This window comes from Paenibacillus sp. SZ31 (assembly GCF_012912005.1).
Lineage (GTDB): Bacteria > Bacillota > Bacilli > Paenibacillales > Paenibacillaceae > Paenibacillus.
In genome coordinates, this window is record NZ_JABBEA010000002.1 from 576,717 (window position 1) to 634,387 (window position 57,671).

45 protein-coding genes and 1 pseudogene (2 of these 46 cut by a window edge) are annotated in these 57,671 nt (G+C 45.8%); 3 read left to right on the plus strand and 43 right to left on the minus strand.

Annotation, left to right across the window (positions count from 1 at the left end; translation table 11 throughout):
- The 23 genes from HF638_RS07230 to HF638_RS07340 all read right to left on the minus strand — a co-directional run.
- A protein-coding gene (locus HF638_RS07230; RefSeq protein WP_169479582.1) for a S9 family peptidase crosses the window boundary here: on the minus strand, nucleotides 1–1,920 show its 5' portion. The gene continues 99 nt to the left of window position 1, outside the view; the window shows 1,920 of its 2,019 coding nt (coding positions 1–1,920); its start codon is at nucleotides 1,918–1,920; the stop codon falls past the left edge of the window.
- A gap of 21 nt (nucleotides 1,921–1,941) precedes the next feature.
- Nucleotides 1,942–2,871, minus strand: a complete 930-nt coding sequence (locus tag HF638_RS07235) for an ABC transporter permease (RefSeq protein WP_169479583.1) — start codon at nucleotides 2,869–2,871, stop codon at nucleotides 1,942–1,944.
- Between the two features lie 16 nt (nucleotides 2,872–2,887).
- Entirely contained in the window at nucleotides 2,888–3,805 is a 918-nt protein-coding gene (locus tag HF638_RS07240; RefSeq protein WP_145147472.1) for an ABC transporter permease, read from the minus strand.
- A gap of 219 nt (nucleotides 3,806–4,024) precedes the next feature.
- On the minus strand, nucleotides 4,025–5,590 hold the full coding sequence (locus HF638_RS07245; RefSeq protein WP_169479584.1) for an ABC transporter substrate-binding protein: 1,566 nt from the start codon (nucleotides 5,588–5,590) through the stop codon (nucleotides 4,025–4,027).
- Complete coding sequence (locus tag HF638_RS07250) at nucleotides 5,587–6,798, minus strand: M20 metallopeptidase family protein (RefSeq protein WP_169479585.1); 1,212 nt, start codon at nucleotides 6,796–6,798, stop codon at nucleotides 5,587–5,589. The genes HF638_RS07245 and HF638_RS07250 overlap by 4 nt, the downstream gene beginning before the upstream one ends.
- Entirely contained in the window at nucleotides 6,795–7,547 is a 753-nt protein-coding gene (locus HF638_RS07255) for a FadR/GntR family transcriptional regulator (protein ID WP_169479586.1), read from the minus strand. The genes HF638_RS07250 and HF638_RS07255 overlap by 4 nt, the downstream gene beginning before the upstream one ends.
- Before the next feature lie 240 nt (nucleotides 7,548–7,787).
- Nucleotides 7,788–8,501 (minus strand): glycosyltransferase family 2 protein, encoded by a 714-nt coding sequence (locus tag HF638_RS07260; RefSeq protein WP_169479587.1) that lies wholly within the window; start codon nucleotides 8,499–8,501, stop codon nucleotides 7,788–7,790.
- 152 nt (nucleotides 8,502–8,653) lie between these two features.
- A complete protein-coding gene (locus HF638_RS07265) occupies nucleotides 8,654–9,751 on the minus strand; it encodes a Gfo/Idh/MocA family protein (protein WP_169479588.1) in 1,098 nt (365 codons plus the stop codon).
- A gap of 12 nt (nucleotides 9,752–9,763) precedes the next feature.
- Entirely contained in the window at nucleotides 9,764–10,687 is a 924-nt protein-coding gene (locus HF638_RS07270; RefSeq protein WP_248278057.1) for an AraC family transcriptional regulator, read from the minus strand.
- A gap of 24 nt (nucleotides 10,688–10,711) precedes the next feature.
- A complete protein-coding gene (locus tag HF638_RS07275) occupies nucleotides 10,712–11,716 on the minus strand; it encodes a Gfo/Idh/MocA family protein (protein ID WP_169479589.1) in 1,005 nt (334 codons plus the stop codon).
- 328 nt (nucleotides 11,717–12,044) lie between these two features.
- Entirely contained in the window at nucleotides 12,045–12,521 is a 477-nt protein-coding gene (locus tag HF638_RS28995) for a DUF5412 family protein (RefSeq protein ID WP_481856142.1), read from the minus strand.
- Nucleotides 12,522–12,666: 145 nt separating this feature from the next.
- Complete coding sequence (locus HF638_RS07285) at nucleotides 12,667–13,314, minus strand: restriction endonuclease (protein ID WP_169479591.1); 648 nt, start codon at nucleotides 13,312–13,314, stop codon at nucleotides 12,667–12,669.
- A 210-nt stretch (nucleotides 13,315–13,524) separates the two neighbouring features.
- The gene (locus tag HF638_RS07290) at nucleotides 13,525–16,326 is read right to left on the minus strand and encodes an alpha-mannosidase (protein WP_169479592.1); all 2,802 of its coding nucleotides are present in this window, start codon (nucleotides 16,324–16,326) and stop codon (nucleotides 13,525–13,527) included.
- A gap of 18 nt (nucleotides 16,327–16,344) precedes the next feature.
- Nucleotides 16,345–17,169, minus strand: a complete 825-nt coding sequence (locus HF638_RS07295; protein ID WP_169479593.1) for a carbohydrate ABC transporter permease — start codon at nucleotides 17,167–17,169, stop codon at nucleotides 16,345–16,347.
- A gap of 22 nt (nucleotides 17,170–17,191) precedes the next feature.
- On the minus strand, nucleotides 17,192–18,058 hold the full coding sequence (locus tag HF638_RS07300) for a carbohydrate ABC transporter permease (protein ID WP_091016580.1): 867 nt from the start codon (nucleotides 18,056–18,058) through the stop codon (nucleotides 17,192–17,194).
- A 67-nt stretch (nucleotides 18,059–18,125) separates the two neighbouring features.
- Nucleotides 18,126–19,505 (minus strand): extracellular solute-binding protein, encoded by a 1,380-nt coding sequence (locus HF638_RS07305; RefSeq protein WP_169479594.1) that lies wholly within the window; start codon nucleotides 19,503–19,505, stop codon nucleotides 18,126–18,128.
- A 79-nt stretch (nucleotides 19,506–19,584) separates the two neighbouring features.
- Nucleotides 19,585–20,886, minus strand: coding sequence for a glycoside hydrolase family 125 protein (locus tag HF638_RS07310; protein WP_169479595.1), 1,302 nt, complete (start codon nucleotides 20,884–20,886; stop codon nucleotides 19,585–19,587).
- Between the two features lie 220 nt (nucleotides 20,887–21,106).
- Nucleotides 21,107–22,279, minus strand: coding sequence for a GntR family transcriptional regulator (locus HF638_RS07315; protein ID WP_348982082.1), 1,173 nt, complete (start codon nucleotides 22,277–22,279; stop codon nucleotides 21,107–21,109).
- A gap of 154 nt (nucleotides 22,280–22,433) precedes the next feature.
- Nucleotides 22,434–22,616 carry a sporulation protein Cse60 gene (locus HF638_RS07320; protein ID WP_169479597.1) on the minus strand — a complete coding sequence of 61 codons (183 nt, stop codon included), beginning with the start codon at nucleotides 22,614–22,616 and terminating at the stop codon, nucleotides 22,434–22,436.
- Nucleotides 22,617–22,759: 143 nt separating this feature from the next.
- Nucleotides 22,760–23,521, minus strand: a complete 762-nt coding sequence (locus HF638_RS07325) for a YheC/YheD family protein (RefSeq protein WP_169479598.1) — start codon at nucleotides 23,519–23,521, stop codon at nucleotides 22,760–22,762.
- Nucleotides 23,522–23,720: 199 nt separating this feature from the next.
- Nucleotides 23,721–28,970, minus strand: a complete 5,250-nt coding sequence (locus tag HF638_RS07330; protein ID WP_169479599.1) for a S8 family peptidase — start codon at nucleotides 28,968–28,970, stop codon at nucleotides 23,721–23,723.
- Between the two features lie 692 nt (nucleotides 28,971–29,662).
- The gene (locus tag HF638_RS07335; protein ID WP_169479600.1) at nucleotides 29,663–31,324 is read right to left on the minus strand and encodes an exosporium glycoprotein BclB-related protein; all 1,662 of its coding nucleotides are present in this window, start codon (nucleotides 31,322–31,324) and stop codon (nucleotides 29,663–29,665) included.
- Nucleotides 31,325–31,674: 350 nt separating this feature from the next.
- Nucleotides 31,675–33,132 (minus strand): alpha-L-fucosidase, encoded by a 1,458-nt coding sequence (locus HF638_RS07340; RefSeq protein WP_169479601.1) that lies wholly within the window; start codon nucleotides 33,130–33,132, stop codon nucleotides 31,675–31,677.
- A gap of 122 nt (nucleotides 33,133–33,254) precedes the next feature.
- Between HF638_RS07340 and HF638_RS07345 the strand changes: the two genes are divergently transcribed.
- Nucleotides 33,255–34,088: an AraC family transcriptional regulator gene (locus HF638_RS07345; RefSeq protein WP_169479602.1), complete on the plus strand. Its 834-nt coding sequence runs from the start codon at nucleotides 33,255–33,257 to the stop codon at nucleotides 34,086–34,088.
- Between the two features lie 27 nt (nucleotides 34,089–34,115).
- Here HF638_RS07345 and HF638_RS07350 read toward each other — a convergent pair whose 3' ends face one another.
- From HF638_RS07350 to HF638_RS07390, 8 genes are all read right to left on the minus strand, one after another.
- Nucleotides 34,116–35,468: a glycoside hydrolase family 30 protein gene (locus tag HF638_RS07350; RefSeq protein ID WP_169479603.1), complete on the minus strand. Its 1,353-nt coding sequence runs from the start codon at nucleotides 35,466–35,468 to the stop codon at nucleotides 34,116–34,118.
- Nucleotides 35,469–35,490: 22 nt separating this feature from the next.
- Entirely contained in the window at nucleotides 35,491–37,134 is a 1,644-nt protein-coding gene (locus HF638_RS07355) for a type 2 periplasmic-binding domain-containing protein (protein ID WP_211175525.1), read from the minus strand.
- A gap of 37 nt (nucleotides 37,135–37,171) precedes the next feature.
- Entirely contained in the window at nucleotides 37,172–38,059 is an 888-nt protein-coding gene (locus HF638_RS07360; protein ID WP_017688674.1) for a carbohydrate ABC transporter permease, read from the minus strand.
- 15 nt (nucleotides 38,060–38,074) lie between these two features.
- Nucleotides 38,075–38,998, minus strand: a complete 924-nt coding sequence (locus HF638_RS07365; RefSeq protein ID WP_169479686.1) for an ABC transporter permease — start codon at nucleotides 38,996–38,998, stop codon at nucleotides 38,075–38,077.
- A gap of 178 nt (nucleotides 38,999–39,176) precedes the next feature.
- On the minus strand, nucleotides 39,177–40,199 hold the full coding sequence (locus HF638_RS07370; protein ID WP_076330992.1) for a LacI family DNA-binding transcriptional regulator: 1,023 nt from the start codon (nucleotides 40,197–40,199) through the stop codon (nucleotides 39,177–39,179).
- 180 nt (nucleotides 40,200–40,379) lie between these two features.
- The gene (locus HF638_RS07375) at nucleotides 40,380–40,724 is read right to left on the minus strand and encodes a thioredoxin family protein (protein WP_169479604.1); all 345 of its coding nucleotides are present in this window, start codon (nucleotides 40,722–40,724) and stop codon (nucleotides 40,380–40,382) included.
- A 335-nt stretch (nucleotides 40,725–41,059) separates the two neighbouring features.
- Complete coding sequence (locus HF638_RS07385) at nucleotides 41,060–41,353, minus strand: DUF3817 domain-containing protein (RefSeq protein WP_169479606.1); 294 nt, start codon at nucleotides 41,351–41,353, stop codon at nucleotides 41,060–41,062.
- Nucleotides 41,354–41,563: 210 nt separating this feature from the next.
- Nucleotides 41,564–42,532 (minus strand): LacI family DNA-binding transcriptional regulator, encoded by a 969-nt coding sequence (locus HF638_RS07390; RefSeq protein WP_169479607.1) that lies wholly within the window; start codon nucleotides 42,530–42,532, stop codon nucleotides 41,564–41,566.
- A gap of 379 nt (nucleotides 42,533–42,911) precedes the next feature.
- On the opposite strand from HF638_RS07390, the gene HF638_RS07395 reads away from it, so the two are divergent.
- Nucleotides 42,912–44,336, plus strand: coding sequence for a glycoside hydrolase family 1 protein (locus HF638_RS07395; RefSeq protein ID WP_169479608.1), 1,425 nt, complete (start codon nucleotides 42,912–42,914; stop codon nucleotides 44,334–44,336).
- A 178-nt stretch (nucleotides 44,337–44,514) separates the two neighbouring features.
- On the opposite strand, the gene HF638_RS07400 is transcribed toward HF638_RS07395, so the two are convergent.
- The 4 genes from HF638_RS07400 to HF638_RS07415 all read right to left on the minus strand — a co-directional run bounded on the left by HF638_RS07400 (nucleotide 44,515) and on the right by HF638_RS07415 (nucleotide 47,981).
- A complete protein-coding gene (locus HF638_RS07400) occupies nucleotides 44,515–45,117 on the minus strand; it encodes a sugar O-acetyltransferase (protein ID WP_211175545.1) in 603 nt (200 codons plus the stop codon).
- Between the two features lie 38 nt (nucleotides 45,118–45,155).
- Nucleotides 45,156–45,722 carry a sugar O-acetyltransferase gene (locus HF638_RS07405; protein ID WP_169479610.1) on the minus strand — a complete coding sequence of 189 codons (567 nt, stop codon included), beginning with the start codon at nucleotides 45,720–45,722 and terminating at the stop codon, nucleotides 45,156–45,158.
- Nucleotides 45,723–45,938: 216 nt separating this feature from the next.
- Nucleotides 45,939–47,102: an MFS transporter gene (locus tag HF638_RS07410; RefSeq protein WP_169479611.1), complete on the minus strand. Its 1,164-nt coding sequence runs from the start codon at nucleotides 47,100–47,102 to the stop codon at nucleotides 45,939–45,941.
- A 126-nt stretch (nucleotides 47,103–47,228) separates the two neighbouring features.
- On the minus strand, nucleotides 47,229–47,981 hold the full coding sequence (locus HF638_RS07415) for a TrmB family transcriptional regulator (RefSeq protein WP_169479612.1): 753 nt from the start codon (nucleotides 47,979–47,981) through the stop codon (nucleotides 47,229–47,231).
- Nucleotides 47,982–48,218: 237 nt separating this feature from the next.
- Between HF638_RS07415 and HF638_RS07420 the strand changes: the two genes are divergently transcribed.
- Nucleotides 48,219–48,479 carry a hypothetical protein gene (locus tag HF638_RS07420; protein ID WP_062834214.1) on the plus strand — a complete coding sequence of 87 codons (261 nt, stop codon included), beginning with the start codon at nucleotides 48,219–48,221 and terminating at the stop codon, nucleotides 48,477–48,479.
- A gap of 85 nt (nucleotides 48,480–48,564) precedes the next feature.
- On the opposite strand, the gene HF638_RS07425 is transcribed toward HF638_RS07420, so the two are convergent.
- The 8 genes and pseudogenes from HF638_RS07425 to HF638_RS07455 form a co-directional block, all read right to left on the minus strand.
- Complete coding sequence (locus HF638_RS07425; protein ID WP_169479613.1) at nucleotides 48,565–50,208, minus strand: extracellular solute-binding protein; 1,644 nt, start codon at nucleotides 50,206–50,208, stop codon at nucleotides 48,565–48,567.
- A 107-nt stretch (nucleotides 50,209–50,315) separates the two neighbouring features.
- Entirely contained in the window at nucleotides 50,316–51,506 is a 1,191-nt protein-coding gene (locus tag HF638_RS07430; protein WP_169479614.1) for an IS701 family transposase, read from the minus strand.
- A gap of 181 nt (nucleotides 51,507–51,687) precedes the next feature.
- Complete coding sequence (locus tag HF638_RS07435; protein WP_169479615.1) at nucleotides 51,688–53,367, minus strand: response regulator; 1,680 nt, start codon at nucleotides 53,365–53,367, stop codon at nucleotides 51,688–51,690.
- Nucleotides 53,368–53,371: 4 nt separating this feature from the next.
- On the minus strand, nucleotides 53,372–53,758 hold the full coding sequence (locus tag HF638_RS28870) for a sensor histidine kinase (RefSeq protein WP_348982083.1): 387 nt from the start codon (nucleotides 53,756–53,758) through the stop codon (nucleotides 53,372–53,374).
- A 15-nt stretch (nucleotides 53,759–53,773) separates the two neighbouring features.
- Nucleotides 53,774–55,069, minus strand: a pseudogene (locus HF638_RS28875) (sensor histidine kinase); the annotation flags it as partial.
- Between the two features lie 143 nt (nucleotides 55,070–55,212).
- Nucleotides 55,213–56,103, minus strand: a complete 891-nt coding sequence (locus HF638_RS07445; protein ID WP_062834211.1) for a carbohydrate ABC transporter permease — start codon at nucleotides 56,101–56,103, stop codon at nucleotides 55,213–55,215.
- Between the two features lie 15 nt (nucleotides 56,104–56,118).
- Entirely contained in the window at nucleotides 56,119–57,024 is a 906-nt protein-coding gene (locus tag HF638_RS07450) for an ABC transporter permease (protein WP_091016626.1), read from the minus strand.
- Between the two features lie 148 nt (nucleotides 57,025–57,172).
- Nucleotides 57,173–57,671, minus strand: partial view of an alpha-L-arabinofuranosidase C-terminal domain-containing protein gene (locus HF638_RS07455; protein ID WP_169479616.1) — the 3' portion only. 3,242 nt of this gene lie beyond the right edge of the window; the window shows 499 of its 3,741 coding nt (coding positions 3,243–3,741); the start codon falls outside the window, past its right edge — the gene reads right to left on this strand; the stop codon is at nucleotides 57,173–57,175.

The following is a 57,671-nucleotide window of genomic DNA, read 5'->3' on the forward strand; positions in this document are numbered from 1 at the left end:
ACTGTGGTTGGAGCCCGGATAACGAATCAGTTTGGTCTTTTTACCGTATCGTTTTAGCGTGGTATATAATTCCTCCGCTTGCGCAATCGGTGTCCGATAGTCCTGCTCTCCGTGCATGATCAGAAGTGGCGTCTCAATGTGATGTGCATGGGCAAGAGGTGAACGGGACCACAGGAAGTCAGCGTTTTCCGCCGGATTGCCGCCAATGACTCCCTCAACATAGGAAATTCCGATATCGCTCGTTCCATACATGGACAACCAGTTGGAGATGCAACGCTGAGTTACAGCCGCCTTGAAACGGTGCGTATGCGCTACGATCCAGTTGGTCATCACCCCACCATAACTGCCACCTGCTACACCAAGACGTGATGCATCTAGGAAATCATATGTAGCCAGGGCATAATCAACAGCTTCCATCAGATCCCGGTAATCGCCTCCGGCAAAGTCACCACGGCATGCTCTGGCAAACTCCTGTCCGTATCCCATACTTCCGCGAGGATTGATCCATAACACAGCATACCCTTGCGCAACGAGTGTCTGCATCTCATGACTGAATGTTCCCGTATACATGGCGTGAGGTCCACCATGAATTTGCAAAATCAGTGGCAGCTTCCCATTGGATGAACGTACTGCTGGTGTAGCTAACCAACCTTGAAGCGGCCATCCATCGGAAGACTTAAACTCTACACGTACAGGCACATTTACAGCTAATTCAGCCATGAATTCATCATTTCGGCGGGTGAGTCTGAACATTTCACCACTTTCAACATGCACGCGATATAACTCTCCAGGATGTCCATCCGTCAATGCAGCGATAACCAGCGACGTACCATCCGGCGTTAAGGTATACTGATACACATCCTTTTCACCAGCGCCCGTCACCAATTGACAAGCCCCATCTTCTTGAATTCGGTACACATCCACATTCCCGTTATGCGTTCCGAGTACATATACACCTCTTTCCGGATGATGGACATCCGAGATTGGAGAAGGTGACGCACCTGCCGACTTCATATCTCCCAGTGCTGCGTTACCAATCTGCATATCTACTTGCGGTGCGATTGACCTGGGTACACCTCGATGAACGGGGACTGCATATAATCTGTTGTGACTCCCACTTCCGTATTCGCGATCACTGGCGATCAGGATCAACTGCTGTCCATCGGGTGAATAGGAGAACTGGCTTACCGCCAGATTGGAATCCGTCACTTTGAAGAGATCACTCTCTCCTAGTCGAATGCTGTATACATCCGTAAAGTACAGCAGATCCGCATCAAGCTCCTCATCCTCCACTTGCTTGGATATGAAGGAAAGGTGCTGGCTATCTGGCGACCATGCTGGAGCACTGATATTCCATAGCCCAGAAGTCACCTGCGTGATCTGCCCGCTTTTGATCTCATATACAAACAACTGGCTGTATTGGCCATCCCACCAGCCAGCCCCTTCCGCCTTCGGCGTTGTACGCTCGAAGACTTTACCTCGCAGCACAGGTGCAGACTCCTGTTGCACGTCAGCTTTCTTCTGTTGGTCCTCTGGTTGTACTTTGCTGGTAAACGCAATGTACTGCCCGTTAGGTGACCAGATGTAACTCAATATTTTACGTGCGGGAGATATCAGCATGACCGGCTCTTTTTGATCTGAATGGAGCGTCCATAATCCTTTGCCCCCATCCACTGAGCGAATGAATGTGAGCTGTGTGCCATCTGGCGACCAAGCAGGTGAGGAATCTTTTGTTCCATCCGAAAGTGCAATATCTTCATCACCATCGAGGGAGATTCCTCGAATTTGTGTGTTATATTCGTTTTTATCCTGATCTATGGTCTGTTCCACATAAGCAATTTGCCCGTTGAGACTGATCACTGGCTGACTGATCCAACGATAGTGACTCAGATCCTCCGGCATAATTGGTCTTTGATTCATAATGATGGCTCCCTTCTCCGTTTATTTATGGGTTGTCTCCGTACGTGGATCAAGCACATCACGTAGCCAATCTCCAAGGAAAATAACACCGAGTACGGTAAATGTAATGGCTAGTCCCGGGAATGTAGCGACCCACCAGCTTGTTGCAACATATTGTCTGCCATCACTGAGCATACCTCCCCAGGATACATCGGGTGGTTTAATACCTAGACCCAGGAAGCTGAGTGAAGCTTCCATAATAATCGTCGTGCCGACATTCATACCGCAGATTACAATAAAGGATGAAAGGATATTCGGCAGAATGTGTTTCAGAATCAATCTTCCATTCTTGGCACCAATCGATCTGGCCGCATGAACAAAATCCCGCTCCTTGATACTAAGAACCTCACTTCTTACTACACGGGTGAATGGCACCCAGTTCGTCACCCCGATGACAAAGATCAGCGTCGTGATACCTGGGCCAACAATTGCCATTACAACGAGCATGAACAGAATGGTCGGAATCGCCATGAATGCATCACCTACACGCATGATTACAGCGTCCACCCATTTCCCGTAGAATCCGGATACCAGCCCCAGAATGGCGCCAATGATTCCTGACACAATCACTGCCCCCATACCCACGATTAAGGAAACCCGCGCACCATATACAATACGGCTCCACATGTCTCTGCCGAGATTATCGGTACCCAGCCAGTATTCGGCCGTTCCGCCCTCAAGCCATGCTGGTGGTTTAAGTCGGCCCAGCGGATTGACCGCTGCCGGATCATGACTCGTCAATAGAGGTGCACCTATGGCAATTAACACAACCAACACTACAAGCACAGCACCAAACATTCCGGTCTTGCTGATGATCAGTTGTTGCCAGATATAACGAAATCCCGTTGGTGCACGCCCATTGTCTTGTTCCTGTTCTGTACCCGGAATTGGCATTTCATTGCTGCCTGGCATATGATTGCACCTCCTTCTAGTCGTATTTGATGCGCGGATCGAGTAGCCTGTAAGCTACATCCGTCAAGATATTGGTCACTACAACGATAACTGCAATGACAAACACCGCTGCCTGCACGATCGCCATATCATGTGTGTTGACTGCAACGACCAGCAATTGACCCAGTCCAGGCCAGGAGAATACCGTTTCCGTAATCAAGGTTCCCCCGATCAGACTTGTAAACTGCAAACTCATAATCGTTACGACCGGAATCAGTCCATTCCGAAACGCATGTTTCACAATGACAACCATCCGGCCAAGCCCCTTGCTGCGGGCTGTTCGAATATAGTCCTGGTTCAGAATCTCCAGCATGCTGGAGCGAATCAGCCGGGTCATCTGCGCGGCCAGTCCAACGCCAAGCGTGAATGCCGGCAAGATCAGATGTGACAATCCTCCGCGACCAGATACAGGCAATACCCCCAACATGACGGAGAACAAGAGGATAAGCATAATCCCCATCCAAAAGTTTGGCATCGCCTTACCAATGACGGATATTCCTGAAATGATGAGATCAGTAAACGTATTGCGTTTGACAGCTGAGATGACGCCAAGTGGCACAGCCATCAGCACGGCAAAGAACATGGCGGCTACCGCCAGTTCAAAGCTGGCAGGCAATCTCTCCAGCACAAGCTCTAAAGCAGGCTGATTGTAGCGAAAAGACTGACCAAAGTCTCCCTGTATCGCACTGCCCAGAAACTTCACGTATTGCGTATATAAAGGCTGGTCCAAACCGAGTGCCTGCGTCAAGACAGCACGATCTTCAGCGGTAGCCGTTTCAGGCAACATTAGCGCAACCGGATCACCGGTGACTCGTACCAAAATGAACACAATTAATGAAACAATGAACAGCACCGGAATGATCTGTAGTAATGACTTAAGTACGTATTTGCCCATTCCTTGTTCACCTCCCTTGTAAAGAAAAACACTTATCGACGTACTTTCACAGAAGACAGACCGCAGTTAGTTGAACTTTTTCTTGCGATGATCGAATCCTTCAGCTCCGCTGAAAACGTATAAATTCTATCATCTTAAAAAAGAACGGCAGGAACATGGTTATCCAGTCCCTGCCGTTCACGGCCTTATCTTTTCAATGACCGGTTGTTATACCTAATGTTACTGTGCAACAGGTGTAATCTCGTCAGCATAGAACATCTCGTCACTGCGCGGCGCGAAGTTCACTTTAGCATTCGTTCCGTATACACCTTCCATTTGATACAGATATACAGCTGGGCGCTCTTCAGAGAAGATCTGTTGTACTTGTTGATATTCTTTCTCACGAGCTGCAGGGTCCATGTTCACCAATGCAGATTGAAGCAGTTTTTCTACTTCAGGATTGTTGTAATCCGACTCGCCTTTTGCTTCTTCCAACATATAACGATTGTAGTTGTTCGAAGCGTCGAACAAGGAGTTACCAATACCGATCATGAAGATTTCTTTGAATGATTTGGAACTGTAACGTTCACTGAAAGCACTTGCTTCCAGGACATCCAGGTTGATTTTGAATCCGGCTTGTTCCAGCATTGCTGCAACAACTTCAGCCTGTTCTTTGTACTGTGCAGAAACGGAGATAGTCATCTCGGCTTCACCTTCTGCATATCCAGCTTCTTGCAGGAGCTGTTTCGCTTTTTCCTGGTCATACAGTGAAGTTTTGTACAATGAAGGATCAGCACCGAAGTTGCCTGGTGTTACAGACGTGCGAGTTACGATACCTGCTCCGCCCGCAATGCTGTCCACGATTCCTTGTTTGTCGATAGCTAGGTCAATCGCTTCACGCACTTTCGGATCAGCCGTGATGCTACCTTCTGTCTGACGGAAGATTAACTGAAGCACACGTTGGATTGGCGCTTTGACAATCTTCTTGTCTGCTTCGCCTTCGATCCGGGCAATATCAGTGGACGGAATGGAAGAAGCAACATCTACACCACCAGCAAGCAATTCGGATACACGTGTGGAGGCTTCAGGAATAACGCGGAATACCACTTCATTCCATTTTGGTTCACCGTCGAAGTAGCTCTCGTTTTTCACCAGTTCTACACGATCATCTTTGGTCCATTTACTGAACTTGTAAGGGCCTGTTCCTACCGGTTGTTTCAGGAAAGCATCAAATCCGTTGTCTGCGATATATTTTGCCGGCAGAATGCCAGCTCCCATCTTGGACAAACGATTCAGGAGCAGTGGATCTGGGCCATCCGTGATAATGTCTACGGTATAGTCATCCACCACTTTAACTTCTACGATATTTTTGAAATAGCTGTACTGCTTGAGTGTCTCGTCCTTGGCTACGCGCTCCAGCGTGTATTTTACATCTGCCGAAGTGAATGGATCGCCATTGTGGAAGGTTACGCCTTCACGCAACTTGAATCTCCATGTTGTATCATCTACCTGATCCCATGAGGTCGCAAGTCCTGCAACTTTCTTCTGTTCACTGTCATTTTTGATCAGATAATCAAAAACGTTGACCAGAACCGCCTCACTGGAAGTGTTGTTGTTGTTGTGCGGATCGAAACTCTCAATATCGGTTGCCGCAGCAACGGTCAGTGTTGTACTTGCGCTTCCACTGCCCGTTCCTTCTGTTGCGGAACTATCATTCGTGCTTGTCGTTTTTCCTCCGCAAGCGCTGAGTACCATTACGATTGCCAGTAACGTGATCCACATGCCAGTCCATTGTCTTTTTTTCATTGTGATTGCTCCCCCTCAGAAGTTGTATTCCTTGCCAAAAATTCAAGTGCTACTGCAGACAACATGCCCACACCATAAGGCATCGCTGTCTCATCAAGATCAAACATGGGATGGTGGAGTGGATAGCGAGTACGTTCCTCATCATTCCCAGATCCTAGTCTGAAAAACACACCCGGAACCTGTTCACAATAAAAAGCGAAATCCTCGCCCCCTGTGGAGGGTTTGATATAATTCCATCCCTTCTCCGCATTAACCTGATCACAGGTCTCTGTCAGCAGGTCAACCATGCCGAGATCATTCACGACAACAGGGTATCCATCGCCATAGACAACTTCGCATCCTGCGCCGAAAGAATCACAGACCCCTTTAACAACCTGCTCGATCAAAGCTGGCATCCGTTCACGAATGGCAGGTGAGAGAGTACGAACCGTACCGATCATCTCCACTTCCGGGGCGATGGCTGTTCCCATGTAACCTCCGGTGATTTTGCCAATCGTGACCACAGCGGGTTCAAGCGGATCGACCATGCGACTGACGATATTTTGCAATGCGGTGATGACCTGAGCGGATACCGCGATCGCATCAATGCCCTCATGCGGACGAGCTGCGTGCCCACCCTTGCCGAACACCTTGATAATTAAAGGATCGGCTGATGCGAACGCCACGCCTTGACTCACACCCAAGGTTCCCGTGTTCTGTCCAGGTGTCATGTGTAATCCTGCGATGGCATCAACCTTCGGGTTCTCCAGAACACCGTCCTGGATCATGGCTCTTGCACCTGCAAGTCCCTCTTCGGCTGGCTGGAAAATGAATTTGATGTTGCCTGATTTCGGTCTTCCAAGGCCAGTAAGCAGCTGGGCTGCACCCATCAGGATGGAGGTATGAGCGTCATGTCCACACAGATGCGCTTTGCCTTCCACTTGCGAGCGGTATTCCACCGCTTTCTGATCCTGGATTGGCAAGGCATCCATGTCTGCGCGCAAGGCAAAGGTTGGTCCATCTGTCTCTCCGCGAAGCAGGCCTGTAACCCCGGTCTGTCCGACATTGCGTGTAACTTCCAGCCCCAAGCTCTCCAGATGCTCAGCTACGATAGCGGATGTGCGATGCTCCTCGTAACCGATTTCCGGATGGCGATGCAAATCTCTGCGCCAGGCGCTTAACTGGGCTTGTAGTGGCTGAGCCAGCTGTATTAGTTCTGAACGATTCATTCGCTGTCATTCCCTTCATTTTCGTCCGATTCAGAAACCAAACGGGCATAGATCGCGTCAGCCGAGAATTCGATATGTCTTTTCATCGTCTCCCGGGACTTGAACCTGTCATGTGCTTTCAGTGCTTCAAGAATCTCCATATGTACACCATGGTTGACGGTACGTATCCGGTCATCATAAGGCATCAAGTCGAGCGCCGGATTAATTTTGGTCCGGATCTGTCTGACGGCTCTCTCGCAATATGGATTCCCTGAGGCTTTGGCGATCGTCAGATGAAATTTCACATCCAGCGCCCTGAACCATTCCCTTGTACAGTCTGGCTCTATACTCTGTTCCATATAACTCTCAAGCAACTCCAGTTCGCCTGCGGTGATCCGCTCAGCAGCCAGAAAAGCTCCCTCTGGCTCGATGATGGTTCGATATTCAAACACCTTCAGCATCTGTGCCCAATCTCGTTTAATTTCTTCTCTGGTCCGTTTATGCGAATTGGCTGTCAGAGGCAGTACAAATGTTCCGCCTTTGGCACCCACTCTTTTCTCAATCAAGCCTTTCTCTTCCAATGAAGAGAGTGCCTCGCGAACCGTAATGCGGCTTACATTAAAAATTTCTGCCAGATCTCGCTCGGCTGGAAGTTGTTCTTCACTCATTAATTCTTTCAAAATAATGGCTTCTTCCAGTTGTTCTCGAATGAATTCACTAACCTTTTTGGTAGATACTTTCTCAAAACGAAATGAAAACGTACTCGACATCTAAACACTCCGATCTGTATATGGTCTAGACCTTATACCATTAATATAATTCCGACTAAACTTATATGCAATACTTTTTTCTGATAAATTCATAAATATTTTTTTCCCACCCCCAAATTGAACCATTTTGCCACAAAAAAGACGCATCTGCACGCAGCAGATGCATCTTCGCTTTCGATGTAACTTTCTTTCAGAAAGCTTTTAGGCGAACGCTCCGTTTCTTCAGGTTATTTCTGTCCTCTATAACTTTTTATTAGCAAAGGGTCTGAAATCCTCTGTAACCGCAAGTTTTTTGCTTCCCTCCAGGTAAAAGCTATCATCCGCTCTCCACGTATGACTTTTCTTGTTCTGTCTCCGGTGATAGACATAATTGTATGGTGAGGTTGCGTACGCTTTGAATCCTCTTTTCCTGCATTGTCTCAGGAAGGTCACATCTTCTCCTATTGAACGGTCTGTGAAGCGGACTTTTTTCAAGATCTCTCTTTTGAATAAAATAGTGCCCCCTTGTACAAATTCAACCGGTTTATTCTTTTCAGCGGGAGATCTGACCAACAATGTCTTGGATGCGCCCAAGTAGACCAGGCAAGAATGTTTGCCTACAATATCACTTTTGGTCCGTCTGAGCTCTCTCACCTGTTCTGTCAAATAATACGGCGAATAGTAGTCATCATCATCAAATTTGGCAATCAACGCAAAGCGAGCCCTTGTTATTCCAGCATTCAGGCTTTGTCCTAACGAAATGCTCTCCGGAACTTGATATACATGAACATTCGCATATTTCCGAACCCGGTTTTGATATAATGCCAGATTCATACGGTCATGATTCAGGACAATGATCAGTTCTTTGCTTTGATAACGCTGGCGACTGTAATTTTGCAGGATGTTGTCAAAAAATTGCGGCCGATTGGTACACACAATAATGGAAACACCATGACCCGTTTTGTGTTTAGTCAAGACATACCCTCTTTTCAGCTCAATTTTCTCCTATCATATGTGCCGAGATAGAGTCTGGTATGGACCAATAGCTAGTATCCAAAACACCAAAAAACCCTCTGTCCCCAAATAACAGGACAAAGGGTTCAATAATCTGTAGCTGTAAATCTGTTCTATGCTTCGTTATTGTTATTCAAATATACAGCCTTGCCAGTGCGAGCAGATTCATAGAGTGCTTCCAAGATCTGAGATACAACCAGCGCTTGTTTTGGTGTAACGACTGGCTCCTGTTCGTTCTCAATCGCTTCAATCCACTTTCTCATCTCGACATCAGGCGCGCTCTCACTCTTGCCATCGTAGAAAGCTACCCCACCTGCACTCAGTTCAATCTCGTTGGTATATAGACGGCTGAATTTCTCGCCATTGATACGCAGTCCGTTCTTCATATCCGCACCTGCTTCGCTGCCGCTCAAGCTACATTTGGCCTCATCCACGTCCAGGGAGTTCAGTGCCCAGCTGGATTCCAGCATAATCGTTGCGCCATTCTCCATCACAATCATGCCGAAGGCCGAGTCCTCTACAGAGAATTGTTTTGGATCCCACGGGCCCCAGGCATTGGCCGCATTTTCACGTTGCGAAAGCTCATGATAGGTCGTACCCAGCACAACCTTCGGTTGATAGTTATCCATCATCCAGAGCGTCAGATCGAGTGCGTGCGTACCAATATCAATTAGTGGACCGCCACCTTGTTTCTCCTCATCCAGGAAAACACCCCAGGTTGGTACCGCTCTACGTCTAATCGCATGTGCTTTGGCAAAATAAATATTACCCAGGTCACCCGCTTCGCATACCTTCTTCAAGTACTGACTGTCTTCTCTGAAACGGTTGTTGTATCCGATGGTAAGTTTCTTGCCGGTACGTTCTGCCGCTTCCAACATGAGTTGTGCTTCAGCAGATGTCTTAGCCATTGGCTTCTCACACATCACGTGTTTGCCTGCCTCCAGAGCAGCAATAGAAATCTCGGCATGAGAAATATTCGGTGTAAGCACATGCACAATGTCCAAAGACTCATCCTTAAGCAATTCCTGATAATCCGTGTAGACTTCGGCTTCAGTAGTGCCATATTTCTGCTTGGCTTCATCTGCACGTTCCTGAACGATATCGCAGAAAGCCACCAGTTCAACATTATCCAATTTACTCAGACTCGGCAGATGTTTACCATTCGCGATTCCACCACAGCCAATAATTCCGATACGATATACTTTACTCATATATATTCACCCTCACTTAAGTATTGGTTGTTTCATTTTACGGAAAGCCGACGGGGTCATCCCCAGACGTTTACGAAATACAGCATGCAAATAGTTGGCATTATTGAAACCTGAAGCAAGAGCGATCTGTTCAATGGACACGTTACTTTCCTCCAGATTGCGGCACACGGCGCGCAGACGAATATCCTCCAGTACGCGGCTGAACGGCATCTCCGGCTGTACCTGATAGAAGATTCGCTGCAATTGTCTGCTGCTAATATGAAGTTTCTCAGCTACATGCTCCAGCGTCACCACTGTAGGATGATTTGCTTCCATATACTGCACTGCATACTCATAGCGATACACCGACATATCCCGCACAGGGGCTACTGGTCGATTCCCACCGGTGTCGTATGCCCGCACGGTTTTAAGTAATATGCTGATGACCAGTTGTTTAATGGACGTATAATATCCTATTAATTTGTGATCACAAGCCTCATAGGCTTCCAAAAAACAATGCATCGCTCGATGATAATCATTCACCGGAGCCAGCGGAAGCGTTCTCAGCTTCTCCATCGTTTCCTCGGATTCAGCGGCTTCCCAGGGATCCACATGCTCTCTTGGCTTATGGACAATATCCACATGAAGACATAGTTCATCCATATCCTCTTCGGCGTCCGCCTCCTGATAATGAACGACTCCCGGTCCTGTCAAATACAGCATACCTTCGGAGAGTGCATGTGTCTCATCATCCAAAATAACTTTACCTTTACCTCTTGGGATAAAATGAAACTCGAACTCCGCATGATTATGGAAATCCACAACTCGGCCCGCTGGAAAAGAAGTCAGATGAAATCGCATCACACGAATCTCATAATGTCCCCAAACCATTAGAATATCCAGTCTCTCGAGGAGATCCTGCCGCTCAAGCATTTTCTCATAAGGATACAAGCTCAAGACTGCACACCCCCTTAATAAAACCTAACCCTTCAACTCATCGAGAGCAACTCTACGCTCTTCCTTGGCAGAGAGATTCGCAGCTTCCATCAACCGGGTTAGCTCCATAGCAATCTGCACGTTTTCGGTTGCATCCGTATCATTTTGTATATGTGCAACCCATTGATTGAATGCGCTTTCTCTTTGGTCTGCCAAAGGAAGTTCAGTCCACTCTTGATACTGTCCCTGTGCTGCTTTCGTGCGAATCAATAACTTTTCATCAGGTGTTCCATACAGAAGTGTACCTTCCGTACCATGAACCTCAATCGTAAACGGAGAATGGCTGTTCACAAAACCAGCTTCGACAACCCCGACTGCTCCCGAATCCGTAAACAAGGTTGCGACTGCATTATCTTCCACTTCTTTGCCTGTAATATATCCAAAGTTCGCGTTAACCGCTGTTACTTCCTGACCCAAAAACAGTTTGGCCAGATACATGGGATGGCAGCCCAGATCAATCAGCGCACCGCCCTGACAATCCTTCAGATCATAGAAGTGTTCAGGTAACCAGTTCGAAATTGCTCCATCATGCGATAAACGCGCTCTAACATAAGTCACTTTGCCAAGTAATCCTTGGTTAAGCACATCCTGAATTGTTAGCGTATATCCTGCATTCAGACGCGGTAAGGAGACCGTCATTTTGACCTTCTTGGCCTTCACCTCATTAAGGATCCTGTTGGATTCCACCTGTGTCGACGCAATAACCTTCTCTGTGAAAATGTGTTTACCTGCTTTTGCAGCAGCGGTGATCACCTCTTCATGGATGCGAGTTGGCGCATCTACAATAACGGCATCGATGTCGTCCTTGGCCAGCATATCTTCGAGTGAAGCATAAAATGGTACGTTTAAGCGTTCCGCAGCTTCCTGCCCCCGCTTGTCATCTTCATCCCAAACAGCGGCGATGACCGTATCCTCATGTTCCTGTGCTTGCTTGATGTAATCCCATGCGTGAACATGCCACAAGCTAATTTTCCCAATTCGAATGGTCACTTTTGTCTTACCTCCATACTATATAATATTCTGACATTTATCTATAAGTTATCACAGACTTAATCTATTTTTAATAGAAACTCACGACAATTAATGTATAAAATCACGACATGATTCACTTCCCTAATTCATTCATAAAAAAACAACCCAAAGGATTTAAACACAATCTTTCAGTGCAATCCCTTATCGTGTCCTCAGTGCATATCAACTAAGTGTAGCCGATCCAACTTCTCTTAACCTTTTTTTCAATATAACGTAAAAAAGCGAAACTCCGTAAAGGAATTTCGCTTTAGCTATCAGTTAACTTTAAAAGAAAATCTTATAAAGTTTAAGGACTACGGCGTATCGTTTCACCGTTCAATACATTAACTTTTTGATCATTAATTGAAATCGTGTGGTTATTGACCCATTCCAAGTCTACCTGATCCGTCTTTGTCTCATAATAAAATACTCTTTTAAACCAAAGTGGACCTTTTAATTCCCCTACAACGCCAAACGATCCCATGGCTCCAGCGTCAGTTTTATAGAAACTTATTGTATTGTGCTTATCTGGTGAATGCGTAGTCGTAAGTAATTGTTTTGATCCAGAAAATATCGATGTAAATGACAAAGCACCCAACAGTATGAAGATCAATACTACAGAGAGAACCGTCGAGATCCAACTTCTTACCTTCGTAGACTTGTTCGATGTATCTTTAAAACCAAGTATAGCTAGAGCTAGTCCTAAAATAGAGAGAATTAGAATTACATAGTTGGGAGGACTAACTAGCCATTTATTATTCATATGAGAATATAGTGAATACATCGAAATAAAGTACAAAAAAAGCACTAAAAATAAAGCAACCCAACTCAATTTCCTCACTAAAATTGCACCCCTCTTCCCACTTAGGTTATGTATGAATAGTCAACGGAATCAATCATTTTTCTACTGAATACTATGCTATGTGTTTTCACTTACTCATCACTTTTTTTACATACTTTTCTGCCTTGTAATCTTTTCGAACCTCATGTAGCGTGTTGCTATTCGCTTCCGACCAGGATTCAAGTATCATCCTCGGTTCCCCTTCAATGGTGTCACGCGCCTCAATCATATCACCGTCTCTAAAAGCTTCAATCACATGAATTAGATCAGTTCGATCAATCAACTTTACAAAGTTAATACCGGCTAATGTCTCACACGATTCTGTGAAATGGGATGAAGTAAACACGATTGCTTTTTTAGCCTTGTAATATCTCATGCAAGAAAACACCTCTTGCACAGCGCTGATGCCGACTGGATACTCTATTGAGTATCGCTTTGCTTGGATGACATTTCTAACACCTTCCCGATCAGTGAAAACTACGTCTGCACCAAAATCGCGACTTCCTAACGTTTTGTAGACTCCTGAATAACCCAACTCAATTAACAATCTGTACAAGTACATCTCGAAGCCAGAGCCATCCTCCATCCTGTCTATATCAGCGATAGTAATGGCTTTTAAGTCGTAATTCTCCTCAAAAAGCACCGCTGATTTCTTTTGTTTACGTGCTAAACTAAGAACCCAAAGGCTAAGTGCAATGATCACTACAACGATGAATACAAATAAAATATAGATCATTAGGTGTACCTCCATTACAACAAACTAGCACAATAATACCACATTTTTCTATATTGGAAATTAATTATTTTATTGGATAAAAAGAACTTAGAACGAGTAATAACGTCGCTATAGCATCCTTCAATAAGACAATGTTTGAATAACAAAAACCTCCTGTCCACACTACCGCGAACAGGAGGTCCTTTAAAGTTATGATATTCAAAAATTAAATCAACGTAACGCATACCCTTGTGTAACAATCTTGTACCCCGATACCGTCTGGCTGTGCCCCTCCAGCGTGTCCTTAACCCGTTCCAGCACATCGCTCTCATAGACGGAGGCACATTCAACTCCGGGCTGAACGTTCAATTCAACCGGTTCGGAGTTCAAATTATACCAGCGAGCAATCAAATCTCCGGTTTCCTCTGCGATTTTCAGTGTAGAGAACGCCAGTGTCGAACCCTGTGTATTCCACGCCAACCATTGCTTGGACAGAGGCAGTTCCACCTTCTGCCCATCAGCTCCAGCATGACCTTCTTGCTCAAATGTATACGCCAGTGCCCCTAGCTGCACAGTCGTCCACGGAATCGGATACGTATAGGCAGTTGCACATGCACCTGACTGTGCCGCATCGCCTGCAAATGGAATAATCGCATATTCCACGCTTTGAGGTCCCAGACATTGAGCTTCCGGTGTTTCAAACACACCCCAGTCACCCAGTTCCGAAGAGGCGCGCAGTAGCGTAACCGCAATCGTACTGCCTTCTTTATGCTGCAAAATCTCGTATTCATTCAGCCCTTTGTTTGCAATCATCAAGCCATGATCACCATCGGTCACATGTACAAATGCCTGCTGATGCTGTGCATTACTCGGATTCACCCATTCTTTGGCCGGTGTATTGGAGCGTTTGGCGATTTCAAAGATGGAATCCGCATAATGATCCTCTGTCACTAGTCCTGATGGAAAGATTGCGCGCAGTCGATGATCCTTGGCCTGATTGTTAAAGTCAGACTTTACCTTGACCATATTACTGCCTGCTTCCAATGTATACGTTGTCGTAATCACAAGCGGAACAGTGTTTTTAACTCGCTGCGCCTTTCGTTCTGTAAAAGGAACCATTTGGCGTTTTTCAAGTTCGAACAGTTCATCTGCTTCAGCAGGAATATCCCAGTGTAATACACTTTCCATAACTGCCCGATACGGAGACTGCTCCATAATCCGCAGGTCTGCCTTCAGATGCTCCGTGGTCAGCGTTATTTCTCCGTCAGGCTGGCGATAGACGTATTCATTGCCGATATCACCCGTATTCTCATATGAATTCAATCCCCTGTATACCGCACCAGAGACCTTATCTTCAATCGTTGCCGTACCATTCTCTTCAACCGTCACCCGCAAATGACCATTCTCCATCATCATTCCCTGAACCTGGATGACTTCGCGCGTATCTGACACTTCAACAATCTCAGCAATCTCTGCTTGCTTCTCGACTGGAATGAGAGCATACGTCTTATAACCCAGAGAAGATACATCCACCGCCTTGAAAGTCACTCTTACTTTACGAGCCATATAAGGCTGTCGGAAACGGTCCTTCGGAAGTTCATAGCCGAAATGCGCACCCAGATCCTTGACTTCCGCCGAATACACGTGTCCATCCGAATCGACCAGCTGATACACTGGCAGTGCATCTTTTTCCACTTTCTGCGCAAGGGCTTGAGGATGAGGACCTTCTGGGAAAAATGCTTTATCCACAATCAGATCCATCTCCATGATTCCATTTCGATTCCATCCACTCGTGTTGAACACGGTAAACGGCACCGCTTCCTCTCCCCAAGCCTCAGCAGGTTGTACACGAATGGACTCAGCAATCGCCTGCGCGCTCTGGGAAACCAATTTCTCTGCAAGTTGTCTGCTCTTGGCGAAGCGGGTCACCATCTCACGGTGAACCTCATCGACACTGCATCCGCAGATGCTATCATGCGGGTGGTTCTGCATCAGCATCTTCCATGCATGTGTCAACAGATGATGCGGATAATCTTTTACCCCGGCTATTTGGGCCATGGCTGCCAGTGGTTCTGCTACTTTTTCAAGCAACGTCTGCCCCTGCTGATTCATCTGTTTCAGATAAACCCTTGCGGATGCTGTATTCACCAGTGTTCCCCAACCATCCGTGTGCTGACTGCGAAGCTCGCCCTCAATGGTCGCCAGATGCTCAGGCATTTCCTTCGTAACCGCCTCAATGTAATCGTCAAAATTAGAGTGGATAAATTCCACATCAGGATACAAGGCAGTTGCCGTGCGTAAAGCCTCAGGCAGATCCGTCTGGATCGGCTGGTGATCACATCCATTCATGAACAACAGATGTGGGGTCGAGGCGAATTTCTCGGCATCCTCCAGATTTTTATCCCAATATACTTGGGCTTTCTCCGGATCAACCGGAACTTCCATCCCATTGCAGTACCAGTTCGCGAACAAAATGCCGAGCACTTCCGAACCATCCGGCGAACGCCAGATCATCTCGGAATAGGGAGATTCATAACTGTCTGCATCAACCACGGCATTATTGAATCCGGTAGGCTTTACCCCACGCCCGAAGATCGCGTTATGAATGTCCGCCTGTTGCAGAATCTGCGGTGCCTGTCCCATATTTCCGAACGAGTCTGGGAAGTATCCCGTCTTGGATATCACACCCAAAGGTCGAGCATCACGATGACCGATGAGCAGATTACGCAAGTTGGCCTCGCTGCTGGTCAGAAACTCATCCTGTAACACATACCATGGACCAAAATGAATGCGTCCTTCACGAATATAGCGGTCGAGCCTCTCTTGCTGTTCGGGCCGAACCTGCAAATAATCTTCACGAATAATCGTCTGCCCATCCAGATGGAAATAACGATATTCCGGGTCCTGATCAAGCGTGTCCAGCAGTTTATCCATCAGCTCAATGAGCAGTACATGATGATGTTCATAAGGCATATACCATTCGCGGTCCCAATGGGTATGCGAGATAAGATGTGCCGTCTTTTGGGTTGTCATGTTGCGTACCTCCTGTCATTAACCTTTGGTTGCCCCGCCCATGCTGAAGCCCTTAGACATGTAGCGCTGGGAGAAGATGTACAGCACAACCGAAGGCATCGTATAAAGTAGTGAAAATGCAGCCAATCTGCCGTATTCAACCATGCCGTGGCTGCCGAAGAATTGATAAATTGTGACCGATGCCGGAAGTTTTTCCGGTGTCTGGAGCAGGATATAGGGCACGAAGAAGTTGCCCCAACTTCCCGAAAAGGTAAATATGGCTATCGTTGCGATACCAGGTAACATCAATGGCGCCACGATTCGTCTCAAACTACTCCACACGGACGCTCCGTCAATCCATGCCGATTCTTCCAAATCGATTGGCACTGAATCCATGAAGTTTTTCATCATCCAGATGCCGTAAGGAAGTGAGGATGCCGTCAGGAACAGCATCGTGGCAATGATGCTGTTTTGCATTTTGAAGAACAAAAACATTTGAAATACCGGAACCATCACGGCAGTAATCGGAAGAGCAGTCATGAACAGAATGGATAACAAGAAGCTTTTTTTGAATCTCATTTCATAACGGGATAAAGGATACGCAGCAAGAACCGATACCACAACAACTAATATCGCTTGCCCTCCCGACAGAATCAGGCCTACACCGAATGAACGAAGATTGCTCGAATCCCCGAGCACATCCTTGAAATTTTGAATGGTCCAGGTACTGGGCATTTTGATACCCTGTTGCGCGTTCGGGTCAAATGAAGCCAGAATGATCCAGAGCAGCGGCAATAAAAAACAGAGCCCTAGAAAGACTAGAATCCCGTACTGGATTTTGCGTTGAAGCCCATGTTTGACCATAGGGATCGAACCTCCTTCATGGTTACACTTTCACTTTCATGGATCGCATGTAGAACAGGCTGGCGATAATACCAATGAACAACAGAACCAACGAGATGGCTGTGCCGTATCCAAACTGATAGTTCACAAAGGCCTGGTTATACATGAAGATCGGCAAGGTTTGTGTCGAAGTACCCGGGCCACCACCGGTCATCGTATAGATCAGTGTGAACACACCCAGTGTCTGTAGGGTGACCAACATCATGTTGGTCACGATAGACCCTTTTACCATTGGAATTGTAATGTGTCTGACAATCTGGAACCCGGTGGCACTGTCAATAATGGCAGCTTCTTCGACTTCCTTCGGGATATCATCCAGTGCCGACTGATAGACCATCATTGAAAAGGCTGTGCCGTGCCAGATATTCGCGATAATGACACTAACCATAGGGAAACTGAACAACCATGAGATGGGATTCGCACCAAACCAGCCGAGGATCTGATTCAATGAACCATTGTCACTGAAAAAGGCCACCATACAGAATGCCACGACAATCTCGGGTGTCACCCAACCGGCAATGACGATGATGCCAATGACCCGGCGGAACGTCACATTTTTCTCCTTCATTAGAAGAGCTAGAATGAATCCAAGCAATACCTGACCAATCACTGCGGAGAAGATGAGAAAGACCAGCGTGCGCCAGACACTAATCCGGAAGTCCGGATCATGGAACATATTAATGAAATTCTGGAATCCGACAAACTCCAAACTCTTGGCTGCCGCACCGGTCAGAGCCATATTCGTAAAGGCAAAGCAGATCGTCAGAATGATGGGAACAATGAAAAACACAAGTAATAACAGTACGGAAGGCATTAGAAACAGAAATGAGCCTGGTGCTTTCCTTTTCATAAGTCACTCTCCATTCGAACCGGAAAAAGGGGAGATTGTGCCTCCCCCTCCGAATATATCGATATCCTTATTTCTCTTCGATGCTGTCGGCGCCAAGGGAACGGGATACGTTGTCCTTCAATTGCGTAACTCCCTCTTCTGGCGTCAGCTTGCCAGAGGCAATACTCTCAACAATGCTTTGCAATTGTGCGGATACCGCTGCATATTGATCATTCGCTGGACGGAAGTGGGCCACATTCAAGAGTTCCTGTGCTTCTTTGGTATATGGACGATCCGTATAACCTTCAACTTCTGTGGAATCATTACGTGGGCTGAGGCTACCTTCCGCTACTACGCGTGCAGTCGCATTTTCCTTATTCATTAGAAACTCGATAAATTTCCAAGCTGCTTCCTTGTTCTTCGCTTGTGCAGGAACCGACCAAGCCCATCCTCCAGACATCGTAGTTGCTCCAGGTTCTTCCCCATTTTGTGTCGGGAATGGTGCAAAGCCTATTTTCTCTTCAACGTTGGCGATTGGAGCAGCACCGTTCTCGGCCCATGTCGAACCTGCCCAGCTACCATCTACAGCCATCGCTAGTTTGTCTTGTGGGAACTGTTGCTGGAATGCAATACTGCCAGCTTGTCCATTCAAGGCCACCTGCATGGTTGGACCTGTTTTATCCGTGTTAAACACTTGATCTATGAATTTGAAGGAATCCAGCAGCCCCGGGCTGTTAACCACCCATTTCTTGCTGGTGTCGTTATACAGTGTATCTGCTGTACCATAAAGCAGCATTTCCAGCGTTTGCATGGTCACACCCTCACCGTTTGCTTTGCCCACGATCATATTAAGTGGCGTCACACCCGGCAGTTTTTGCTTGATGGTACGTGCTGCTTCGAGTACTTCTGCCCAACTTGCAGGTTTGAACGGAACTTCAAGTCCCGCCTGTTGAAACAGTTCCTTGTTGTACCAGATTCCGCGTGTATCCGAGGTAGCCGGAACGCCATACACCTTGCCGTCTTCACCGGTAACCCCTGCCTTCAGGTTGTCGATGATGTGTTCTTCCCAATCGGACCATCCCTGAACCTGTGAATCCAGTGGCTCCAGATATCCCGCAGCAGCATCGGATTTGATGATGGATGTATCTTCGGCAATGACATCAGGTGCCGTATCCGGAGATTTCATCTGCAAAACCATTTTGGACGTATAATCACCCTCACTAGCCAATACAGGCGCAATGTTGATTTTGATATCCGGGTTTTCTTTCTCAAATTGATCCACCAAACCTGATTGGAAAAACTTCGTAAGTGTATCTTCAGATCCTGAAGAACGGAACGATACAGTTACTTCCTTCTTGCCATCACTGGTTGTGCCTGTGCTTGAGCTTCCGCCCGAACAGGCTGTAGTAAGAATGAGCAAGGATGTCATAACTGCTGCTACCGGCATTTTCAATGATATTTTTCTCATGATTCGCTCTCCTCTTGTCGGAATTCAACGAACTCCGAACGTTATGATGTACTCGCAGGCTATCTCTTGCTTTCCTATCCTATTTCTGTACGCGGAATCCGCAATAATCCATCATCAGTTCACTAAAGAGCATGTTGGACCATGAAAACCATGGACGTGTATATTCATCTGGATTGTTGGCCGAAAAACCTTCATGGGTCAGTCCGGTATCCGCATCCGTCTTATGGATGAGCTGAAGCAATCTTAGTTTCTCATTGCGATCCTCTGTAGTTAGCCCCTGCATCGATAAAGCGATATGCCAGATGTACCCTTCCGGTGTATGCGGACTACCGATTCCAGCAGCAGCTGTTCCCTCATAAAAATACGGGTTGTGCGTGGATAAAATGAAACGGCGTGTATTCTGATACACCTTGTCATTCTCATCTACATATCCGAGATAAGGTAAAGACAGCAGGCTCGGCACATTGGCATCATCCATCAGATTGTAATTGCCCTTCCCATCCGTTTCGTACGCATATATGGTTCCATATTCCGGATGTTCAAAGGTGCCATAATCCTGAATACCTTTGTTGATCTGTTCCTCCAACTGCTTAGCATTCGCTGCCAACGATTCATCCTCGAGCACAGCTTCAGCAATTTCTTGTAGATATCGAAGCGCCACAACGGCGAACATATTGGATGGAATCAGATAACCATATTCACAACGATCGTCGCTGGGACGGAATCCCGACCAGGTCATGCCTGTATAGGCTGTTTCAGTACCTCGTCCTTCACGGCTGAGCGTATCGGTCTCGGGAGCATCCAGACGTTGGAACGTGTAGGGTGATTTCGTCTCATGATGTTGCTCCACTTGCCATAACTGCATGATGATCTGGGCTGCTTTGCGGAACGTATCATTGAATTGAGTTGTTCTTCCCGTGTTCTTCCACAAGAGATAACTGAGCTGAATCGGATAAGCCAGAGAGTCGATCTCATACTTCCGTTCCCAGATCCAATCATTCATCTGCGTCAGGTCTTCCTGATGTCCTTTTCCACTCTCCGTCTCATTAAAAGCGTTTGCATAAGGGTCCAGGAGAATATAATTCAATTGACGTTCAACCAGTCCAGCGATCATGTCCGCGATATCTTCATCCTCTGAAGCGAGAACCAGATAAGGTCTGACCTGAGCGGCAGAATCACGTAACCACATGGCAGGGATATCTCCCGTAATCACAAAAGTTGTTCCATCTTCTTTGCGCTGAATCGTGGTCAGCATCGTATTGGTAAAACAATTTTTGAACATTTGGTTAAGTTCCGGATAATCCGGCATACGTTTGTTAACCTGATCAATCATGTCGTATATCGAGGGGGAAATGTCTTGATCATCTCTGGGTGTCAGCATGTTGTCCTCCTTATGTAATCCAGTTTGTTAACCGCTTTCATCATCCTAAAACGAATATAATGTTATGTCAATATATTTATTTGTATATTAGCATGTTATTTTAATTTAAAGACACTAAATAATATACCATTTGAAGCAATTATCCCCTTTTTATCCACACAAAAAGAGACCTCGTTTACACGAAGCCCCTGATTAACACAATGAATATTAAGTTGCTATATTAACCCTTTTGTTTCACCATACTCGTTGATTCCCCCTTCACCAATCGGGCAGGAAGAACGACTCTGTTCACTGCAATTTCGTTGTTCTGCATACTTTGAAGCACCATCTCAAATGCCTGTTTTCCCATATCAAACTGGCTTTGTCTCATATGTGTTACACGGCTGCCTTCGGCAGCGTTCGGACTATCAAAGCAAATGATGGACACATCTTCCGGAATTCTCAGGCCAAGCCGATCTGCTGCCTGTTCTGCAAGTAAAGCAATATGATACTCTGCAGCAAAGAGTGCGGTAATCTGCGGGTATTTCTGTAAATGTTCCACCAGTGTCTCCACATCACGTACCTCGACTTGAGGATCGAACACATTGGGCAATGTCGAAAGAAAAGATTCTAACCACAGTTCCCTGTTTACCAGAACTCCTTGATCATTGTGAGCTTCAATAATGCCTTCAATTCGTTCTTCGATCGGTGTGGTGTTCGCCGGAGGCTGTGTCAGAAAAGCGATGTGGCGGTGACCAAGGTCGAACAGATAATTTGTTCCTTCTCTCGCTGCACCTACGTTATCCGTACTGACAGATGAAGCCGGAATGCCTTTCAAATACCGATCAATCAGGACAAACGGGAATTTGTTAACGACCAGTTTAAGAATCTCATCGCTGAAGTATTCTCCCTGTGCCGGGAAGATAATTAATCCGTCTACACCCAGTTCCAGCAGTTCCTGAATGCTCTGTTCCTCCTGCTCCGGTATCCCGAAGGATCTTCTAAGTACGAGAAAACAATCATGCTCTCGCGAAGCTTCTTCCATCCCATATAACAGTTCTGTACCATACATATCACTGAAATTAGTAATGACCAGACCAATGAGCAGCTTCTTCTCTGGATCTTTAACCGAAGCACGCGGAGCAGATTTGTTAGGTCTTTCCTGTAACATATCTGCCGTATCAGCTACAAAAGAACCCCGTCCCGGCTGACGAACAATCAATTGTTCACTCGCCAACATCTCAAGCGCTTTTTTCGTCGTAATCCGGCTAACTCCGAATTCATCACATAATTCCTTTTCCGAAGGAACACGCTCACCCACTTGATATTGATGAAGCTGTATCCGTTCACGCAAGGATTCAAAGATCTGTTCATACATCGGCTTGGATGCCGAGTCTTTCCCCAATACAAGCACCTCCATAAATACCCATACTTCTCATGTTCTACATCCTAATATATCATGTTATATCATTAATGTGAAGAAAGAGACGACTCACCTTCTGTCATATGAGCGCAAAAGAAAAAGCATCCCCATGGAATGCTTCATTTTCTAAAGTTCATGATTAAATTTATTTGGCGTACATAACCATAGCCGAGAAATGATTTATAACATAACCACCGTTAGAAACGACTACTTGAGAATACTTGATATCCACTACATTTACAGTATTGATCCCATTTAAAAATTCATTCATTTCTTTCTCCAACTCTACAGTACTTGCATTTTCAAATATTTTCACTTGTGTTCTCATCGTTCATCTCCCTATCCATCTGATAATGACTTAAGGGATATTATACGTCTTCGAGGCATTTAGGTCGCATATCAAACTGTCGTACGCCCATCAACCCTTGTGGAACCTTGTATTTTCTAACTTCTTTTAGACTCCGTTATCAATTATGGTTTATTCTGACGGTCATATCGAATCACCTTGCGATACATCGTCTTGTCCTTTAACTGATTGAAAATATAGGGATCTGGCTTGGCATTCACCTCAATAATCCATGGCGTTAGACTTCGATCAAGCCCGATATCCACCCCAATGCTCTTCAAACGAGTGTACTTCTTACTCATGTGTCGAGCGATGTCAATGCCCAAGCGGTTCATCTCCTGGATCAATTCATTAATCCGGTTGTCAGAAACATGGGATTTCAGCAAGGTGTGAATGCTCATTGGCTTGGCACCACTATGGTAGTTGGTCACAATTTTCTTCGGATGACCCAGTCGGCCGATGACCCCCGTCGCTTCCCATTTCTGCCTGGGATTCAATTGCACCATTACCCGTATGTCAAAGCGCCTGTTATTATGTTGCAAGAGATGGATACCTCGCTGAATGAGATAGCTTTTATGCTTAACATGATGGGTCAGACTTCGATGGAACGACTCGAAACTGTTGAACGTCTGACGCTTTTGATGGATCTGGTAGGCAAAATGGTGATGATTGTCCATCTCAGCCTTAATGACTCCCATTCCAAAGGTGCCTATCTCGGGTTTGATATACACCATTCTATATTTCCCCAGCATGGACTTCAGGTTAGATTGGCTAAATCGCTGCGTATCAGGGATAAATGGTTTGATAGCCGAGTTATTCAGCAGTATTTTGGTTTTGAGCCATTTACTTCGTAAAGGTTGGGATCGTTGTAATGCATCAACGCCCACAGTTCACTCCTCCTGTTATCGTATTTGTTGATCCTAATGCTGCAAACCATGCAGTATATGCAATTTTCTCGAACTAATCTTAGGCTTCAGATGTGAATCGAGATATAACAAAAAGCCGACATGCCAAGATACCTTGGCTCATCGGCTTCATGCTTAGATAGTCAAAACGCAGTTAACATCCGGTTCACACTTTGAATAATTAAGGTTGCAGACCCTCAGTGGACGGTAAACCAGATTCATTAGATTCCGTCTCTGCTGGGCTCGAATCTGGTTCTGGAACTGATTGTTCTTGTGCTGCGCTGACGAACAATCGTCCAGCTGCTTCCGTCTCTACTTTATTGCCAGCTGCATCCTGGGCACGAATCACGATAACTCCGCCCTCAAGAACAAGGGATGAAGGTGTAGTGTACGTGCCTGTGTAACGACCAGGCGCAGTCTCCACCAATGGAATCTCTCCTGCCCCTTGGGCATTCAGATTCAGCGGTAGCTGAATTCGGAAAGAGGCTTGCAGACCAGGTTTACTGTCAAATGAAACGGTGACACTCTCCCCTGATGTGATGCGAACATCTTCAGCTGGCGTAATGTTCGTAAGTTCTGGCAATGCCGTTTCCACGTAGACGGTACGCGTTACGGTTGTTTTGTTGCCAGCGATATCGGTTGCTGTAATGGTAATCGTGTTCTCGCCTTCATTGACCAATACGCGATGACTGAAGCTTCTGTCTTTGCCCACTTGTACGGTTTGTCCGTTAACGGTTACTTTATCGAGGAATTGTTCCACGACATTACCCGTTACGTGAACCACTTCTGCATTGATGCGATCCCCTTGAGCAGGCGTGAGAATCGTCACTTGCGGTTTGGTCTGATCCAGAATAAGGACGACGGGGAGTGAACGGTCGGTTGTTTTGCCATCCACCACTGCCTCGGCAGTAATCGCATTAATCCCAGAACGGAGTTTCACACCGTACGAGAATTTCCCATTTGCCACGGTTGTAGTGCCAGCCAGATCCTTGCCGTTGTAAAACTTGATCTGGGCACCGGATGCCGGAGACGTTCCCGATATCGTAAAAGTTGACTGATTCGTGTATGTGTTCGCTGGTGTCGTAAGCACAGGTGCATTGACCGGATATCTCACAACTGCACGAATCATGTAGTTACCTTCTTCTGCAGGTGAAGTGCTCCATGCGCCACCTACTCGCTGCCAGCTTCGACCTGCATTCGTACCATTCTCATCAGTAGCCAGTCCCGGAGCACCAGTTCCAGCTACACTCTGTACATACACAATATAGAAATCACCTGTTACAATGACCGGTTCCGGGAATTCAACGGTTGTCCATTGATCGTTACGAAGTGCAGTACCGTCAAATGGTCCAGCCAGTTGTCGTCCCGGAGCGCCGCCAGTACCCGAAGCATCATAGACGGCATATTGGAACGCTGTACCTCCAGGTACAGGCCATTCGGTGTTCCAGAATCGGAACGATGCACCTGTCAGTTGAGCGGTCTCCAGCTCTGGTGTCATTCGAACTGCCCAAGCGTTATCCGCAGCGTTAAAAGCTCGTGCGTTCTCTGCTGTTCCATCATCATAAGCAATTTCCCCTGGGAAACCGATGAATGGTTTCAAGGCAACATTCGCCTCTGCCGTACCATTACCAGGTACAGTTACAGTAACGGTCTTACTGTAATAATCCGCAGCCCGGATGGACAGGGTATAACTTCCTTCCAATACCTTAATAACGAAGCTGCCATCTGAACCTGTGCGAACTTCACCTACCTTGGCATCTTCTACCACGAGGACGGAAGCATCAGCCAGTGGTTGTCCTGTCCGTTCATCGGTTACTACACCTTCAATCTGTCCATGCGGGATTGCCTCCAGATTAAAGTTGGCTTTGGCTCCACTGCCATCGGTGATCGTTACCTGCTGAGTTCGAGGATAATATCCGTATGCCTCAGCTTTTAACGTGTAATCACCCGCTACGTGTGTGAAGCTATACTTGCCTGTAGCTGAATCCGTCTTCACCGAACGTCCGGTTTCCAGTACGGTAACCGTTGCACTGGCAGGCAGGCTTTGTGGATTAACCGAACCTGTTTCTGGTTTTTCAACTTCCGGTTGTTGCTGTTTCGTTTTATTAAATTCGGCTTTGTCAGTCCGTGAAATTTTGTACCATGGGTTATCATAGGACGGTTTCGGTTTGTCGCTATTAAGCACAACGGCACTGTCCTCGGTTACGGTCTCCGCAGCAACACCCAGTACACGGAAATCATCAATGAACCAGCCTGTCTTCACAACACTGTTGTCTGACGTCAGACGGAACCGGAATTGAACTTCATTGCCGGTAAGTGCATCGAGGTCATAGAATACCGGTGCCCATTGTTTGCCGTTTGTACTGTGTGAGAATTTGCCCAATTCTGACCATGTGGCTCCACCATCCTTGGTGACTTCCACATAACCGTAATCATATCCACTCTCAATCTCGTACCAATGATTAAACGTAAGGGTTCCTTCGGATACATCCGTCAAATCAATGACCGGAGATACGAGTGAATAGTTGGAGCCATTCTCGTACGTATTGTCGAGATCAGTCGCCCAGACATTCGGCGGAGATACAGCGCTGGCAGGTCCCGTTACCGGAATGCCCCGTTCCCACTCATCTTTGGTTCCCGAATGAGTCCAGCCATTATCATCACTGCCGTCAAAATGATCGATATAGATGTCCTGAGGCACCTCTACTGTAATGGAAACCTCATTCGACTTGTCGCTTTCATTTCCACTATAATCAAGTGCGGCAACGGTATAGTAATACGTCGAATCCGTCACGGTAGACGTATCCGTAAACGTTGTTCCTGTTGCAGTTCCAATGGATTCATAACCTGTACCTGCTGTTGTGGAACGATATACGATATAGGATTCGAGATCCTCATCGCTCGGTCCAGTCCAGCTCAAGGCTACATTGCCCAGAATATCAGCAGTCGCAGACAATCCGGCAGGTGCCCCTGGCGCAATCTCATCCAAGGCTTCTACTGCGAAATCATCAATGTACCAACCCGCCTTTTGCACCGAGTTATCACTGGTCAGATTGAATTTGATAAATACCTGCTGTCCCGCGTATTCGCGAAGGTCCACATATTGTTTCTTCCAGTTACCACCAGCACCCGTGAAGCTCAGCAACTCTTCGAACACATAGTCGCTGTCCTCGGAAGCAATGTATACCTTACCAAAGTCGATGTTATTCTCCAAATCATACCAGTGTTTGAAGGATAATAATGCACCTTCCGGACTCTCGGTAAGATCGATTGGTGGCGCAAGCAGATATGCGTTACTATTCGCCACATAAGTCCCTTGCAGGTTGGTTGCAATCACCTTGTCACCGGAGTATGCACTTCCAGGACCACTGCCTGGCGCTCCCCATACCCAGGTACTTCCGGTCCCGCCAGTGGTGAAGCCCAGCTGATCTTCTTCAAAATCCTGAAGATATCCTGGCTGAACACCATTGGACACAGCCACTTTGTATACCTGACTTTCGAATCCGTTGTTGCCGTAATCGTTCACGCGGATATAATACTCCACGCCTTGTGGCTCAATAAGAAATGCAGGAATGGTCGCTGTATACGTACCATCTTTGCTATCGCCAGCAATTCGATTCATCGGCAGATAAACGTACTGGTTGGTACCTGTCGTTTTGGCAAAAGCCTCAACGGAGACTACTGCGACATTATCTGTCACATGAGCGGTTAATGGTATATCGATGCCTGTAAAGGCAGAATTGACAGGGGTATGCGCCAGTACTGGCTCTTCCAGATCATCTCCGGCTGTAACTACTCTGCCGGATACCGTACCGATTCCTTCGAGTACAGAACCCACAGCATCGAGGGCATTAATGATGCCGTGACCGTAACCGTTATTAGGGGAGGTCGGATATTGACTGTCCGTTCTCGGTGTTGCTGTATCTGTAATGATCTGCTCCAGCTGATCCACAGTAAGGGAGTGGTTGGCCTGAAGCAGGAGTGCAGCAAGCGCAGTTGTATGCGGACCTGCCATCGACGTTCCATTCCAGCCTCCCTCATATACACCACCCGGAACTGCTGAGCGGATATTTACCCCAGGGGCAGATACTTCTGGCTTGATCTCACCATACGGAGATGGACCCAGCAGTGAGAAGGATGCCAGGTTACCATTAATATCTGTGGCTCCCGTAGCGAAACTTTCAGGGTAATTGGCAGGGTTCGCGACAGAGCCGGGACCACCCGGATTCGTCAATCTTACATTCCCTGCAGAGAACTCGGGAAAGATCTGCGCATCACGCCAGGCTTGGACCATAGGCCGGAACCATTCATCCAGTCCTGCGCCTCCGCCCCATGAGTTGTTCACGACATCCGGTGCAAGTTCAGGATGCAGATTGCCTTCCGCATCGACCGGAGCAATCAACCACTGTCCACCATCCAGAATAATGGCATCTGTTGTTTCCGGATTGAATATCCGCACACCAATCCATTTCGCACCGGGAGCAACCCCGATCTGGTTGGTGCCATCTGCTTCAGAGCCAACCATCGTACCCATCGTGTGAGTACCATGTCCGTCTTCGTCCGCAGGAAGGGAAGCATTACTGTGCGGATCATACCAGCTTAGTTCAGGATCAACGATATTGCCCGCAGCATCCAATCCCCGCCATTTGCTGCGAAGCGCAGGGTGGGTATAGTCTACACCGCTGTCCAGATTGGCAACGACAATCCCTGTTCCATCGATGCCCCGATCCCAAACGGCTGGCGCATTGATGTAATTCAGGTTCCATTCCACGTTCTCAGTTGCAAGCTTGTCCTTGGCCGCTGGTTCTTTGTCTTTGACTCCGACTGCGGAGTCCTTTGCTGGCGCTTGGACAGCATCTTTGGCTGGTGCCGCAGTCGCCGGTTCTTTACTCACTTCCGCTTTCTGTAAGTATCTTGTCTCATTCGGTAGAATCTTCTCTACCTCAGGCAGCAGTGCAATCTGCTCCAAAACTTCTTTGGTACTCGTTACTGCCAATGAATTGACGATAAAATAGCTTTTATATTCTTTGACCTTGCCCAGGTCAATTTCCTTTTCCAGATAACTTTCCAATGTATATTGTGTACGTGAGGCCGTTTCCCGCAGAGAGCTGACGACCGAATTCCGAACGGACAGCTTCGTGGCTGAGGCCGTTTGTTTGGCGATCGTCGCCTTTTCCAGGGCCTGTTTGGAGACCGCTGCTGTATCCACCTGCTCCTTCATTTTCACCAGATAGGTAACATATTCGCTACCTTCAAATTCTTTGGATAACTTGGCGTTTACTTTGGATTCCGAAACTTTGGCGAGTCCAGATTTCATATCCAATTTGGATGATGGGGAGTTTTCAGCTGAAACCGGATGAACGATCGAAAATGCAAGGAGAAGCGAGAGCCCCATGGAGATGGGCTTGCGTAACCGATTAATCTTTATCAAACTTTTCCACTCCTTTTACCCGGTTTTTTAATTTAGTCTGGTACATATGCCCTTCTCTGCAGAATAAAACGGCAAAACCACCTTTATTGCGGACGAAATATACGCCCTCGTTTTCACATAAAGCCTCACCTCCTTTACAGGTCTGGTTAGGGAACAATATGAGTCAGAAGAGATAACTGGATCATTCTATGATTTTTCGCTTGGAAGTTTAGGAGATAGAACAACTCGGGTTAAGCCATGAGAGTGAACGGTGTGGGTGTTTGAGTAATGCAACGAGAGTGAATGTCTATAAGCATTCATGTGGAAGGGTGATCTGGAGCGTTAGCAGAACGCTTGCTAAGGAGTTGTGAATATGAATTTCGATCGTGGTTCGAGTGAGTTAGAAAACAGTTTAAATTACATATAATAGTCAATTAGGAATTTAATTGGATTTTATTGGTATAGTATAAAATCATTATTCGATATATACAAGCACTTTTATTGAAAAATATAGAAAATAAGTCTATTTAATGCTTTTATATGTCTCATGTCGCTTACTTATTTCATCTCACATTTCGTATTTACGCATTTCTTTTGCTGAATAATAGATCTCAACAGTTCTATATAACCAAGACTTGATACTCAAGGTTTCCATTCAAGAAAAAGAACGACATGAGAATGCTCATGTCGTTCTTATCAAAATTTATATCTCATCATGTAATGTTCACGCCGCCACTTGCATAACCAACAACGGTATTCACAAGAGAAAGTCCGGCTGCCGTTGCCGAGAACACCAGTAGCAGACGTGTCTGTGCAGTCACAGGTATAGTCAATCCGGTTGTTATGCCATTGGAGATACTACCCAATGCAATAATACCTGTGAGTGGAGGAGCCAGTGTAACGACGGCCCCTGGAACCGCAGTAAATGCATTATTCGGAGTAGGTGAACTGAACAATTGCGCAGTGATGGTCACCGTTGAACCAACCAAGGCCAAGGCTGCTGTGGTACTGAAATAGGCAGCAATCGAAGTTATAACGCCATCCCGTGGAACAGAGAACGCAAAGTTTATTAGTGGTCCGACAATCGTTCCCGTTAGATCAATTGTGCCACCCAGAATGCTGACTCCTGTTGCCGAACTGCCGAAACCGATAAGGCTTGTCGTTCCGACCAGTCCACCAAGAATCGTTGTGAGTATGGCTGGTCCGCCAGAAGCAAACGGGATAATGGCTCCTGAACCAGTAGCCCCGGTAACACCTGTAGATCCAGTTACACCAGTAAATCCTGTTACGCCCGTGACGCCCGTAAGACCTGTCGTTCCTGTCACACCCGTAAGACCCGTGGTTCCTGTCACGCCCGTGACACCCGTGGTTCCTGTCACGCCTGTAAGACCCGTTATTCCTGTCACACCTGTAAGACCCGTGGTTCCTGTCACACCCGTAAGACCCGTGGTTCCTGTCACACCCGTAAGACCCGTGGTTCCTGTCACGCCCGTAAGACCCGTTATTCCTGTCACGCCCGTGAGACCCGTGGTTCCTGTCACGCCCGTGAGGCCCGTTGTTCCCGTTACGCCTGCTGCACCTACCGCACCTGTATCTCCAGTTCCCCCTATGCTTCCCGTAGCCCCAGGATCACCCGTCACCCCTGTAGCCCCAGTTGTACCTGTGGCTCCACCTGACGGGCCAGCTGCCCCCGTAGCACCTGTTACTCCTGTGGCACCCGCTATTCCTGCCGCGCCTGCTGTACCAGGGGGGCCTTGGGCACCCGCAGGTCCCTGAGCACCAACAGCCCCCGGAATGCCAGCTGGCCCGACTGGACCAATAGGTCCCGCTGGACCTGCACCCCCTTGAGAACCTGCCGTGCCTGCCGGCCCTTGTGGACCAGGTACGCCCTGAGGGCCGGCGGGTCCAGCAGGACCCTGACCTCCTATGTTTCCAAGCCCTGTTGTGATAGCCACTTCGGTCGCCCGGATCAAAATGACCAACTGATCTTTCTCAGCCGAATCGATATTTCCTTGTAAAACGAGGGACAAGAGCAGATCCAGCAATTGCTGCAAATTGGTTCCTACACCGATTCGAGAAAAGGGTACGACCTCGGCAGATGCAATGGCTAGCTCCAAAACTGCTTCGAGGTCTGCCTTGGTCCCCTTTTTCAAATCCGAATCATGAACGAAAGCCCGTAATTTACGCAGCGCCTCAATCAAGAGTGACACATTGAGTGGAGTGGGATTGGCAAAAACCTGTACAATTGCCCCTTTCAACTCACCAATCAGCTTGAGAAGTAATTCGGCTTCTTCTTCAAAGCACTTGTGATGTTCTTCTTTTCTACTCTTTTTAAATCCACTTCCGCCAAATCTTATCCGTTTCTTTGGCTTCATCTGTCGGGATCTCCTCCTCAGTGAGTCAACTTACTCATTCCGTCATTGTTTTTTCGAGATATTATGCAGCAAAGATTAGTCAACAGGAAGAAGTCCGGCAAGCCATACTGACAGCACTTAGGTTAGATATATTCGCCACATGACCTGAATATCTCTATCCGCGAGTGGACATACATCTAGAAATTCCTCGTTATTTCCCGCATCGTGCGGTTATGCTAAAAAGGTGAATCAACCTCAAAAAAGCGCATTCCGGTGAGTAACCATACTCCGGAATGCGCCTTTTTGAGGTTCAATAGTATTGAGAACTAACGTGGTTTATCTTGCTCGTTTCCCCTTCTTATCAAATGAACTTAATCCAATTCAATTTTGAAAACAACCGGCGCATTACTCTTCACGTTGGTTGTGGTGATCGTCAGAGCGTCCGCTGTTCTCTCCCATTGCGGTTGTTCCTCGTAACCAAGTACCTGAATATCTTGGATAACGCCTTGAAAATGATGAGAATGTTCCTTCAGCGATTTAATGTGAATCACCCCGTTATCCGGGTAGGCAAGAACTGTCGCATACAGACAGCTTTCTTTTACCGTAAACCGTATATCTTCACTCGTGAATACCTTCGTATCCCCATCCGTGAATTGCCCTTCCTTCACCTCTGTTGGGCCCTCGCCAAACGTACGCCAGAATGACGTGTCATATATCGCTTCCCCATTCACTTCCAGCCACTTGCCGATGGTTAGCAGGATGTCCCTATCTTCATCCGGTATGCTGCCGTCTGCTTTGGGTCCAATGTTCAGCAGCAGGCTTCCGTTTTTGCTTACAATATCGACGAGATCCCGAAGGATTTCCTCGGCCGTTTTATAGTTATTATTTTCCGTGTAACACCATGAGTTTTTAGCGACAGCCGTATCCGTTTGCCAAAAATAGGGCTTGAGCTCAGCGAACTGCCCCCGCTCCACATCCGGAACGGCGCTGCCAAACATATAGGCCTCATGTTTATAATTGACCGCTACAGGCACGCCCCATTCTTCGCCCTTGTTATAATAATAAGCAGTGAATTTCTTCAAGTAGGGTTTGAATGCAACGGTTTGAATCCACCAATCGAAATAGAAGACCTTCGGCTGATATTGATCCACCAGTTCACAGCAACGAATCAACCAGTCTTCCAGATACTCCTCGGTTGGAGGCGAACCATACAGATCATGATGATCCGGTTCTGGCATGGCAGGCCAATAGAAATCACCTCGCTTCAGGGGCTCCTGAATGTCTGACTCAAATTCCTTCCCGTGAGACATGAAGAACCAATGCTCCGCACGGTGGGACGATACACATAAGGTTAATCCCTGCTTCTCATAAGCGACCTTCATCTCACCCAGAAGATCCCGTTTGGGGCCCATTTCATATGTGTTATAGTGAGAGATATCGCTCTTGTACATCTGAAAACCATCGTGGTGCTCGGCTACAGGCATAACATATCTGGCTCCGGCCTGTTTGAATAACGTGGCCCATTCGTCTGCATCGAACTTATCAGCACGAAACATCGGAATGAAGTCTTTATAACCAAAGTCCTTATGAGATCCATACACCTCAAGGTGATGTTCATAAGCTTTGGAGCCCTGGATGTACATATTACGCGAATACCATTCGCTATCATAAGCTGGGACGGAATATAGCCCCCAGTGGATGAAAATTCCGAATTTTGCTTTTTGGTACCATTCGGGAACTTGAAAAGCGCTAAGCGAACTCCAGTTGTCTTTGAATTTACCGCTCTCAATCGTTGCTTCGATCTGTTGCAAATATTCGTTTTTATCCATGTTATATTCTCAACCCTTCCGTTATTGTCTGCATTTGTATTGTAGTGCTACGGCGGAAGGATAGACATGCAGAACACTAACTTTTAGATGGACAATACTAACCTTGTATGGAGTTGAAGAACATGAATCATCAAACTTTGCTTACGAACTACCTGTCCAATCTGCAAGTTGAATTATTCATGGTTAACTACAATCGGTGCGACACCGATTGGCGGGATCTGGATTATACGCCTGACTACAGCAAGTTTTATTTCATATGCGACGGTGAAGGTTGGCTCAAGATTGGGAATGAGGAGTATTACCCTGCGCCTAATCAGCTTATTTTAATGCCGGAGGGGATCAAACAGTCCTACTCTGCTATTAATGACCGTACTTTTCTCAAATACTGGTGTCACTTTAGTGCAAAGGTTGGGGGGATCAATTTGTTCCAAATTCTGAAGTTTCCGCACATTTGTACGATAGATCACCCTGAGTTGATTCAGGAAATCTTCAGTAGTATCCTTACATATGCAAAATCTGATGAAGTCTATGCCCATATGATGGCCAAGAGCAAACTGACCGAGTTATTGTCCCACTATATAATGAATCTCGATCTGGATCAGATCTCTTTCATTAACGTGCCTGTCATGGAGAAACTGTCCACCATTCTGGCTTACATCGATGCCAACATCGAAGAGAATATTTCGGTTCAGGAACTGGCCCAGATCGCCTACATGCATCCGAATTATTTCATTCGATTCTTCAAGCAACAGATCGGTGTTCCTCCGATCCTCTACATTACTGGCAAAAAAATCGATAAAGCCAAGGAACTGCTCACCTGCACCCCGAACACGATAACGGCCATCGCCGAGCATCTCGGATTCAGTGACTTATACTATTTCTCCAGACAGTTCAAAAAGCATACAGGGCTCACGCCTACGGAGTACCGGAGACAAACAACGGTACTGACAACGTAAGACGTAAGCCCTGATGCTCAGCTCTTTTTACTTGTTGGGATCAATTAAAATGGATATGGCACTTTTTCTTTCCATTTGGAAACATAGCAGCTCTTCATTTCGCAGCTTAGTCTGCACATTCGTTGTCTCTTCTCCATCGTTGAAAAGGACTACTGCGACGGAACCGTCTATATTTTTGAACGCCACAGAAAAGATAGAATCATTACTGGCCGTTGATTCAATACGAACAGCCTTTGGACGAATCAAGGCACTAAAGTGTGCCAATGCATAATAATCAAGTGTATACGTAAGCTCCCTCGTCTGTTGATTCACTTGCACGATCCCACGACATGTACTGCGACCAAAACCAGGAACCGTAGGCCCATTATTCTCATCAAGAGCCATGTTCCACAGTACAAAAGACTTGCTGTAATTGCGAAGAATCTGAATACCCGTTCGCATTACATTGGAGAAGGCCTGCTCAAATGGTGGGATCCACTCTCCACCCGAACCTTCAGTGAAATGCACTTCTTTACCTGCAAAAGCTTCATAGACCTTCGTTTGAGCAGAAGCATTGCCCCCGTACCAATGCCAGGCCACTCCGTCCACTTCATCTCCCGCTTGTTCCAGAACGGTCAGCGGATAGTCCGGTTGATCCCAATTGTGATCGTAACAGAGAATCTTGGTTTGAATATCGTTTTGCACAAAGGCTGGTTTAAGATGGTTTTTGATAAAATCTGCTTGGGCCTCGGCTGGCATCAACATACCCGGATAGTGCCCTGGTTCATAAAGCGCCTCATTCTGTGGTGTGATGGCATGAATCGGTAATCCTTGCTTAGCATAGGCTTGAATGTATTTCACAAAATATTGCGCATAAACGGGATACCATTCCGCCTTCAACCGCCCGGTAATCATCGATCCGCTCGTTTTCATCCATCCCGGTGCACTCCATGGTGAAGCAAACAGTTTCAGTTCAGAATTCAATGCCAAAGCCTGCTGCGTTAAAGGAATAACGTCTTCTTCATCATGGGAAATACTGAATTGGGTTAATTCTGGGTCCGTCTGCTGTTCGGGCATATCGTTATAACTGTATACCGTTCTGGCGTAGTCCGAAGCCCCCATTGGATTACGGATGACTGATAGCCCGATCCCTTTCTCCGAATGAAACAGTCGGGTCATGACCTCATCCCGTTGCTCCTCATTCAAGATTTGGTTGATCAAATAGGCAGATGAATCGGTAAAAGAAGCACCAAAGCCGTCCATCTCCTGATACGTTAGCTCATCGTCAAGTTGAATGGTGGTTGTCTCCTTATCGGCATCCAGTGGTTTCAATTGCTCCGAGGACACGGATACGAATAATTCATCTTCTCCTGTCGATTTGTACATTTTGAATGTAGTCATAGGATTCTCCTTTGTATTTCTATTATTGAATGCCTAGTTTCTCTTTGTTCAATTTCATCTTTTCACTGCGTACCTTCACAATCTCTTCCCAACGGTTCTCACCTAAAAATGACTTGTAAGCAGCCAGTGTATTGTCATACGAGGCATCATCTTTGGACCGTACCATACTGACCAGTGTTGTATTCCATTTGGTGTTAATCGCCGACAACGCACGAGCTTCAGGTGTACCTTGATCCGGGCTAATATTCTCCAGAATGAAGTGTGGTTTTAGCTTGCCTTTACCCCACTCTTGCATCTGTTTAATCGCTTCCGGAAAAGCATCTGCACTCAGCGCTTTATGGCGATCATGACCGAAGAACATAAATTCACCCATCCGATAATCCTTTTTGAATTGATCCGCGTTATTAAGTTGCAGGTCTTTCACAGCTGGCAGCAATTCAACGGTACCGTCGGTTTTAGTCTGGTAGGTCTCCCCCTCGATCCCGTAATTCATGAGCGTCTGGCCTTCTTCACTCAGCAAGTATGTGAATATCTGAATAGCCTTGGCCGGATCTTTACAGTCCTTGGAAATGAAATTGATCATCCACCCGGTTATTCCAGATTGATTCAATGTTGGTGCATTGCCTTTGGTACTCTGCGGTCCATCGATAGCAACATATTCTTTACCTGGATTCGCACTCATATAGATTTGCAAGTTTCCTCCTTGTTGAGGTGTACCGTCAAGCAGCATGGTCGCATATTTACCGGACTTCACTTTTTCCTCAAAAGCGGTTCCATCATCGGCAAAACTGTCATCACTGATATTGCCGTCTCTATACACTGCGTTCAATGTCTTCAACCACGTGAGATAATCTTCATCCAGATTGCGATCGTAGAATTCTCCTGATTCGGTCTCCAACGGAACACCGATGAAATCTTGTAACGTATCCCCGAGTGAACCTGTTCCTTCACCAATGGAGTTAAACCCAAACGGAATCAGCGCAGGGAACTCTTGCTTAATTCGTTTCATCACACTCTGGAATTCTTCTGGCGTTCCAATGACCGGACTACCCAAAGCTTCGTACACATCTTTACGAATGATAAATGCCGTTTTGGCAGGAATGTTACCGCTATCATAATCCTCTTGCGTATTGGAATAGTTCGGGTAACCATAGGTTTTACCATCTGCCAATTGGAACCAGTTCAATGTATCGGCAGCCGCAACTTTATTGAAGTAAGGATCATATTTTTCCGCCAGATCATTCAGCGGCATAGCCCAGGTTGCAGCTTTTTGTACCACAGGAGAATTCGAGTCAAATACGGTCAGCAAGTCAGGCATATCTCCACCTGCGAAAAAGGTGTTTAACTTGGTATCATCACCTGTGATGAATTTAATATTGATGTTCAGATCCTCTTTGATTTTCTTGGTAACAATGTCCTTGCCAAAATCGGTGTTCCACCAGTCAGCATTGACGTACCATGTCAGGTCGGTAGCCTCTTCCTTTTTATCCAACTGCCAAGCTGGCTTTTCTGGGTCAACCGTATAACGATCTTCAATGGATACCCAGTTTCCTTCACTGGAGCCCCCAGACCCACCACTGCAACCTGTAATCATAAGTACGGCTGTGAGCAGTGTTGCGAGCAATTTAATCCCTTTTTTGCCTGATGCCTTATTCAACTTCAACATGTTTTTGTTCCTCCTCAAAATGGGATATTTGTTGCTCCTATTCCTTGACTGCTCCGAGCATCATTCCCGAGATAAAGTATCTCTGAACAATGGGATAAATCAGCACGATAGGGAGTGTTGTAATGACAATGGTGGCCAACTGCACGCCTTTGGTCGTTGTTTCAATGACAGCCGAACCCCCGACATTTTGCATGGATTGTGTCTGTGACTGTACGATAATTTCGTACAACATCATCTGGAGTGGATATAGTGACTGATCGGTAATGTATAACTTGGTTGTCATGAAGTCGTTCCATTGCCCCACCCCATTAAATAGGGCAATCGTAGCCATGGCAGGCATAGAGAGTGGAATGAAGATTTTCAGAAAAATATGCCAATCCCCTGCGCCGTCAATCTTGGCCGATTCTTCCAGCGAATCCGGGACATTCCGGAAGAAATTCATCAGAATCACGACATCATAGAAGCTGAACAACGCCGGAATAATGTACACCCAGAAGCTGTTAAGCAAGCCAAGTGATTTGATTAACAGGTATGTCGGGATCATGCCGCCCGAGAAGAACATGGTAATAACACCCATGGCAACGTATAATTTACGGCCTCTTATGTACTTTTTGCTCAGACCGTAACCAACCATGGCACAAAAGAACACATGTGTTACAACGCCAATCGTTGTTTTGGACACCGATATGAAAAATGCCTGCCAGATGCCCTGATCATTAAATACCGCTCTGTAATTCTCCAGCGAGAATTCCGGTGACCAGAAGATGAATCCACCTTCCGCCAACGCTTTGCCTGAACTAAAGGAAGAGATGATGACATTCCAGAGCGGAACCAGAATAACGATCGTACAGATGATTAACAAAATCATATTTAAGGTATCAAAGATCCGACTATCAAGATCTTCTTTTGCCACCTTTCCATTCACGCGGGATGCCTCCTTCTACAACACAGATTGATTATCGTTTAATTTGCTCGTAATTTTGTTCGCCGTGACGAGTAGAATGACAGAGATGATCGAGACACCCAAGCCAACGGCCGTTGCATATGAAAAGTCGCCCTGTGACATCCCCATACGATAGACGTACGAATTGATGACTTCCGCTTTGTCTCGGTTCTGGGAGTTCATGAGAACCAGTGTCTGATCCAGATTGGACCCTAATAAACCGCTTACAGTTAGAATCAGATTTAAGCTGATGATTGATTTCATGTTGGGCAATGTGATATTCCATATCTGTCTAAGACGGCTTGCACCATCGATTTTGGCCGCTTCATAATACGTAGGATCAATCTTCGCCATGATCGCCAGATACAGAATGGTTCCCCAGCCTGCCTCTTTCCAAATATCCGATAAGGTAGCAATCCACCAATACTTGCCTGCATCCAGCAAGATGTTCTGTGGTTGAGAGATCACTCCCAGGCTAAGTAACAATTGATTAAATAACCCCGTGGTTGAAAACCAAGTGATCAGCATTCCACCGAGTACGATCCAAGACAGGAAGTGAGGTAAATATGAAACCGTTTGCACAAATTTCTTGAAGCGTCCGCTGTTTAACTCGTAGATCATGATTGCAAGAATGATGGGAATTACGAAGCCTATACCCAGTTTCAAAAAACTGATCCCCAGCGTATTCACGACCGCATCCCAGAAGTATTTGTCTGACAAAATGATTCTGAAATTATCGAGTCCTACCCATGGAGCGGTGGCCAACGTATCAATGACCGTGTAACTTTTGAAAGCAATCGTCAACCCGTATATTGGGATATAACAGAAAATAATCATAAAGATAATGCCCGGGATAATCATTGATTGAATCTCCCATTGTCTTCGATAATCCACTATGAATTCTTTGATCCTTTGTCCCATGGGCTTTTTTCCATTGGGACTGATCGCATTTTTACCGGTTGATGTCTCTACGGCTAATTTATCCACGTTCTTTTACTCCCCTCCATCATGCATGTTTATAAAAACGTTTTTATTTTTCGGCATAAAAATCCCCTTTACTTTTATTTATGTAAAAAAAGACCGGAGAAGATGATTCAGCTTATGTACGATAATCTTTCCGGTCAATCTTCACGTGGCTTGAACCTCTCACCACCAGCTCACCCGCCAATTTCTGTGCAGCCCCTTGTTCTTTCTCCTTGATCATACCCACCAGTTGATTGATGGCCAGGATACCCTGTCTTGCAATTTGATTTCTTACCGTTGTAAGTGGTGGGGAAAAATACTGGGCGATATCGATATCATCGAAACCCACGACACTAACATCTTGAGGCACTTCAAAGCCCTCAGATTTCAACGCATGCATACAACCAATTGCACTCAAGTCATTCCCTGCAAGAAATGCATCAGGCCGCTTGCCAGGGTGCAAGTGAAGGAAAGATTTTATAGCACTATACGTGCTCTCCTCCTCAAAATACCCCTGTATAATGTAATCTTCATCGATTGGAAGCTGGTATTCACGCAGGGCAGCCAGATAGCCATCTCTACGCTGTACACTGTCAAACATCGTGTCCACACCCGAAATATAAGCAATTTTCTTGTGCCCCAGCCCAATTAAATACTTGGTAGCTTCGTAAGCCGCCACATACGAGTCAAAAATGACACTTCCCATCGTATCGCTCTGATAGACCCGATCCAAAAAAACAGCCTTGATCTTATCTTTCTCCATCGCGATAATATCTTGCTCGTCGATTCGAAGCTCTTCGTAGATAATGACGCCATCCACCCGCCGCCCCAGAATGTTACTCATAATAACGTGTTTATCTTTGGTCACAAATACATTCAGACCATACCCAAGACGATCACATTCACGAGACATCGACTCCACCAGCTTATAGAAATACGGACCCGATACACTTGTGGTGAAAAAACCAAGCATTTTAGTTTGACCGGACTTCAATAGCTTACCATTCAGGTTAGGCACATAGTTCAAACGCTCTGCCACCTTAAGAACATGCGATTTGGTCTCCGGGTTTAAGACATCCACACCATTTAAGGCGTTAGAGACCGTCGATATGGATACGCCAGCTTCTCTTGCTACATCTTTAATCGTTATCTTAGCCATAAGTTTTGTTCCTTTACTATAAAAACGTTTTTATAATGTTTAAATTATCATAAAACCGTTTTCATGGCAACACTTTAATTTGTGAGTTCAGGCATCGTGTCCTTTATCTATAGCTATATGCCACTGTGGACGCTAAAAAACGGCTCACTTGTGAGCCGCCGTTCATGAAGCTTTAGCTTTCTATTCCTCATCTTGGATATACATGGAGTGAATCTGTTGCAGCTGCTCTTCCAGACGTTCCAAGCGTACGAAGCGATCCGCTCGAATATATTCCTTCTGCTCCACAAGCATGATCATTGTTGGAACGGTAAAAATAAGAAACTTGGATGCAACCTCTTCCACGTCGTTAGCATTAATGTGACCCATGTATAGAGATGGATAAGGTTCAAGCAACGCCCTGATCTTGGGAAGTAAAGCGTGGCACACACTGCACTCTGGCCGAGACACATACAAAAAAATCAATTCATGTTGTTGAATCGCCTCTTCAACCATTGTTATGGATGTTAACTCATGAATATCTTTCATAGAAGCTCAACCCTTTCCGTTATTCGGTGGCTTGATCCTTTAAATTTTTTCTTTTCAAGTATAGCCTATGTGCGTTAGAATAAAATGGAATATATCCCCATATGAAAGAGGTTATGGTATGAAGAAATCATTCTTATTTCTGTTCACTGCCTTAGTAGTTGTTACTTCCTTCTCGGCGTATGCCCCTGTGTCGAATGCCTCTGACAATCTTGGAGTCAGCTTATTGTCCGATCGTCAGCAAGGTACAGTAAAGTAGTACTTGTACAGAAAGTAACAGGCGACAATTCGGATAACATCTGAATTAGTCGCCTGCTTTCATTTATTCTTATTGATGTTTACTTCCAATCTCTCTTCCGAAGATAGGATTCGAATACGAAAGTTCCAAAAGGCAATAGACCAGCGAGTCCACCCATCAACCAGCGTGTTATCTTCCACTTTTTGACCACAGCCAAATGCACTAGCGCAATAAGGTACAAAGGAAACAAAATACCATGAATCATGCCCATTACGGCTACAGCGGAAGAAATATCTGCAAAATATTTCAGAGGCATAGCAATAAAAATCAACAGAAGTAATGATACGCCCTCCCATATGCCCGCAATTCTGAATCGGCCTGTCAATGTCTTCATAAAGTCCATTCTCACCTTTCCCGCAAATCATTTGTGAAATATGTAACTTGTAACATGATACGAAAACTTCACGCCACATCTCGGTACAGATATGTCGCTCTGTTCTAAAGCTCATATTCAGTATAACGTATGAATCGGAATCGAATATGCTTCAAATTTGAATAATTATTGAATCCCTAATCCCTGATTCCCACATCAAGTGTTAGGGATTCAAGTCGTCTCACGCTCAATCAGCTGATATGTCAGCTGTTCGGTCTGCAACTCTGTTTTACCCAATACGGCCCACAATTGATGAAAAGCCTGGGTGGCCTGCTCCGCAATGGGATTGTGTATGGTCGTGATTCCGAGAACACGGGAAAGCTCGATATCATCGAACCCCACAATGGCAAGTTGTTCCGGTACCTGAATATTCCTTCTGCGTGCTTCACTCAAAATGCCGATGGCTGCATAATCATTCGAACATAATACGGCCTGTGGAAGTTCTGGCCCCTCTGCCATTCTTCGCATCGCTTCTTCACCATCTGTGGAGCTAAATACGGAATATTGATAAGCTTCAGTCCACACTTGCACCCCTCTGCTCTTCATGAAAGATTCATAGGCTTCACGGCGACTCTGGGTATTCAGACTTTCAGCCCTGCCAAATGCATTTGCAATTCGGGTGTATCCTCTCGAAACCAGATGCTCCAGAGCTAACTTATACCCTTGTGCCTGATCCATCGCAACAGACGGAATCTCGTCATTCCCCATTCGCTGCCAGGAAACAATCGGACCGTATTCCATATACGCCTTTAATTTCCGAGGATCATTAACACAAGCAATAATAACAAGCCCATCCACTCGTTTGCTGCGCAAATCTTCGAACGCCTGTAATTCAATCTCCGGATCTCCACGGGATGTATAGATAATCGTCTGAAACCCGAAATCCATTGCTGTATCTATGAATTGATTCATGAATGTAAGAATGATCTCACTCGTGGTAGAGGTCACAATCCCAATCTGCTTGGTCTGCCCTGTAGATAACGATACCGCATTCCGGTTCGGAATATAATTCAACTGTTTCATAATATCCGTTATGATCTGTCTTGCTTCATCACTAACATGCGGAGAATGGTTAATCACGCGTGATACAGTCGCTTTTGAGTAACCGGACCGCTTCATAATTTCATCAAACTTGGACATCGGAGACTCCCTTCTTGCTAAAAAACTATATAAGTTCAACTAAGATTATTTACACTGGCACTTCGATGACAGAACAACCTTCCGATCGCTGTTATCCCCAGATTTTTTGATTCCCATATCTAAACGGGAAAATCCGGGGATAGCGTATGCTTCCGATGTAGCTTTCTTTCAGAAAGCTTTCAGGCGATCGCTTCGCTTCTTCTGGTTATTTCTGTCCTCTCCGTTTTCGTGTAAATTTTAGTTGAACTTATTTAGAATAATAGTATGCCTTAGATTGGGGTCAAAAGTAAAACTTGACGTGTAACCCGTTACAACGTTTAAGCTTTTTTTATGTCATATGAATCATCTTAATATCAATTTGATGAATGGAGCGATACACATGAGTAATCAAACCTATCAATTCCCGGAAAATTTCCTGTGGGGTGGCGCAATTGCTGCCAACCAAGCTGAAGGTGCATACAATCAAGGCGGCAAAGGCCTGTCTACACAGGATGTAGCTCCCAAAGGCATCATGGGTCCAATCACGGAAGAACCCACTGAAGATAACATGAAACTGATCGGTATCGATCTGTATCATCGCTATAAGGAAGATGTGAAACTGTTTGCCGAGATGGGCTTCAAAGTATTCCGTACTTCCATCGCCTGGTCCCGGATTTTCCCGAAAGGGGACGAGCTTGAACCGAATGAAGAAGGTCTGCAATTCTACGATGATCTGTTTGACGAGTGTCGCAAATACGGGATCGAACCACTGGTTACGCTGTCCCACTATGAGACACCACTTCACCTTTCCAAAGAATACGACGGCTGGGTTAACCGGAAAATGGTTGAATTCTATGAGCGTTATGTAACTGCCGTATTTAAACGTTATAAGAACAAAGTAAAATACTGGCTTACTTTTAACGAAATCAACTCTATTCTCGAAGCACCATTCATGAGCGGTGGTATCTATACGCCGAAAGAGAAGCTTAGCAAACAAGATCTGTATCAGGCGATCCATCATGAGTTTGTAGCCAGTGCTTCTGCTGTGAAGCTCTGTCATGAGATCATCCCTACGGCACAGATTGGTTGTATGATGCTCAGCATGCCTACTTACCCGCTGACACCGAATCCAGACGATATGATCAAAGTCATGGAATTCGAGCATAGCAACTATTTCTTCGGTGATGTACATGTAAGAGGTCGCTACCCTGGTTATATGAAACGTTACTTCCAGGAAAATGGGATCGAGATTCAGATGGAAGCTGGCGACGAGGAAATGCTGCTGAATACTGTAGACTTCATCTCTTTCAGTTACTACATGAGTATCTGTCAGACAGCAGATCCGGAGAAACAAGTCGCAGGAGAAGGTAACCTGCTCGGTGGTGTGCCTAACCCTTACCTGCCTGCTAGTGAATGGGGATGGCAGATTGACCCGCAAGGATTGCGTTATGTGCTTAACATGTTCTATGACCGTTATCAAAAACCGCTATTTATTGTAGAAAATGGTCTTGGCGCTGTCGATGAGTTGATCACGGGTGCGGACGGCGAGAAAACCGTCGAGGATGACTACCGTATCCAGTATCTGAATGATCATCTGGTTCAGGTTGGCGAAGCCATTAAAGATGGCGTGGAAATCATGGGGTACACATCATGGGGTTGTATTGATGTTGTCAGTGCGTCTTCTGCCCAGTTGAAAAAACGTTATGGCTATATCTATGTTGATCGTCACGACGATGGATCAGGAACACTCGAACGTTACCGTAAGAAATCCTTCCATTGGTACAAAGAAGTCATCAGCAGTAACGGAAAAAGTTTGCAGCGTTAAGGTTCTTTAAGTAAATGTAACAGATACATCCTTCTGTCCCTAGGCAGATTACATGAAAAAGTGTCGGTTATACGATACCTAGCATGTTTTCTGTCTGGGGGATTTTATTTTTATTTTCAAAAAGAAACACCCGATGATACACATCGGGCATTCTCGTTGGTGCCTATCACGTTCTTCACTATATGTTTTTTGCTATATCCCTGCTGTACTTTGTTTTGTCTTCTTCCGTTATTTTGCGAATGACCCTGCAAGGATTCCCCACAGCAATCACACCAGATGGAATATCCTTGGTAACGACGCTCCCTGCACCAATAATTGTATTGTCACCAATGGTTACATCAGCGAGAACAGTCACGCCTCCTCCGATCCACACATTATTCCCCACCGTGATAGGTCCAACGACCTCCAGACCTTCATTACGTTGCTCTACATCATAAGCATGACCTGCAGTATAGAATCCGCAATTTGGAGCAACAAAAACGTTATCACCAAAAGTAATTTTTCCCCCATCCAGCATGACAATATTATGATTGCTATAGAAGTTCTCACCAATTTCAATATTATAGCCGTAATCACATACAAATGGCTGTTCAATCAGGAAACGATCCGTCGTTTTCCCCAGCAGTTTCTTGATTAACGCTTCTCTTTCAATGATCTTGGCTGGATGGAGCTGGTTGTATTCGTAACAAAGCCCTTTGGCATGTGAACGCTCTTCAATTAACTCTTGATCATAATTGGCGTTATACAAAAGCCCTAATTGAGATTTTTCTTTTTCGGTCATCATTTCGTAAGCACTTCCCATCTTCTATCGTAAATAAGTTAAAGCTCAATCTCTCTAATGATTCTAGCAGGGTTGCCGCCCACGATCATATTATCCGGCACATCCTTCGTAACCACCGCCCCGGAAGCAATGACCACGTTGTCTCCAATGGTAACCCCCGGATTAATAACGGCTCTGCCACCAATCCATACATTATTGCCAATCGTGACTGGCTTGCCATATTCTGCACCCGTATTGCGTTCATGCGGATGGAGTGGATGAGTAGCCGTATAGATATGTACATCTGGCCCCATTAAGCAATGGTCTCCAATACGAACTTCACACACATCTAATATCGTACAGTTAAAATTGCTATAAAAATGATTGCCTACATGAATGTTATATCCATAATCCACATGAATATTAGGTTCCATGCCCAGATGTTCACCTGTAGATCCCAACAGTTCCTTCAATAACTTGGTGCGAAGCTCGCCGTCCGTTTCCGTCGTTTGATTAAACGTCCGCGTCATTTTCCTTGCATACTCTCTGTCCTCAGACAATTGAAGATCCGAAGCCATGTACAGCTCGCCATCCAGCATTTTTTGTTTTTCCGTCTTCGTGGTCATGTTCACCGCTCCCTTGGTACACATCGTGTATTTCGACATTAGACAATACTTTTTAAAACTATTTTAATTATATAGATTACGATGGATAAAGCAAGTGTTGCTGCACATGAAAGTAGTTTAATCCACTCTTGCGTGCTCTTCTGATACAGCAAAAAAAACCTCTACACCCCATTGTCTATGGGAATGCAGAGGTTCAAGTTTTTGTACGTGCACATTTTAGGCAACCGCCTGAACTGTTTTTTCCTTAACGCTGATGGCATAGATGGCAGACACCAAACCAAGCAAAATCAGAACAGAACCAACCCATCCGGTGTTAAGAATCGATGAATGATCAATTACCATACCACCGATATAGGTACCCAGTGCAATACCTGCATGTGCAATACCTGAATTGGTGCTGATTAGCGTTTCCGCTGTTTCCGGCGAAGTTTTGATAATCAGACTATTCTGTACGGGAGTAACGGTCCAGCTCAGTGCACTCCAGATGCTTAACAGCAGCAAGAAGGCGATCAAAGGCAATTCCACGCTGAACGGAATGACAGCCATACTTACGATGAAGGGAATCAGCACAATGACAATGGCTTTAGCAGGATGCAGACGATCGGACAACATGCCTCCGATGCCTCCACCTGCAACAGCGGCGATCCCAAACATCATATAGATAAAGGTAACCATCGTTGAGCTCGCTCCCAGTGTCTCTTGAAGAAATGGTGTGAAGTATGCATATAACGTCAAGTGACCTGCAAGCACAAGCAAAGTCGTAGCATGGATTGCCAACATTTTAGGATTCCACAGAGCAGAAAGCTGTTTCTTCAGGGATACAGCAGGAATAGGCTGTACACGGTCCATAGCAATCCAGATGGCCACCATAACCACTGCGGTCAGAACAGCGATCAGCACAAACACCTCACGCCAGCCTGCCAAGTTGCCTACAAAGATACCAAGTGGTACACCCAGGATAAGTGATGCGCTGCCTCCCATGGTAATGATCCCCACGGCGCGTCCTTTATACTGCGGTTCCACAATGCGAGCGGCAAGGGTCAGGGAGAGCACAAAAATAAGTGAGCCCGTGGCGGCTCCGAGCGCTCTGCCCGCCATCAGCATATAAAAGCTGGAACTAAATGCAGAGATCAGATTACTGATCAGAAATACAAACAACGTGCACATATATACCTTTTTACGCTCAAATCTGGCCGTCATATTCAGTAAAATCGGCGCAGATAACGCATAGACAAGTGAGAAAATAGAGATTAAATACCCGGCCTTCGCCAGGGAAAGATGAAGATCAGTAGCAATCAGGTCCAGAATTCCGCCCAAGATCAGTTCAACGGTTCCGACCACAAATGCTGCGATAGCAAGTACATATACTTTCTTATTCATGTTGAATCCTCCTCAAAAAGTTACAACTACGATAGTAACCCATAAAACTGAAAGTTTCAACAGTTATTTTCATGATCGTTTTCATACGTAGATATAACAAAAAAACTATCCTCCGAGAGAATAGTTTTAATAGATCAACCTGGTAAGCAGTCGCTCGATTTCAGCATCCTGTAACAGTTGATCCCCATATTTTTTGGTAATTTGAGTAAGCGCAACATCATGGTAGAAATAATCAGTCATCGCTTTGACAATCGGTTTGGACATCGTCTTGATGGCTCGCCATGAATCATGTTCCACACCAGCAAACAGCAGATAGGCATGATCCACAATAAGCAGCTGTGAAGGTTCCGGTGCATCAAGCAATGGAATCAACGAGTATATCCGGTTTAAGGATGTCTCCATTCCCCCAACGGCAAGCACTTCAACGTACACGCCCTGCTTTTCCTTCTGCTCCAGCAGTTCACGATATTTCTCCATTCGCTCATTCCAGGCCAGAAAAAGAATCGATGAGTCTGCTTCCTCGATCAGCTGTTCGATATTGGATGCGATGGATGACTCATCTTTTAACGTCCAGATATGCTCGTCCGTGAATGTACGTTTGATTTTGTAACTTTTCAATTCCTCAATATCTTTCTCAAAATCAGCCTTGATCTTATGAATAATAGACTGAAGATCCACAGCCATATATAGTTTTTTCTTCCCATCCATCGTGGTCAGCACCGTTCCCTTGTCGATCAGCCGATTGAGCACTTCATAGATCTTGGCTTTGGGCACGTTGGAGTAATTAACAATAGATGTGGCATCCAGCGGTTCATCCTGCGCAAATATAGCCTCATATACCTGACTTTCATATTGTGTAAAACCGAATTTCTGCAACATGTGTGGATCGCCGCATCCCTTCTTATTGTGTCTGGTCTATCTAGTTTAGACGGCTACACTTTCCATGTCCAGTATGTCTCAACTGCACTTGGTGAAAGTCGTATTGAATCAAGCGGTTATTATTTGCTTTAAATCGTTATATCCGTCTGTTTATCAGACAGCATGTCTTCCGTCTAGCACCTTTCCTTCTACTTTTCATCTACTATGAAGAACCTTAATAGAAAAGAGATGATTTGAATGGCTCGTGTCAATGCTGTTCCACAACCGGATCTGGTATTAATCTATTGGTCTAGAAATCCACTCGTTCCCGGTTCTGCCCGCAGAATCCAAAGTGTGCGTGTGATTGGTAATACGTCTCCATGTACATTTACATTGGTTCCCGGTGCACGCCTGATCAATGCACTGAACTGCTTGCTGGACAATGATATTGGATTCAAAGTGGTATACCGCTACAAAACGTCAGAAATCAGTGGAATTCTGTTATTGAAACGCAAATGATCAAAAAGCATAAAAATGGTGCCTCCCATTGGGGAGCGCACCATTTTCTCATTTTTCGTACTTGTATGATATGAATCCAATCATTCTATTGGTTAGCAGCGATGGTATCATTCACTTCCTGTGTGATCTGATCTCCACCAAGTTTCTTCCAATTGGCAACGAAGTTATCGAACTCGTCAATCGACAAGTTGCCATAGATGATTTTCAGAAATGTCTCGGCTCTCAGTTTATCCAGTGTAGCTTGCTTGGTATTCATCGTTCTCGTCGGTGCATAGATGAATTCATTCATGACAATCAGATCATTGTCCCGATAATATTTAATCACACCTTGTGAACTCTCTGGACCAAAGATACGCTCCATATGCCACTTGTCGAGATTCCCATTCCGATAATCCATAATATCGTCATAGAACAGCTTCGCTTCGAGTTCCAATCCGGACGTATCTCCTGTTTTGAGCGCCTGCTCTACTTCATCCTGAGCCTTCACATTTTTGTTGGCTGGCAGGTTGGAGACCGTTGCATTATGAAAACCAAGACCCGTCAGTCCATTCAAATAAGCAGCCCGTTCTTCCTTGGCAGACTCACCAAACATTTTTTCTGCCTGGAAATTGAGCAGCTTAATTAACGCTTCCGGATGCTCGTAGCCTTTGCGAACGGCAAATATACCGCCCAGACTAAGATGATTCTGTGTTTTGGCTGGCTGATCATCGATGGATTGAACCGGGTAAGACATCCAGTCGATGTTCTGGTCTTTCTTAATCATGCTGCTAACCTGAAAAGGTGCCCATTGTGGCAGGAAGAACATGCCTGACTTGCCTGCATTCACATCCTCCATCATTTTAGCAAAATCCTTAACGCCAAATTCGGGATCAAGCACACCCTTCTGATACAGAGTCTGAAGCTCACGCAATCCTTCTTTCACTTCCGGTTGGATCGTTCCGTTCACGACTTGACCTGAAGCATCCTTAATCCAGGTTTCGAGATAACCATGATAACCGAGCAAGAACGCGTTTATAGGCAAATCCTTGTTCAAGGCAATGCCATACGTATCATCTTTGCCATTTCCGTCTGGATCTTCGAAGGTAAAGGCTTCTGCAATCTGGATGACATCCTGCATGGACTTGGGCGCTTCAAGACCGACCTTTTTCAACCAATCCTGACGAATCCAGATCATATCCGAGGAATCCAGCGAGCCTGGGAAACTCACCATGGCGTATACTTTGCCATCCTTCGTTAACGGCTTCAAACCTGCTCCATCTTCAGCAGACATGAACTCCTTCACCAGTTCGGATGCATACTTGTCATATACTTCGGTCAGATCCTCCAGCATTCCCGCTTCATGCAGTTGTTCGAATTGAACAGCGCTCACTTTCAGTACATCCGGCAGATCACCACTCGCCAGCGTGACGTTCATCTTATCGTTATAATTGGCATCCGGAACAATCCATTCGTACGTTACATCAATACCGAGTTCATCCTTGTACCCTCTGGTCCAGATGTTATTGGCGTGTGTATCTCCTTGGGCAAGAGATTCTTTCCCTGTTTCATTCATGGTGGACGTCAATTTAATGGGTGGGTCATATTTCGTAAGTGGTCCTCCCGCATCCTGCGGTGTGTTCGGCTCAGCTTCATTCTCGGCACTTCCCGCACCAGACGAACAGGCAGCAAGTGTGGTGGCCAGCACCATGGTTAATGTTAATAATGAGAACTTCTTGAATGATATATTCATGCGAATCCCCCTTTTTTCTCCTCCCGTGAGGTATAATTTCATCTTACAAACTGTACTTGCCAATAATCGCTTCAAATATTTGTAAGTTAAAAAACCTGACAGTATCCCTATGCCACTTTGAGCTGTGTTTTAATTTGGTCTAATGTAGCTCCGCCTTGGGTTTGGTTGTAGATATACTCAATCATGTCATGCTTTTTCTGGATCTGGTAGCGATGTAACCCATCAATCAAGCTTCCATGACTACCATAACTGCAGCATAGCGCGGCAAACAGGAGCAGGGTCAGATAACGGTCAATGGCCTGAGTCGATCGAACCTGGTAACGATCCATAGCCAGCCTAATCTTCGCCGTCCGAAAATACGTTTCAATGGCCCAACGTTTGCTGTAATAGCTCAGAATTTCTTCATTACTTAGGGAAACATCCGTACTTAGAAAAGCTTTCATTTGCTTGGGATCAAAGCCTTCTCCATCTTTCCAACATAGGAGCAAAGCGGTGTTCTCCACTACATTGAGCTTGCCTTCATAGCGATATACTCGGTAATCGGAGAAGCCGATGGTCACCAGATCGGTATCCGTTTTCGAGATGTAGGAAGCAAAGCTTTTGAGCGATTGCCGGATGCCTTGCGGATAGAAGATACGGTTCGTTTTTAAACCACTAATGACGTGAAATCCACGCTCCGCACTCGTTTGGAGCACGGAAGCCGACGGATACCAAGAATCCATCAGGACGTAGGTTCGGCAGGCAGACATCGGGACGGCCTGAATCAGATCACAAGCCAGATCGATTTTACTTTTCCCTTGCGGATCGTACCGTTCTGTAGCAAAAGGGAACACCTGCTCACCTGAGCGGAGTAGCGTTTGAACCACAGCATGCCCGTAAACATGCCGGCCCTTGAGATGAGAGTGCTGAAACGAGGCGCCTTGAATCGTGTGCATAGCCTGTGACGAAGGCTTGGTTTTTTCACACACGGTATCATCCAGGATCACGAAAATGGGGCTATGATCTCGCTGAGCACACGCTTTAATCTGCTGAAAAGCGACACGTTGAACGATGCGTTTGAGGTAAGAGGTGTCCCAGTTCCCATGAGTTAAGAAATGACTCAGGGTTCGGCGATCTCGCTCTTGCAAGCTTTCGCGGTGAATATCCGTTAACGTACCTGTAAAACCAGTCGAAAGCATGCCATCCACGAAGTGTTTGATGTGGTGAAGGGCAGGCTTGGAGAAATAGAGCGGAAGTTTCCACTCGTCGAACCGATTGTTCCAAGGATTTGATTGTGATAAAGTATACGTATGAGACATGTCTTTTCTCTCCTGCGTAGGGTATTTGGTCGTACTTCTATTTTACGCAGAGAGTCAAGTGTGTCTCTTTTTCTATTTAATGGAACTGATTTTGAGCAAGTACAGTTACAAAGAAAGCGCTATCACTTCGAGTGTATCCCGTTGACATCTGGTATCTTTGATTTACCATTTGAGACATCATCTAACTTTTCTGATCCCGATACTCTTGAGGGGTGCAGCCTGTCGCTTTTTTGAAGAAACGATAAAAATAATGCTGATCGCTAAATCCAACCTTCGCAGATATTTCATGCATTTTGCAGGAAGAACCCAGGAGCAACTCTTTGCTTAGCTCTACTCTGCGGTCATGGATGTAGTCGGATATGCCTTTACCTGTAATCCGTTTGTACCAACGCGACAGATAAGAAGGGTTAAGAGAGACTTCCTGTGCGATTCGCGTAAGTGAGAGGTCATCCTCCAGATGGTGTTTGATATAATGATGGATTGTGATCAGAATCTGTGATTGATCATTCAGGCGGACATCGTTACGTTTCGAGATCATCCATTCATATGCAGATTGATAAAACAGGACCAGATCCGTCCACGCGGTATGGATGTCAAAATGCAGCATTCGAGGCAGTGATATCTCTTCCATTGCCGATTCATATAACCCCAGTTCATGCAGGACTTCAATGAGCACACTTGCTGCACCCGTATACGTTTTCATGCGAAAGAATGGATCTTGAAGTCCCTCCTTCGCAGCCTCGGTCCATTTATGGAAGGACTCTATCCATTCCCGATCCCCAGCGGTTATTCGCTGTTTGATCTGATCCAGATGCAGCGCTACAACACCCTGTTGATTCATAATGCTAGGGGTGTAAGGCAATTCATCCTGAATATTTACACGCAGGAGCTTTTCCATCCCAAGCCCGGGACTCTCGTGAATCGACAGACGTAACTGCGCGATCGCCTGATTAACCCTGCTCCACTCTACAGCCTGCTCACTAACCATGATGGATACAGAGAGATTCAGGCAGTCCGCACAGGATTGCTGCACTGACTCCAATGTGCCATAGACAAAACGAAGGGTCTGTATCCAGCTATCTAGCTGACTCCCTCGCTCCTCTTGCGTATTAGATCCGTTGGACGGATGCCCCTCTTGGGATTGAATAAAGCACGCGATGATCTGAGCGTCCAAATCGATCGCCTTCACCTTGGCCTTGTCTTGCAGTAGCTCCTCCGCAACATTGGCAACGGCATAGCGGATGAGACTGCGATCCGCCTGAGATTGATAGTTGTTCCACTCCTCTACCCGTATAATCACAGGAATAACGAGTTGATCGGATTGAAAAGGTAACTGCACAGCATCCAGTTCTTCCTGAAGCGAAGCGATATCATGTCTATCCGTTCGCTTAAGCACATCCAGCAGTAATTGACGTTGTAACTGAGGCAGTGCTCGTGGCAATTTACTACGAAACCATGCAGCTTGGTAGCGAAAATCATTTTCTTCCGAGATCTGTGTTAACGCCCGTTCTACCGCAGCTCGAATATGATTCATTCCCTCTGTTTTTAACAGGTAATCAACAACACAAGGATTTCGAATAGCTTGGTGTGCATAATCGAATTCGTTATGACCCGTCAGCAACAGCACTTTACATCGTGGCCACCGATCCATAATCTGCTCTATCAATTGCATACCATCCATACCAGGCATACAGATATCGCTGAGTACAATATCAATCTTTACCGAGTTCAGCCAATCGATGGCTTCAAAAGCAGAGTATGCCTTAATAATCTCCATGTCCTGAATATTTGCCTTTTGAAAGAACGCATACAGTCCATCCAAAATAACGGGTTCATCATCAACAATAAGCATCCGCTGCATAACACTACTCCCCTTTCCATGGAATTTTCACTAGAATGCATAACCCACCGAGCTCACTTCGCTGCGCTGTAAGACCATAGGCGGCCCCGAATTTGATTTTTAATCGCTGATTCACATTCATGAGCCCGGTTATCTCTTCGTTTCCATGTTTCCGCTCTGTTTCCTCAAAGGCAGATTGCAGGTAATTCAAGGTTTCGTCCGATAACTGATCCCCATCATCTTCAATACGAATGGACAAGTAACCCTGCTCTTGTTGGTATGAAAGCTGTAAAATTCCTCCCTGACTACGCTTGGCTAGTGCATGCTCGAACACATTTTCCACGATCGGCTGGATAATAACTCTGGGAATCGAAATACTTTTGTACCTCGCATCCAGATCCTCCAATTCCAATTGAATCCTCGAACCAAATCGGATTTTCTGAATGGATGCATAGACTAGCGCATGGTCAATCTCAGCCCCCAACGATACCTCCGTATGAGAATCCCGAGACATATACCTGAAATATTGACCCAGATAGTCGGTGAATTCCTAAATGAGCTCCAAATTCTCCACCTCAGCCATTTGCTTGATGTTGAACAGACTATTGTATAGAAAGTGAGGTTGAATCTGGGATTGCAGATGTTTGAGTTCCGCCTCACTTGTTCGAATCCGTGCTACATAATTCTCATCGATCAAGATATGTAAGCGCTCTATCATATGGTTGAATCGAGAGTACAAATAGCCGAATTCATCCCTTCTGGATGAAGGAATATGTACGCTTGTCTGGCCCTGCTCTGCCATCCTGAATCCTCGAATGAGTACCGCTAGCGGTTGGTGAATTGATCTGTAGATCGAAAACGAGAAGACAACAATGATCACAACCGACATGAAGGTGACCATCCATAACCATACGTTGTATTGTTCCAGCGGTGCCCTCAGCACATCTTGCGGTATAGTGGCTGTCAGCGTGAACGAGTGATCCTTATCATGTAACGAATAATAGAGATATGGATCGGATTGAAACTTCGTAACTTGCATGGACTCGGACGGTTCAGGCGAAACTGTTCGAAGCGGTTTAACAGGTGCTGGCTGCTCTGAAGAAGAGATCACTACATGTTGCTGTTCACCAAAACTCAGTGTAATCTCACTTTCGCCCGTTTCCGATAGCTGCTGCAAACGATGTTTCAGTTCTTCAGCAGACAAGCGTATCCCTAATATGAAATTGGGTGGCTCCTCATGGTTCATGTTATATGGATTACTTTTCAGAAAATAGAGATCGTTATTGGAATGTGATAATTCGCCATTCAGATTGCCCATCGTGGCGAGCAGATTCTGCCACTCGTTATCCTCCACGTCGCGAATCCCGTCCGCGGCACTGACCCGTTTGTGTAGAGCAGGAACATAGTACACCACATCACTAATGTAGGGACTTGTCACCATGATCTGACCCAGCTTATTGTGGATATTGTTCAGACTGGACGTGACTTCATACCTGCTCATAATTGCGGCTCGTGTACTTAGTGTGGACATGGGTTCATCAAATGAAAATTCGGTAACCAGCGCACTCATTCGCTCCAATTCGAATTGCAGATGATTATGGTAGAAGTACAATTTGGATTCATGCGCCTTCTCCACCTCCGTCTGCATCTGCTTGGAGCTGACTTGCGTAATCATAATGCTTATCCCGTACAAGGGCAGAATGACCAGTACAAAAGCAATCATCAGTTTAACGACAATGGATGACTCTCTCCATCTCCCCTGGATGAATCGCAATGTTTCCCTCCTCCTTTCCTCACTCTCTTCAATAGCAAAAAAGGAGCCGGAAATCGGCTCCTTCTTTCCATCGGTTTTTCCTCCTATCGATCTTATCCCTTAACACTTCCGACAACAAGCCCATGAACGAAATACCGCTGCAGGAATGGGTACACGAGCAGAATTGGAATAACGGACAAAAAGATCTGGGAAGCTTGAGTCGTTCTATCCGATACCTGACTTAAGAGTGTCGCATCCTCCAGCGTCATCATCTCGCTCTGGATCATCGTCACCTGCTGTAACATGGACTGAAGATACGTAGCGAGCGGATAGCCTTCCGGACTCTTCATATAGATCATGCCATCAAACCAGGCGTTCCAGTGTCCTACCATGGCGAACAACGTAATGGTCGCGATACTTGGCAGAGAGATCGGTAGATAAATGCTCCATAGTGTGCGAAAATGCCCCGCCCCATCCATCCAGGAAGCTTCTTCAAGCTCTTTCGGCAAACCTCGGAAGAAGTTGAGCATAAGCAGCACATTAAAGATCGGTACGGCACCCGGCAGAATCAGAGCCCAGATGGAATCCAGCAGCCCCGCTTCCTTAACCACCAGATAACCCGGGATCAATCCTCCACTGAATAACATGGTGAATACGAAGATCCAGGCATAGAACGTTCTTGAACGGAATTTCGCAGCCTCTTTGGAGAGCGGATAAGCTACCAGAATGGTGAAGATCAGATTGGTTGTAACTCCCAGAACTACACGAAGAAGGCTCGTGCCGAATGAGTTTAGGAATTGCTGGTTTTCCAGAATGTATTGATAGGAGGACAACGTGAAATCCACAGGCCAGAATGTGACACTGCCCGCTTTGACTGCATCACTTGAACTAAATGAAATGGCTAATATATTCACAATCGGGAACAGGCATAACAAGGCAAGAATCGTCAGGATGACGTAGTTAAACCCTAGAAACCACCGATAGGCTCTTGAAGCGTGGTGCATGGTTCTGCCTCCTTTCTAGAATATCCGATAATTCGCAAACCGATAGGCCAAGAAATAACCAAGTCCGATAAAAATGAAGGAAACGACCGATTTGATCAGACCCAACGCTGTCGATACAGAATACTGTGCATCCTGCAATCCGATCCGGTAGATCATCGTATCCAGGATATCTCCTGATTCATATACCAATGGATTATAGAGGTTGAACACTTGGTCAAAACCGCCGTTGAGTACATTTCCCAGACTAAGCGTTACCATCAAAATTACGATCGGGCGAATGCCTGGCAGTGTAATATGCCATGTCTGTTTCCATCTTCCTGCGCCATCCATAACAGAGGCCTCATACAGAGACTTATCAATATTAGTGAGGGCAGCCAGATAGATAATCGTACCAAATCCGAATTCTTTCCATTGATCTGTAATGACAAGTATGTAAGGGAACCACTCGTTACTAGCCAGGAATTGAATCGGGTCAATTCCGAGGGCTTTCAACAACATATTAACGATCCCGGTGCTTGGAGATAACACATCCACGATGATTCCCGCCAGAATAACCCATGAGAAAAAATGAGGCATATAGATCACGGTCTGAATCGTTCGTTTAAATCCTGTCTTGCGAACCTCATTGAGCAATAAGGCTACAAGTACCGGGATTACCAAGCCGGAAACAATTTTCATCGTCGATATAAATACCGTATTCCATACAACCTGCGAGAACCCCGGCAGATCGAACAGGTACCTGAAATTGTCCAATCCCACCCAATTCATGTTTTTGAATCCGGCAATGGGAGAAAAATTCTGAAAGGCAATAGACAACCCCGCCATCGGAATGTAACCGAATACAATAATAATGAGCAGTCCAGGCAGAATCATGAGATGAAGCGGAACGTTTCGGATAAATTGTTTGTAGTTGGAACGCATAAGCTGACTCCTCCTTCAACATTTATTATAGGAGCAGCCAGATCACCGCAATAGTGTGGGCTATTTACTTTGGGTATCTTTTGTTGACTCTCTACCCTGGAACGCCAAAAAACCGCGATATCCGCGGTCTCTTGTTTACGATGTTGATTTAATTCAGAATATCCATAACTAATACATTCACTGAATGAGCTGTTAAGTTAAGCACCACCGATGTATCGGATAGTGTAACCTCTTGTTCTTGGGGAATCACTTTCTCATCATTCTTCTGATTCACATTCGGAACATGCACCAAATGATCTTCTCCAGTAAGCGTAATCAATCTGGCTGAAGCATCAACCTTCAGATCCTGCAGGCAAATCCGGGTTGATTTATCTACACCATCTGCATTCACCAGTTTCACATACACATGCCGTGCGTCTTTCGTAACAGAGTGGAATACTTCCCGGTTGTAGGCTTCCAGCTTGTAATCCAGAATCTTGCTGGTAGTGCGACCGTCTGTATAGGAGCAGATCAGATTCTTGCCTGTGCCCCCACCATAGTTAACCGTGATCGTATAATTGGTCCCATTCTCGAGTGGTTCATAGTTGGCCGCTCTCAGGTTACCTGCTGCCGAACTGGATGAATAGTCTCCCAAGGTGTAACCCTCA

What these genes read in the sequence shown, in the direction of transcription:
- HF638_RS07235 (WP_169479583.1), bottom strand. Translation starts at nt 2,871, where the DNA reads ATGCCAGGCAGCAATGAAATGCCAATTCCGGGTACAGAACAGGAACAA.
- HF638_RS07240 (WP_145147472.1), bottom strand. Translation starts at nt 3,805, where the DNA reads ATGGGCAAATACGTACTTAAGTCATTACTACAGATCATTCCGGTGCTG.
- HF638_RS07245 (WP_169479584.1), bottom strand. Translation starts at nt 5,590, where the DNA reads ATGAAAAAAAGACAATGGACTGGCATGTGGATCACGTTACTGGCAATC.
- HF638_RS07250 (WP_169479585.1), bottom strand. Translation starts at nt 6,798, where the DNA reads ATGAATCGTTCAGAACTAATACAGCTGGCTCAGCCACTACAAGCCCAG.
- HF638_RS07255 (WP_169479586.1), bottom strand. Translation starts at nt 7,547, where the DNA reads ATGTCGAGTACGTTTTCATTTCGTTTTGAGAAAGTATCTACCAAAAAG.
- HF638_RS07265 (WP_169479588.1), bottom strand. Translation starts at nt 9,751, where the DNA reads ATGAGTAAAGTATATCGTATCGGAATTATTGGCTGTGGTGGAATCGCG.
- HF638_RS28995 (WP_481856142.1), bottom strand. Translation starts at nt 12,521, where the DNA reads ATGTATTCACTATATTCTCATATGAATAATAAATGGCTAGTTAGTCCT.
- HF638_RS07285 (WP_169479591.1), bottom strand. Translation starts at nt 13,314, where the DNA reads ATGATCTATATTTTATTTGTATTCATCGTTGTAGTGATCATTGCACTT.
- HF638_RS07290 (WP_169479592.1), bottom strand. Translation starts at nt 16,326, where the DNA reads ATGACAACCCAAAAGACGGCACATCTTATCTCGCATACCCATTGGGAC.
- HF638_RS07295 (WP_169479593.1), bottom strand. Translation starts at nt 17,169, where the DNA reads ATGGTCAAACATGGGCTTCAACGCAAAATCCAGTACGGGATTCTAGTC.
- HF638_RS07300 (WP_091016580.1), bottom strand. Translation starts at nt 18,058, where the DNA reads ATGAAAAGGAAAGCACCAGGCTCATTTCTGTTTCTAATGCCTTCCGTA.
- HF638_RS07305 (WP_169479594.1), bottom strand. Translation starts at nt 19,505, where the DNA reads ATGAGAAAAATATCATTGAAAATGCCGGTAGCAGCAGTTATGACATCC.
- HF638_RS07310 (WP_169479595.1), bottom strand. Translation starts at nt 20,886, where the DNA reads ATGCTGACACCCAGAGATGATCAAGACATTTCCCCCTCGATATACGAC.
- HF638_RS07320 (WP_169479597.1), bottom strand. Translation starts at nt 22,616, where the DNA reads ATGAGAACACAAGTGAAAATATTTGAAAATGCAAGTACTGTAGAGTTG.
- HF638_RS07335 (WP_169479600.1), bottom strand. Translation starts at nt 31,324, where the DNA reads ATGAAGCCAAAGAAACGGATAAGATTTGGCGGAAGTGGATTTAAAAAG.
- HF638_RS07340 (WP_169479601.1), bottom strand. Translation starts at nt 33,132, where the DNA reads ATGGATAAAAACGAATATTTGCAACAGATCGAAGCAACGATTGAGAGC.
- HF638_RS07345 (WP_169479602.1), top strand. Translation starts at nt 33,255, where the DNA reads ATGAATCATCAAACTTTGCTTACGAACTACCTGTCCAATCTGCAAGTT.
- HF638_RS07350 (WP_169479603.1), bottom strand. Translation starts at nt 35,468, where the DNA reads ATGACTACATTCAAAATGTACAAATCGACAGGAGAAGATGAATTATTC.
- HF638_RS07355 (WP_211175525.1), bottom strand. Translation starts at nt 37,134, where the DNA reads ATGTTGAAGTTGAATAAGGCATCAGGCAAAAAAGGGATTAAATTGCTC.
- HF638_RS07365 (WP_169479686.1), bottom strand. Translation starts at nt 38,998, where the DNA reads ATGGGACAAAGGATCAAAGAATTCATAGTGGATTATCGAAGACAATGG.
- HF638_RS07370 (WP_076330992.1), bottom strand. Translation starts at nt 40,199, where the DNA reads ATGGCTAAGATAACGATTAAAGATGTAGCAAGAGAAGCTGGCGTATCC.
- HF638_RS07375 (WP_169479604.1), bottom strand. Translation starts at nt 40,724, where the DNA reads ATGAAAGATATTCATGAGTTAACATCCATAACAATGGTTGAAGAGGCG.
- HF638_RS07385 (WP_169479606.1), bottom strand. Translation starts at nt 41,353, where the DNA reads ATGAAGACATTGACAGGCCGATTCAGAATTGCGGGCATATGGGAGGGC.
- HF638_RS07390 (WP_169479607.1), bottom strand. Translation starts at nt 42,532, where the DNA reads ATGTCCAAGTTTGATGAAATTATGAAGCGGTCCGGTTACTCAAAAGCG.
- HF638_RS07395 (WP_169479608.1), top strand. Translation starts at nt 42,912, where the DNA reads ATGAGTAATCAAACCTATCAATTCCCGGAAAATTTCCTGTGGGGTGGC.
- HF638_RS07400 (WP_211175545.1), bottom strand. Translation starts at nt 45,117, where the DNA reads ATGACCGAAAAAGAAAAATCTCAATTAGGGCTTTTGTATAACGCCAAT.
- HF638_RS07405 (WP_169479610.1), bottom strand. Translation starts at nt 45,722, where the DNA reads ATGACCACGAAGACGGAAAAACAAAAAATGCTGGATGGCGAGCTGTAC.
- HF638_RS07410 (WP_169479611.1), bottom strand. Translation starts at nt 47,102, where the DNA reads ATGAATAAGAAAGTATATGTACTTGCTATCGCAGCATTTGTGGTCGGA.
- HF638_RS07415 (WP_169479612.1), bottom strand. Translation starts at nt 47,981, where the DNA reads ATGTTGCAGAAATTCGGTTTTACACAATATGAAAGTCAGGTATATGAG.
- HF638_RS07420 (WP_062834214.1), top strand. Translation starts at nt 48,219, where the DNA reads ATGGCTCGTGTCAATGCTGTTCCACAACCGGATCTGGTATTAATCTAT.
- HF638_RS07425 (WP_169479613.1), bottom strand. Translation starts at nt 50,208, where the DNA reads ATGAATATATCATTCAAGAAGTTCTCATTATTAACATTAACCATGGTG.
- HF638_RS07430 (WP_169479614.1), bottom strand. Translation starts at nt 51,506, where the DNA reads ATGTCTCATACGTATACTTTATCACAATCAAATCCTTGGAACAATCGG.
- HF638_RS07435 (WP_169479615.1), bottom strand. Translation starts at nt 53,367, where the DNA reads ATGCAGCGGATGCTTATTGTTGATGATGAACCCGTTATTTTGGATGGA.
- HF638_RS07445 (WP_062834211.1), bottom strand. Translation starts at nt 56,103, where the DNA reads ATGCACCACGCTTCAAGAGCCTATCGGTGGTTTCTAGGGTTTAACTAC.
- HF638_RS07450 (WP_091016626.1), bottom strand. Translation starts at nt 57,024, where the DNA reads ATGCGTTCCAACTACAAACAATTTATCCGAAACGTTCCGCTTCATCTC.